General features: G+C 71.8%; 51 protein-coding genes and 1 pseudogene (2 of these 52 only partly in view). 13 read left to right on the top strand and 39 right to left on the bottom strand.

Features of this window, described 5'->3' with window-relative positions; translation table 11 throughout:
• Positions 1-213, bottom strand: partial view of an AAA family ATPase gene (locus tag C1I92_RS02080; RefSeq protein WP_158563912.1) — the start only. 2,274 nt of this gene lie to the left of the window's left edge; the window shows 213 of its 2,487 coding nt (coding positions 1-213); its start codon is at positions 211-213; its stop codon lies beyond the left edge, outside the window.
• 261 nt (positions 214-474) lie between these two features.
• Positions 475-972: a winged helix-turn-helix transcriptional regulator gene (locus C1I92_RS02075; protein ID WP_111252991.1), complete on the bottom strand. Its 498-nt coding sequence runs from the start codon at positions 970-972 to the stop codon at positions 475-477.
• 95 nt (positions 973-1,067) lie between these two features.
• On the opposite strand from C1I92_RS02075, the gene C1I92_RS02070 reads away from it, so the two are divergent.
• Positions 1,068-1,529 carry a nuclear transport factor 2 family protein gene (locus C1I92_RS02070; RefSeq protein WP_111252990.1) on the top strand — a complete coding sequence of 154 codons (462 nt, stop codon included), beginning with the start codon at positions 1,068-1,070 and terminating at the stop codon, positions 1,527-1,529.
• Here the strand turns inward: C1I92_RS02070 and C1I92_RS02065 are convergent.
• Positions 1,486-2,388, bottom strand: coding sequence for an alpha/beta hydrolase (locus tag C1I92_RS02065; RefSeq protein ID WP_111253034.1), 903 nt, complete (start codon positions 2,386-2,388; stop codon positions 1,486-1,488). The two genes, C1I92_RS02070 and C1I92_RS02065, sit on opposite strands and share 44 nt — an antisense overlap.
• 123 nt (positions 2,389-2,511) lie before the next feature.
• Here C1I92_RS02065 and C1I92_RS02060 point away from each other — a divergent pair, with 123 nt between their 5' ends.
• Positions 2,512-3,069 (top strand): TetR/AcrR family transcriptional regulator, encoded by a 558-nt coding sequence (locus C1I92_RS02060; protein WP_199520867.1) that lies wholly within the window; start codon positions 2,512-2,514, stop codon positions 3,067-3,069.
• On the opposite strand, the gene C1I92_RS02055 is transcribed toward C1I92_RS02060, so the two are convergent.
• From C1I92_RS02055 to C1I92_RS01990, 14 genes are all read right to left on the bottom strand, one after another.
• Positions 3,058-4,425, bottom strand: a complete 1,368-nt coding sequence (locus C1I92_RS02055; RefSeq protein WP_111252988.1) for a glycoside hydrolase family 32 protein — start codon at positions 4,423-4,425, stop codon at positions 3,058-3,060. The two genes, C1I92_RS02060 and C1I92_RS02055, sit on opposite strands and share 12 nt — an antisense overlap.
• Complete coding sequence (locus tag C1I92_RS02050) at positions 4,422-5,798, bottom strand: glycoside hydrolase family 172 protein (protein WP_199520866.1); 1,377 nt, start codon at positions 5,796-5,798, stop codon at positions 4,422-4,424. Before C1I92_RS02050 ends, C1I92_RS02055 begins: the two co-directional genes overlap by 4 nt.
• Before the next feature lie 12 nt (positions 5,799-5,810).
• Entirely contained in the window at positions 5,811-6,674 is an 864-nt protein-coding gene (locus C1I92_RS02045; protein ID WP_438940515.1) for a carbohydrate ABC transporter permease, read from the bottom strand.
• A complete protein-coding gene (locus C1I92_RS02040) occupies positions 6,664-7,614 on the bottom strand; it encodes a carbohydrate ABC transporter permease (protein WP_111253031.1) in 951 nt (316 codons plus the stop codon). The genes C1I92_RS02045 and C1I92_RS02040 overlap by 11 nt, the downstream gene beginning before the upstream one ends.
• A gap of 8 nt (positions 7,615-7,622) precedes the next feature.
• Positions 7,623-9,032, bottom strand: a complete 1,410-nt coding sequence (locus C1I92_RS02035; protein ID WP_111253030.1) for an ABC transporter substrate-binding protein — start codon at positions 9,030-9,032, stop codon at positions 7,623-7,625.
• Positions 9,033-9,049: 17 nt separating this feature from the next.
• Positions 9,050-10,078: a LacI family DNA-binding transcriptional regulator gene (locus C1I92_RS02030; RefSeq protein WP_111252987.1), complete on the bottom strand. Its 1,029-nt coding sequence runs from the start codon at positions 10,076-10,078 to the stop codon at positions 9,050-9,052.
• Positions 10,079-10,166: 88 nt separating this feature from the next.
• On the bottom strand, positions 10,167-11,648 hold the full coding sequence (locus tag C1I92_RS02025) for a glycoside hydrolase family 32 protein (protein ID WP_111252986.1): 1,482 nt from the start codon (positions 11,646-11,648) through the stop codon (positions 10,167-10,169).
• A gap of 10 nt (positions 11,649-11,658) precedes the next feature.
• Positions 11,659-12,588 carry a PfkB family carbohydrate kinase gene (locus tag C1I92_RS02020; protein ID WP_111252985.1) on the bottom strand — a complete coding sequence of 310 codons (930 nt, stop codon included), beginning with the start codon at positions 12,586-12,588 and terminating at the stop codon, positions 11,659-11,661.
• Complete coding sequence (locus tag C1I92_RS02015) at positions 12,585-13,613, bottom strand: LacI family DNA-binding transcriptional regulator (RefSeq protein WP_111252984.1); 1,029 nt, start codon at positions 13,611-13,613, stop codon at positions 12,585-12,587. Before C1I92_RS02015 ends, C1I92_RS02020 begins: the two co-directional genes overlap by 4 nt.
• A gap of 39 nt (positions 13,614-13,652) precedes the next feature.
• Positions 13,653-14,540 (bottom strand): carbohydrate ABC transporter permease, encoded by an 888-nt coding sequence (locus C1I92_RS02010; protein WP_369124065.1) that lies wholly within the window; start codon positions 14,538-14,540, stop codon positions 13,653-13,655.
• A 2-nt stretch (positions 14,541-14,542) separates the two neighbouring features.
• Positions 14,543-15,430, bottom strand: a complete 888-nt coding sequence (locus C1I92_RS02005; RefSeq protein ID WP_111252982.1) for a carbohydrate ABC transporter permease — start codon at positions 15,428-15,430, stop codon at positions 14,543-14,545.
• A 14-nt stretch (positions 15,431-15,444) separates the two neighbouring features.
• Positions 15,445-16,791, bottom strand: a complete 1,347-nt coding sequence (locus C1I92_RS02000; RefSeq protein ID WP_111252981.1) for an ABC transporter substrate-binding protein — start codon at positions 16,789-16,791, stop codon at positions 15,445-15,447.
• A 19-nt stretch (positions 16,792-16,810) separates the two neighbouring features.
• Complete coding sequence (locus C1I92_RS01995) at positions 16,811-18,268, bottom strand: family 43 glycosylhydrolase (protein ID WP_111252980.1); 1,458 nt, start codon at positions 18,266-18,268, stop codon at positions 16,811-16,813.
• A gap of 592 nt (positions 18,269-18,860) precedes the next feature.
• A complete protein-coding gene (locus C1I92_RS01990; protein WP_199520864.1) occupies positions 18,861-19,865 on the bottom strand; it encodes a LacI family DNA-binding transcriptional regulator in 1,005 nt (334 codons plus the stop codon).
• 204 nt (positions 19,866-20,069) lie between these two features.
• Between C1I92_RS01990 and C1I92_RS01985 the strand changes: the two genes are divergently transcribed.
• The 4 genes from C1I92_RS01985 to C1I92_RS01970 are packed head-to-tail and all read left to right on the top strand — an operon-like array spanning position 20,070 to position 24,304.
• Entirely contained in the window at positions 20,070-21,314 is a 1,245-nt protein-coding gene (locus tag C1I92_RS01985) for an ABC transporter substrate-binding protein (protein ID WP_199520863.1), read from the top strand.
• Positions 21,315-21,369: 55 nt separating this feature from the next.
• Positions 21,370-22,311: a carbohydrate ABC transporter permease gene (locus C1I92_RS01980; protein WP_111252977.1), complete on the top strand. Its 942-nt coding sequence runs from the start codon at positions 21,370-21,372 to the stop codon at positions 22,309-22,311.
• A complete protein-coding gene (locus C1I92_RS01975; protein ID WP_111252976.1) occupies positions 22,308-23,168 on the top strand; it encodes a carbohydrate ABC transporter permease in 861 nt (286 codons plus the stop codon). Before C1I92_RS01980 ends, C1I92_RS01975 begins: the two co-directional genes overlap by 4 nt.
• Before the next feature lie 38 nt (positions 23,169-23,206).
• Positions 23,207-24,304, top strand: a complete 1,098-nt coding sequence (locus C1I92_RS01970; protein WP_111252975.1) for a glycoside hydrolase family 172 protein — start codon at positions 23,207-23,209, stop codon at positions 24,302-24,304.
• A 60-nt stretch (positions 24,305-24,364) separates the two neighbouring features.
• Here the strand turns inward: C1I92_RS01970 and C1I92_RS01965 are convergent, their stop codons facing one another.
• Entirely contained in the window at positions 24,365-25,300 is a 936-nt protein-coding gene (locus C1I92_RS01965) for an SDR family oxidoreductase (RefSeq protein ID WP_111252974.1), read from the bottom strand.
• Positions 25,301-25,466: 166 nt separating this feature from the next.
• On the opposite strand from C1I92_RS01965, the gene C1I92_RS01960 reads away from it, so the two are divergent.
• Entirely contained in the window at positions 25,467-26,303 is an 837-nt protein-coding gene (locus C1I92_RS01960; RefSeq protein ID WP_111252973.1) for a helix-turn-helix transcriptional regulator, read from the top strand.
• Positions 26,304-26,770: 467 nt separating this feature from the next.
• Here the strand turns inward: C1I92_RS01960 and C1I92_RS01955 are convergent, their stop codons facing one another.
• Genes C1I92_RS01955 through C1I92_RS01925 form a run of 7 tightly spaced genes read right to left on the bottom strand, consistent with a single transcriptional unit; the run spans position 26,771 to position 33,968 of the window.
• The gene (locus C1I92_RS01955) at positions 26,771-28,144 is read right to left on the bottom strand and encodes a mannitol dehydrogenase family protein (protein WP_199520862.1); all 1,374 of its coding nucleotides are present in this window, start codon (positions 28,142-28,144) and stop codon (positions 26,771-26,773) included.
• Positions 28,141-29,187, bottom strand: coding sequence for a lactonase family protein (locus tag C1I92_RS01950; protein WP_111252972.1), 1,047 nt, complete (start codon positions 29,185-29,187; stop codon positions 28,141-28,143). Before C1I92_RS01950 ends, C1I92_RS01955 begins: the two co-directional genes overlap by 4 nt.
• Positions 29,188-30,228: a mannonate dehydratase gene (locus C1I92_RS01945; RefSeq protein WP_233506823.1), complete on the bottom strand. Its 1,041-nt coding sequence runs from the start codon at positions 30,226-30,228 to the stop codon at positions 29,188-29,190.
• A 17-nt stretch (positions 30,229-30,245) separates the two neighbouring features.
• Positions 30,246-30,980 carry an SDR family NAD(P)-dependent oxidoreductase gene (locus C1I92_RS01940; protein WP_111252970.1) on the bottom strand — a complete coding sequence of 245 codons (735 nt, stop codon included), beginning with the start codon at positions 30,978-30,980 and terminating at the stop codon, positions 30,246-30,248.
• The gene (gene eno, locus C1I92_RS01935) at positions 30,977-32,251 is read right to left on the bottom strand and encodes a phosphopyruvate hydratase (RefSeq protein WP_111252969.1); all 1,275 of its coding nucleotides are present in this window, start codon (positions 32,249-32,251) and stop codon (positions 30,977-30,979) included. The genes C1I92_RS01940 and eno overlap by 4 nt, the downstream gene beginning before the upstream one ends.
• Positions 32,248-33,252: a phosphotransferase gene (locus tag C1I92_RS01930; protein ID WP_111252968.1), complete on the bottom strand. Its 1,005-nt coding sequence runs from the start codon at positions 33,250-33,252 to the stop codon at positions 32,248-32,250. The genes eno and C1I92_RS01930 overlap by 4 nt, the downstream gene beginning before the upstream one ends.
• Positions 33,249-33,968, bottom strand: coding sequence for a GntR family transcriptional regulator (locus C1I92_RS01925; protein WP_111252967.1), 720 nt, complete (start codon positions 33,966-33,968; stop codon positions 33,249-33,251). The genes C1I92_RS01930 and C1I92_RS01925 overlap by 4 nt, the downstream gene beginning before the upstream one ends.
• A 72-nt stretch (positions 33,969-34,040) precedes the next feature.
• On the opposite strand from C1I92_RS01925, the gene C1I92_RS01920 reads away from it, so the two are divergent.
• Positions 34,041-34,835: an SDR family NAD(P)-dependent oxidoreductase gene (locus C1I92_RS01920; protein ID WP_111252966.1), complete on the top strand. Its 795-nt coding sequence runs from the start codon at positions 34,041-34,043 to the stop codon at positions 34,833-34,835.
• 4 nt (positions 34,836-34,839) lie between these two features.
• On the opposite strand, the gene C1I92_RS01915 is transcribed toward C1I92_RS01920, so the two are convergent.
• The 9 genes and pseudogenes from C1I92_RS01915 to C1I92_RS01875 form a co-directional block, all read right to left on the bottom strand.
• A complete protein-coding gene (locus tag C1I92_RS01915; protein WP_199520861.1) occupies positions 34,840-36,444 on the bottom strand; it encodes a long-chain fatty acid--CoA ligase in 1,605 nt (534 codons plus the stop codon).
• 48 nt (positions 36,445-36,492) lie between these two features.
• Complete coding sequence (locus C1I92_RS01910; RefSeq protein WP_111252964.1) at positions 36,493-37,548, bottom strand: ABC transporter ATP-binding protein; 1,056 nt, start codon at positions 37,546-37,548, stop codon at positions 36,493-36,495.
• Entirely contained in the window at positions 37,549-38,565 is a 1,017-nt protein-coding gene (locus C1I92_RS01905) for an ABC transporter permease (RefSeq protein WP_111252963.1), read from the bottom strand.
• Positions 38,562-39,548 carry an ABC transporter permease gene (locus tag C1I92_RS01900; RefSeq protein WP_111252962.1) on the bottom strand — a complete coding sequence of 329 codons (987 nt, stop codon included), beginning with the start codon at positions 39,546-39,548 and terminating at the stop codon, positions 38,562-38,564. The genes C1I92_RS01905 and C1I92_RS01900 overlap by 4 nt, the downstream gene beginning before the upstream one ends.
• A gap of 8 nt (positions 39,549-39,556) precedes the next feature.
• Positions 39,557-40,372: pseudogene (locus C1I92_RS01895) on the bottom strand (ABC transporter ATP-binding protein); the annotation flags it as partial.
• The gene (locus C1I92_RS01890; protein ID WP_158563909.1) at positions 40,369-42,060 is read right to left on the bottom strand and encodes an ABC transporter substrate-binding protein; all 1,692 of its coding nucleotides are present in this window, start codon (positions 42,058-42,060) and stop codon (positions 40,369-40,371) included. The gene C1I92_RS01890 and the pseudogene C1I92_RS01895, both read right to left, overlap by 4 nt.
• Positions 42,061-42,253: 193 nt before the next feature.
• Positions 42,254-43,264, bottom strand: coding sequence for a class I mannose-6-phosphate isomerase (locus tag C1I92_RS01885; RefSeq protein WP_111252959.1), 1,011 nt, complete (start codon positions 43,262-43,264; stop codon positions 42,254-42,256).
• Between the two features lie 48 nt (positions 43,265-43,312).
• Positions 43,313-45,247, bottom strand: coding sequence for a glycosyl hydrolase 2 galactose-binding domain-containing protein (locus C1I92_RS01880; RefSeq protein WP_111252958.1), 1,935 nt, complete (start codon positions 45,245-45,247; stop codon positions 43,313-43,315).
• Between the two features lie 78 nt (positions 45,248-45,325).
• A complete protein-coding gene (locus tag C1I92_RS01875; RefSeq protein WP_111252957.1) occupies positions 45,326-46,351 on the bottom strand; it encodes a LacI family DNA-binding transcriptional regulator in 1,026 nt (341 codons plus the stop codon).
• Between the two features lie 181 nt (positions 46,352-46,532).
• Between C1I92_RS01875 and C1I92_RS01870 the strand changes: the two genes are divergently transcribed.
• On the top strand, positions 46,533-47,645 hold the full coding sequence (locus C1I92_RS01870; protein ID WP_158563906.1) for a serine hydrolase domain-containing protein: 1,113 nt from the start codon (positions 46,533-46,535) through the stop codon (positions 47,643-47,645).
• A 25-nt stretch (positions 47,646-47,670) separates the two neighbouring features.
• Here C1I92_RS01870 and C1I92_RS01865 read toward each other — a convergent pair whose 3' ends face one another.
• The gene (locus tag C1I92_RS01865) at positions 47,671-49,584 is read right to left on the bottom strand and encodes a glycosyl hydrolase 2 galactose-binding domain-containing protein (RefSeq protein WP_111252955.1); all 1,914 of its coding nucleotides are present in this window, start codon (positions 49,582-49,584) and stop codon (positions 47,671-47,673) included.
• A 304-nt stretch (positions 49,585-49,888) separates the two neighbouring features.
• Here C1I92_RS01865 and C1I92_RS01860 point away from each other — a divergent pair, with 304 nt between their 5' ends.
• The 3 genes from C1I92_RS01860 (at position 49,889) to C1I92_RS01850 (ending at position 53,393) form a co-directional block, all read left to right on the top strand.
• Complete coding sequence (locus C1I92_RS01860; protein WP_111252954.1) at positions 49,889-51,379, top strand: fibronectin type III domain-containing protein; 1,491 nt, start codon at positions 49,889-49,891, stop codon at positions 51,377-51,379.
• Between the two features lie 88 nt (positions 51,380-51,467).
• Positions 51,468-52,208, top strand: coding sequence for an SDR family NAD(P)-dependent oxidoreductase (locus C1I92_RS01855; protein WP_158563903.1), 741 nt, complete (start codon positions 51,468-51,470; stop codon positions 52,206-52,208).
• 24 nt (positions 52,209-52,232) lie between these two features.
• Entirely contained in the window at positions 52,233-53,393 is a 1,161-nt protein-coding gene (locus C1I92_RS01850; RefSeq protein WP_111252952.1) for a mandelate racemase/muconate lactonizing enzyme family protein, read from the top strand.
• A gap of 94 nt (positions 53,394-53,487) precedes the next feature.
• Here the strand turns inward: C1I92_RS01850 and C1I92_RS01845 are convergent, their stop codons facing one another.
• From C1I92_RS01845 to C1I92_RS01830, 4 genes are all read right to left on the bottom strand, one after another.
• Positions 53,488-54,090, bottom strand: coding sequence for a TetR/AcrR family transcriptional regulator (locus C1I92_RS01845; protein ID WP_111252951.1), 603 nt, complete (start codon positions 54,088-54,090; stop codon positions 53,488-53,490).
• 83 nt (positions 54,091-54,173) lie between these two features.
• Entirely contained in the window at positions 54,174-54,965 is a 792-nt protein-coding gene (locus tag C1I92_RS01840; protein ID WP_111252950.1) for a strictosidine synthase, read from the bottom strand.
• Between the two features lie 32 nt (positions 54,966-54,997).
• A complete protein-coding gene (locus C1I92_RS01835; RefSeq protein ID WP_111252949.1) occupies positions 54,998-55,864 on the bottom strand; it encodes an alpha/beta fold hydrolase in 867 nt (288 codons plus the stop codon).
• Between the two features lie 39 nt (positions 55,865-55,903).
• The gene (locus C1I92_RS01830; protein WP_111253028.1) at positions 55,904-56,899 is read right to left on the bottom strand and encodes an NADP-dependent oxidoreductase; all 996 of its coding nucleotides are present in this window, start codon (positions 56,897-56,899) and stop codon (positions 55,904-55,906) included.
• A 391-nt stretch (positions 56,900-57,290) separates the two neighbouring features.
• Between C1I92_RS01830 and C1I92_RS01825 the strand changes: the two genes are divergently transcribed.
• On the top strand, positions 57,291-57,671 hold the 5' portion of the coding sequence (locus tag C1I92_RS01825; RefSeq protein WP_111252948.1) for a GAP family protein. The gene runs 294 nt beyond the window's last position; only the first 381 of its 675 coding nucleotides appear in the window; its start codon is at positions 57,291-57,293; the stop codon falls past the right edge of the window.

Below are 57,671 nucleotides of genomic sequence, written 5' to 3'. Positions count from 1 at the left end.
ACGTCCTTCGGTTGTCTGCAGGAGGCCCTCGCCGGCCGCTCGGAACAGCTCTTCGAGGCGTCGCCAGAAGCCCAACCTGGTCCCGCAGTCGGCGTCGACCGTCATCCACACGCCTGGCCGCCGGTGGCTCCGTACCCACTGCGAGACCAGCGTCGTCTTGCCGAAACCGGCGGGCGCGCGCAGCACGGTGAGCGACTGGGGCCCGTCGAGCAACTGGAGCAACCGCGGGCGCTCCACGAGAGGGGCCGGCAGGCGGGGGGCGCCGTACAGGCCCGAGACACGAATGCTCGACTGGTCGAGCAAGGACAACTCGGCAACTCCTCATTGACTCCGCACACCGCTGAGAGTCGAGCACGCCCTTCGCGCACGCGGGCTGCCGCACAACTCCGAGCGGCCGTTCCCATAGAAGAGGGCACCGCGGCGCTCGTCAGCACGCCATCCCGGTAAATGTGACCACGATCACAGTGACCCGCTCTACGCGCTTGCGGCCAGCCGTTCGGCGATGACGGCGGTGCCCGGGGCGTGCCGCCCGCCGGGCCCGGGACGGACCGTGACGGTGTCATCGGTCAGCGGTCCGCCGCACGTGTCACACACGACGGTGGGCACCGTGACCTCGCCGCAGCCGGCGTGGACCAGGAGCATCGGCGGCCCGTCCGGCGCCAGATGCCGGTCGCCCCACGCCATCAGCGCGACCACGACGCCGTAGAGATCGTGGCCGGCCTCGGTGAGGCGGTACTCGTGCCGCACCGGCGCGTCCCGGTAGGCCTCGCGCGTCACCAGGCCCGCCGTCACGAGCCGGTTCAGCCGGTCGGCCAGGACATTGGTGGCCACACCGAGGTCACGGCGCAGCTCGTCGTACTTGGTCAGGCCGAGGTAGAGATCGCGCAGGACGAGCAGCGCCCACGGGTCGCCGACGACTCCCGCCGCCCGCGCCACCGAACAGGAGATACCGGCGAAACGATCACGGTCCATGACCCCAGAATAGTCACTTGCAGTCAGCAAGTAACGCGGCATAGGCTCCCGACAAGGCAGCTTGCAGACAGCAAGTCACGCGTGGGCCGGGAGGGATGGCCGTGTACCACGCGATCGTCAGAGCGAAGGTGCGGCGGCTCTGGACCCGCATCGCCGAGACCGGCGACTTCCGGCCCGCGGTGGCTCAGGCGGCTCCCGACGTGCGGTTCCGGTTCGTCGGCGACTCCGCTCTCGGCGCGGACCTCACCGGGCGGGAGGAGTTCGCCCGCTGGTTCGCACGGGCGGCCGAGATCTTGCCCGGGCTGCACCTGGAACCGACCGAGATCCTGGTCAAGGGCTGGCCGTGGAACACGACCGTGGTGGTCAGGCTCGCGATCAGTGCCACCCTGGCCGACGGCAGCGCCTACACCAACGAGGGCGTGCAGTGGGTTCGCATCCGCTGGGGCCGCATGGTCGACGACTACGTCCTCGAGGACACCGCCCGGCTCCGGGACGCACTCGCCCGCACCGCCGCTACCCTCGCGGAGCCGGATGCAGCCGGTCGCGCAGGAAGCTGAGGATCTCGCGGCTGGCGGGCCGGGCGGCCGGCACCAGGCCGGGGGTGCTGAGGAAGGTGTGGGTGGCCCTCGGCCAACAGGTCATTCGCACATGGGTGCCGTCCCCACGGAGCCGTTCGGCGTAGAGACGTCCGTGGTCGGCCACCGGGTCCAGTGCGGCGGTGACGACCAGGGCCGGCGGCAGGTCGGCGAGGCTCTCGAAGCTCAGCGGGGACACGTCGCGCGGGTCGAGCGTCGGCTGCAGACTCAGCTTCCGCCCCGCGCGCAGGCGCGACAGCGGGAGGGTGGGATTGGCGGCGTTCTCGGTGATCGACGGGTAGTCGGTCATGGTCTCGGTCCAGTCCGTGGTCGGGTAGTTGAGCACCTGCGCACGCAGTGGCGGGCCGTCCTTGCGGGCCCGCAACGCGATCAGCGCGGCGATCATGCCGCCGACGCTCTCGCCCATGACGGCCACCGCGGCGGGGTCGATGCCCCAGCCGACGGGGTCGTCGACGATCCGGACGAGCGTGTCGTAGCCGTCGTCGACCGGCTCGGGCAGCGGGTGCTCCGGCGCGAGGCGGTACTCCACCGAGACGACCACCGCCGGGCAGTGCGCCGCGAGCCGGCTGTTGAGCCAGTCGTTCTGTGCGGCGGTGCCCGCGATGAAGGCGCCGCCGTGGAACGAGACGATCAGCGGCAGCCGCCGGTCCGGGCGCTTCGGGCGGTGCACCCGCAGCGTCAGGCGGCGACCCGGAAGATCGATCGTGGCCTGCTCGATGCGGGCGTGACGGTCCGGCCGGCCGGTGACGATGCGGGCGAGCCGGGACGATCCGGCGCGGTTGGCCTGCTCGCGTGCGGCGATCGCCTCGTCGTCGGTCATGGTCTCCCAGTCGCGGGTGTCCCGCAGGATCCGGGTGCCCAGTGGCGCCTTGCCGCTCATGCGTCCTCCCGAAGTCAATTACGCTACTCGCGGTAGCGTAATGCCTCAGGATAGCCTGCCGTGGTGCCGGCCTCCACACCGTCCGCGCCCGGGCGGCCTCGCTCGGACCTGAACGCGACCGTGTTCGCGGCGACGCTGCGCACCGTGCACGAGCTGGGCTATGCCGACGCGACGATGGATCGCATCGCGGCGGCGGCCGGCGTCGCCAAGACGACGATCTACCGCCGATGGCCGTCGAAGGGCGCCCTGATCACCGACTGCGTCGTCGACGCGTTCGGCCCGGAGGCGCCACCGGACGGCGCCACCCGCGAGGATATCGTGTCCTGGCTCGTCCGCGTGATCGTGGCGAAGGTCGGCGAGCCCGGCGTGGGCGCGGCGTTCGCCGGCGTTTTCGTCGACGCCATGAGTGATCCGGGTCTGCGCGACATCCTGGAGACGCGGCTGCAGGAGCCCGGCCGGCTCGTGCTCCAGGAGCTGCTGGGCCAGCCCACAGACCGGGTCCTGCTCCTCGTCGACGTCATCGTCGGAACCGTGCTGCACCGGATGGGCATGACCGGCGCGCCGATGGCCGAGGCCGACGTCGCCGCACTGACCGAGATGGTGCTCCACCTACTCCGCTGACCGCGGGCCGCCGGCGTCGAGCTGCCAGGCCTGAAGGTCGCCGCGCCGTGACGCGCTCAGCCGCACCCGCGGCCGCGCCCAGTACGTTCTCGTGGTCAGAGCGGCGCCCCCGCTGAACACCTCGACCAGCGATCCGTCGACGAACACGCGGACCGGCGCGCCGGCGGGCCGCCGTAACGTGAAGGATCGTTCGCCGCCGATCGGGTCGGCCACCTCGACCGCGAGCCCGTCCGGGCCGGCCCCGACCCGCAGCCGCGCCACGTCGTCGGTCACCGTCCAGCCGTCGCCGTCCGGCGACCCGGCCAGCTCGAGCACGGGCTCGGCCGGCGGGTCACCGGGCCGGAGCTCCGCACGCCGCAGCGCCGTGAGCTCGGCCACCGGCTCCTGGTCGAGCCGGCCGTCGACGACGGTCAGCTGCCGCGGCACCGTCAACGCGCCGACCTGGCCCATCGTCGCCTGGGTCGACGGCTGCACCGCCTCCTGCGCCCAGCCCCACAACAGCGTCCGCCCCGCCGCGTCCGTCGTGACCGCGGGGGCGTAGAACGCGTCGCCCTGATCGAGGATCCCGGCCGGCTCGCCCTGGAAGCGCCCGTCGTGGATCGAGCCGACGAAGCCGGCGGCGTGCGTCAGCGGGCGCGGCGCGCCGGGCACCTGGCAGCTGACCACGAGCGCCACCGACGATCCGGAGACCACGAGCTGCGGGCACTCCCACAGCTCACCGAGATCCAGCCCGCCGGCCCATCGCGGCGCGGCGAAGAAGACACCCCGGTACCGCCAGCGGGAACCGTCCGGCGAGTCGTAACGCAGCACCTGGCCGTGTCGCTCCCCCGCGGTGGTGCCGCTGCCGAGCAGCAGCTGCCAGCCAGAGCCGTCGTGCCAGAGGAACGGGTCGCGGTGGAAGCCGCTGCCGAGCTCGGGCGGCGGTCCGGCCAGCAACGGCTCCGGCTCCTTCGACCAGGTCAGCAGGTCCGGTGAGCCCCAGGCCCGGCAGACCGACTCCACCCGGTCGTCGTCCTCGCCCACGACGCCGGTGTAGTAGATGGCCGGCCGGCCGTCGACGACCCGCAGGCAGCCGGACCAGCAGCCGTCGGCGTCGGGCCCGCCGGGCGACGGCGCCAGCGCCGTGGGGTGGCGGGTCCAGTGCACCAGGTCGGCGGAGCTGACGTGCCCCCAGTGCGGCGGTCCCCACGCCGGCGCCTGCGGGTTGGCCTGGAAGAACAGGTGGTAGCGGCCGTCGAGGTGTACCGGCCCGTTGGGGTCGTTGATCCAGTTCCGGACGCCGGTGACGTGGTACCGAGGCCGCCAGTGATCGGGGGCGACGGCGGTCTCCGCGTGCGCCGGTGCTCGCTGCGTCATCGCAGGCCGTCGAGGTAGGCGGCGCGGATCCGGCGGGCCTGCTCGGCGTTGGCGACCTGACGGGCCCGGGTGTCGCGGGCCCGTCGCTCGAGCCACTCGGCGCGCTTGCGCTCGAACTCGCCCATCCGCTCGTCGCGCTGACGCAGCATCGCCTGGCGGACCTCGTCCAGCCCGGTGCGGCCCGGCGCCACGATGCCGTCCGACGGCGGCGTCCGCGGCCGGCGGGGCAGCCGCTGCTCCACCGGCGGGATGTCCAGCCGGGGGCCGGGCAGCGTCTGGTACCAGTACGCCGTCGACGCCCAGTCGTCGGCGAGGTGGTTGGCGTGCCCGTGCTCCATGGTCACGCGGATGCGCTTGTCGAACCGGACCGGGTCGGCCAGGTGGAACCGGTAGCTGACCTGGTAGCCGGGCACGTCGCCCTCGTGCACGATGGTCCCGCAGAACGGGTACGCGTTGCGCTGCATGCCCCAGGCCTGGTTGAAGTAGTCCTCGCCGCCGGTGCCGTGCATGCTCGGCGGCCAGACGTCGTCGTCGATGAAGATCATGTCGTCGCCCTCGCCCCACCAGGTGCCCGGGAAGTGCGCGACGGAGTGGTTGCAGCCGATGTAGTTGCCGGCGCCCTCGGTCTCGAGGATGACGTAGTTGCCCGCGCCGTCGAGGTTGGGCACCTGCGTCTCCAGGCTGTTCACCTGCAGGTCCGGGCCCCAGCCGTCGCACGGGTTCTCGCGCCGCCAGTGCGCGTGGAAGTACAGCAGGTCGTCGGGCAGCGGGTCGACGTAGAGCTCGTAGTCGACGTAGTAGTACTGCACGTAGGCGACATCGTTCTGGTTCTCGACCTCGATGCGGGCCCGGCTGTTGAACGGCATCGGCAGGTAGCAGTTCAGCGCGGCCGGTCCGCCGAACTTCAGGCGCTCGTCGTCCTTGACCGAGACGGTGAACGGCAGCGACGCGAAGTTGCCCGCGATGGAGTTGCCGACGCAGAAGAAGTCGCCCAGCGGCGCGACGACGCTCGGGTGCTCCTGGTCGTCCCAGTACATCCGGATGATCACCTTGCGGTAGTAGTCCGGGTCGGTGATCTCCCAGTTCACCCCGAGCGCGTTGTGGATCTCCAGCATCGCGACGCCGGCCTGCGTGGGGTCGATGAGCCCGGGCCCGATGATGCGCCGGCAGGTCTGGGTGAACCACAGGTGCGTGATGCAGCCCGGTCCCTCGATGTCGGCGAGCACCGCGGTCTCGCCCGGCATGACGACGAAGGCGTCCTCGTTGCCGCCGGTCTGGTCCCAGCTGGAGACGCGGGCGGAGCGGGCGCGACGACGCTTGGCGACGCGGCCGAGCAGGTCGTCACCGAGGGCGAAGGGGAGGGAATCGGGCACGAGACAGTCCTTTCAGCCTTTGAGTCCGGAGGCCTTGATCGATTCGATGATCTGGCGCTGGAGCACCAGGAAGACGAGCAGCGTGGGGACGGCGGCGAGCAGCGACGCGGCCATCACCAGGTTCCACTCGCCGCCGTACTGGCTCTGGAACGAGGCGATGCCGACCTGCACGACCCACAGGTCGCTGTCGCGGGCGACGGTGAGCGGCCACAGGAAGCTGTTCCACGTGGCCAGGAACGTGATGACGCTCAGCGACGCCAGCATCGGCGCGCTCAGCGGCAGCACGACCTGGGCGAACCGGCGCAGGTAGCCGGCCCCGTCGAGGTCGGCCGCCTCCTCCAGCTCGGTGGGGAACGAGAGGTAGAACTGCCGCATCAGGAAGACCGGGAACGCGGTGAACGCCACCGGCAGGATCAGCCCGGCGTAGCTGTTCGTCAGGCCCATCCGGCTCACCACGTAGAACAGCGGGACCAGGATCACCGGTAGGGCCACCAGCAGCGTCGCGAAGAACATGCCGAACACCACGCCCCGGCCGGGGAAGCGCAACCGGGCCAGCGCGTAGCCGGCCAGCGCCCCGAGGCCGACCAGCAGCACCGTCACGGCGACGGAGGTGAGGAAGCTGTTGAGCAGGTAGCGCGCGAACGGGATGCGGGTGAAGACGGTGACGAGGTTGTCCAGCGTCGGGTTCGCCGGGACGAGGCTCGCCCCGGCCGTCTCCCCCGACGGTTTCAGCGCGCCGGACACCATCCAGATCAGCGGGAACAGCTGCACGAACGCCAGCACGGAGGCCAGGACGACCGCCAGGGCGGTGGAGACCCGCCGCCCGCGCCGTCGCCGGCGCCGTTCGCCGGAGCCGACGGCCGCGTCAGCGGTCAGCGGAGTCAAAGCGGCCCCCCTTCGTCAGCCAGAAGGCGATGCCGGTCAGCGCGATGAGCGCCAGCGCGTACCAGACCGCCATCGCCGAGGCGTAGCCGAACTGGTTGCCGCGGAAGGCCTGCTGGTAGATGTAGTAGATGCCGAGGCTGGTCGAGTTGGCCGGGCCGCCTTCGGTCATCACGAAGATCAGGTCGAACGCCTGCAGCCCCGCCAGCCCGGCGATGGTGGCCAGGACCAGCGCGAAGAACGTCGTCGGCCGCAGCAGCGGCAGCACCACGCTGACCACCGTCCGCGCGTAGCCGGCGCCGTCGAGCTTCGCGGCCTCGAACAGCTCCGACGGGATGTCCTGCAGGCCGCCGAGCAGGATGATCATGTAGAAGCCGACGAAGAACCAGATGCTGATGAACACGACCGTCCACAGCGCGAGGTCCGGATCGCCGAGGAACGACGGCGGCTGCTCCACGCCGAACCGGCGCAGCACGGTGTCCACGACGCCGACCCGGTCGGCCAGCATGTAGCGCCAGATCAGCCCGACGACCACCAGGCTCACCGTGTACGGCGCGAAGAACGCCGCCCGGAAGAACGCCCGCCCGGGCAGGTCGCCGTGCACGAGCAGCGCCATGATCAGTGCCAGGACGTAGAGGCCCGGCACGAAGGCGCCCACGTACAGGAGCGTGACCTTCAGGCTGTTGGTGAACAGCGGGTCGGCGAACATCCGCCGGTAGTTCTCCAGGCCGGCGAACTCCATGCGGCCGAAGCCGTCGGCGGTGGTGAAGCTCAGCCCGAACGCCAGCAGCATCGGCACCAGCACGAAGACGCCCACGCCGATGGCCGACGGCGCCACGAAGGCGTAGCCGGCCAGCGCCTCCCGGCGACGCCGGGACCGGCGCCGCGGCTGCGGCGTGGCAGCGCCGGCCGCGGGCGGACGCTGCAGGGTCATGGCCATGACTACGAGCCCAGCGGCGCGCCGTCGTACCCGGCCAGCGCGGCGTCGATCTGCTCGTGGGCCTGTCCGGCCGCCTCGGCCGGGTCGACGCCGTCGAGCTGCGCGGCCTGGATGGCGTCGGTGACCGCCTTGACCACCTCGGGCGTGAACCGCGGCTCGCCGCGGCCGTACGGGGTGTCGTCGCTGTCGAGGGCGGCCGGGTCGAGCCCGACGACCTCGAACGCGGCGTAGGCCATCAGGGAGTCCTGCTCGAACAGCCCGTCGTCGGCGGCCTTCTGCATCACCGACTTGCGCACCGGCAGGCTCTTCTTGGCGTCGAACGCCCAGGACACCATCCGGTCGACGCTCTCGTCGCCGGACAGCGCCCAGGCGCAGAACTCCGCCGCCGCCTCGGCGTTCGCGCTGTTCTTGTTGACGCAGAACGCCCAGCCGCCCATGTCCGTGACGGGGTCGGCGACGGCCTCGGGGACCGGCAGCGGGAACATGCCGTACTCGAAGTCCGGCGCGCCGGCCTCGAGGAACGAGCCGCCCGCCGTCACCATCTGCGCCATCGCGGCGTAGCCGCTGGCGAGGTTGGCGACGAGGTCGCCGCCACCGCCGCCCTGCATGGTCCGCGGCGCGACGCCCGCGGCGATGGCGTCCTGCCAGAACTGCAGCGCCGCCGCCGCGGCCGGCGAGTCGAACGCCGACGCCAGCCCGCTGTCGTCGACGACGTCGCCGCCGCCCTGCCAGAGGAACGGGTACCAGGTGAAGTTCTGGTAGACGTTCGGGCTGGTCTCGAACAGCACGCCGAACCGGTTGCCGGTGGTGAGGCGCTCGGCGACGGTCAGCAGCTGGTCCCAGGTGGCGGGGATGTCGCCCTCGGACAACCCGGCCTCCTCGAACGCGGCGACGCTGTAGAACATCGTCAGCGGCTCGCTCTCCATCGGGATGCCGTAGACGCGGCCGTCGACCGTCCGGCTGCTCATGGCCGACGCGTAGAAGTCGCCGGCCCCGTCGCCGAGCGCGTCGGTCAGGTCGTAGAGCACGTCGCCGTTGTAGTAGCGCAGGAAGTCGCCGGGACTGATGACGAACATGTCCGGCCCCTCGCCCGCGGAGAACGCGGACTGCAGCTGCGTGCCCTCGATGTACTCCGCAATCGGGATGTAGGTGAGTCGCACCTGCGCGCCGCCGCGGGCGTTCCACTCGTCGGCCAGGTCGGCGAACCAGGTGCTCTGTGCCGCGACGGAGTAGCTGCCGCCCTCCTGCGGCGAGTACCACTGCCAGAAGTCGATGGTGGCGTTGTCGCCGCTGGTGCCGTCGTCGCCGCTGCCGCAGGCGGAGAGCAGGGTGCCCCCGGCCAGGGCGCCGGCTCCGAGGGCCAGCGAGCCGGACAGGAACCGGCGCCGGGTGGGCGTCCACAGAGCGTTCATGAGCTTGGTCCTTTCGGTCACGTGCCCGAGCAGCCGCACGAGCGGCGCAGTCGCAGCTCGGGCGGCAGGACGACCGAGCTGACGTCCCGGTCGGGGTGGGCGATCCGCTCGAAGAGGAGTTCGACGGCGGTCCGTCCCAGCTGGTCCAGTGGCTGGGCCGCGACGCTGAGCGGCGGGTCCAGCAGGTCGAAGAACGGCTGGTCGTCGAAGCCGACGACCGCGATGTCATCCGGCACGCGCAGCCCGAGCCGGCGCACCGCGCGCAGGACACCGAGCGAGAGCAGGCCGTTGGCACAGAACACCGCACTCGGGCGGTCGTCGCCGGTCAGCATCTCCATCGCCAGGCGCTCGCCCAGCTCGAAGGTGCCCTGAACGCCGACGGCGTCGCGCATCTCGCCCTCGACGACGCTGAGCTGGGCGCCGCCGACGGCGTCGATGGCCTCGCGGCAGCCGGCCAGGCGTTCCCGGCTGGGTGTGGCCGCCGTCGTGCCCATGACGGCGGCGATGCTGCGGTGCCCGTGCTCGAGCAGGTGCGCGACGAGCTCCCGCGCGCCGGCACGGTGGTCGACGAGGACGGCGTCGAAGGGATCGTCCTCGACGCGGCGGTCCAGCGTGATCGTGGGGATGCCCTGCTGGCGCAGCTGCGCGAGCGGCCCGATCTCCTCGGCCGAGGGCGCCACGATGACGCCCGCGACGTTCTCCTCGATCAGCAGGTCGAGGTAGAGCCGCTCCTGGTCGAGGTCCTCGTCGGTGTTGCACAGCAGCACCGCGTGCCGCCGCTCGGCGGCGACGCCTTCGACCGTCCGGGCCAGCGAGGCGAAGAACGGGTTCTCGACGTCGGAGATGACCAGGCCGATCGCCTCGGCGCGCTTCTTCCGCAGCGCCCGGGCCGCCCGGTTGGAGCGGTAGCCCAGCGCCTCGGCCGTCCGCCGCACCCGCTCGGCCAGCTCCTCACTCACGCCGATCTCGCCGGCGAGCGCGCGGGACACCGTCGCCGTCGAGACGCCCAGCTCCCTGGCGACGTCCCGATACGTGGGTCCGCTCATGAGGCACTCCCTCGGGCTCCGAACGTAATCGATTGCGTAATCGATTACGCAGACTTTAAGGCCGGGCGAACCCGCCGTCAATACCTCGTCAGGCCCAGATGTCGGTCATCCGCCAGGCGCCGGCCCGCTCCACCCGGCTGCCGCCGGCACGACCGCGCAGCTCGACGCCGCCGGCGTCCGGCCGGGTCGGATAGACGCGCGTCGTGAGGGCGCGCCCGTTGGCGAAGATCTCGACGGCGGAGTGGTCGACGATCACGCGCAGGTCGACCTCGCCGCCCGGGCCGAGGGGGACCGGGCCGCCGCGTGGCGTCGCGTCCACTGACGGGTCCAGGCTGCCGGCCGCGCGGTCGACGGCGATCCGGCCGCCGGGCCCGTCCGCGGCGCGGCTGACGGTGACGACGGTGCGCTCGGCGCCGTCCTCGGTCGCGCGCACGACCAGGTCGACCGCGGCTCCGGGATCGAGCACCAGCCGCGCCTCGACGTCGAACTGGTCGCCGAGCCACAGCCGGCGCGGATCGGCGTCGCCGAGCGGACCGGCCGCGACGGTGACCGGGTCGGTCCGCAGCATGGTCACCTCGGCCGCCGGAGCCAGCGCCGGCCGTCCGTCGGCACCGAGGGTGACGACGCGCGGCAGCGACATCACGCCCGACCAGCCCGCCGCAGCGACGGTCGACTCGTCCCGGCCCTCCTGCAGCCAGCCGAACATGATGCGCCGGTCGTGCTCGTCGCGGAAGGACTGCGGCGCGTAGAAGTAGCGTCCGCCGAGGTCGAGCGGCCCCTGGTGGACGGGCTGGAACCGATCGCCCCGGTAGTCACCGGTCCAGTAGAGCGGGTAGTGCGTGGCGCCCTCGTGCCAGGCCGACGCCACCAGCACGTCGGCGCCGGCCGCCCCGTCCGGGCCCAGCCGGAACAGGTCGACGCACTCCCACATGCTGCCGGACCAGCTCAGGTCGTCGGTGGAGCCGTGGGTGACGTCACCGGTGAGCAGCGGGCCGACGTACTCCCAGCGGCGCAGGTCGGCCGACTCGTACAGCAGGGCCGCGCCGCCCACGCCGCGGATCCCGGAGCCGATGAGCTGGCGCCAGCGCCCGCCCTCCCGCCAGACGCAGTGGTCGCGGAAGGCGGTCAGGTCCAGCCCGTCCGGCGGGCCGGCGATCACCGGGTTGTCCGGGAGCTTCCGCCAGGTCCGCAGGTCCGCCGAACCGGTGGCGACGCACGGAAGCTCGCGACCACCGCGATGGCCGGAGTAGACGATCGTGGGCGTGCCGCCGTCGTCGACGAGCACGCCGGACCAGCAGCCGTCCTCGTCCGGACCGGCGCTCGGCGTCAGTGCCGTCGGCTCGTGCGCCCAGGTCACCAGATCCGCGCTCGTCGCATGCCCCCAATGGATCCGCTCGTGCACCGGGGCGTGCGGATTGTGCTGGTAGAAGAGGTGGTAGGTGCCGTTCCACTGGGTGAGGCCGTTCGGGTCGTTGAGCCAGCCGGCCGGCGGCAGGAAGTGGAACCGCGGCCGCTGCGGGTCGTGCGCGGCCAGCGCGCTCGACGGACCGAGGGTGGACTCATGGGTCACGAGGGCGCTCCTACGGTACGGACGGCGACGGCGGCAGCTCGGCCAGGCGCGGCGGGTCGGCGCCGGGCCGGGCGACGGTCACGGCGGCCACGTCGACGCCGAGCTGCAGCAGGGACGTCAGCGTCGCGCCGTCGATGCCGCGCAGCCGGTCGCGGCGGCCGGCGCCCAGGAGCCCGGCCCGCCCGAGCCCGTGGATCAGCGCCCCCATGAACGAGTCGCCGGCGCCGACGGTGTCGACGACCGCGACCGGCGGCGCCGTCACCCGGACCGGCCCGCTCGCGGCGACGCCGGCGGCGCCGTCGCCACCGAACGTGACCACCACCACCGACGGCCCGGCCGCGAGCCACCGGCGCGCCACGGCCATCGGGTCGGCGCCGGGGAACAGCCAGCCCAGGTCCTCGTCGCTGACCTTGACCACGTCGGCGAGCGCTACGCAGGCCTCGACCCGGTCGCGCACGGCCGCCGGCTCCCCCATCAGCGCCGGGCGCAGGTTCGGGTCGTACGTGACGGTGGCGTGCGGGCGGGCCCGGCGCACCAGCTCGACCACCGCCGGTCCGCCCGGCTCCAGCACCGCGGCGATCGATCCGGTGTGCACGGCGACGACGCCGTCCACCGGCACGTCCGCGGGCAGCCGCCACTCCAGGTCGAACTCGTAGGCCGCCGCGCCGGCCGCGTCGAGCGTCGCGGTCGCCACCGGCGTGCGCGCCGCGCCGTCGCTGCCCGGCACGAGCCGGACACCCGACTCCGCCAGCCAGGACCGGATCGCCGCACCCCGCGCGTCCGCGCCGATCCACGTCGCCAGCCGCGCGTCCCAGCCCAGCCGGCCCAGCGTCAGCGCCACGTTCGCGGGGCTGCCGCCGGGGTGCTCCGCCGCGCCTGCGTCCCGCCGGCGCACCAGGTCGATGAGCGCCTCACCGACCACGAGCACGGGGCCGGTCACACCGAGCTGCGCATGACGGGCGGGCAGGTGATCAGGCGGCGCATCGGCGGCTCCAGCTCGCCGGCCCGCAGGGCCAGCAGCATGCGCACGCCCTCGACGCCGAGCTCGTAGTGCGGCAGCGCGACGGTCGACAGCGGCGGCCGGAGGTGTCCGGCGATGACCTCCTGGTTGTCGAAGCCGACGACGGCGACGTCGCCGGGCACCGACAGGCCGCGCTCACGCAGGGCGTCGTAGAGGCCCATCGCGACGCGGTCGTTGTAGCAGAACACCGCGGTGGGCGGATCGGGCCGATCGAGCAGCGTGGCCGCGGCCGTGTAGCCGCCCTCCTGCTCGGGGTGGACCGCGACCACCAGGTCCGGGTCGAGCGTCAGGCCCCGGTCGGTCAGGGCGCCCTCGTAGCCCGCGAGGCGCCCGAACGTCGCCGGCGCCGGTTCGGTGGAGGTGATGAACGCGATGCGCCGGTGCCCGCGGTCGAGCAGGACCGTGGTGGCCAGGCGCCCGCCCTGGACCTCGTCGGGCACGACGGCGGGCACGTCGGGGTCGTCGGCGTAGCAGTCGACCAGGACGTGCGACAGCTCGCCGAGGCCGGCCGGCGGCTCGACCTTGCGGTGGTACCACGTCGAGTAGAGGACGCCGGTGACCCGGTGCTCGTGCATCATCGCCAGCGCGTTGGCCTCGACGTCGCCCACGCCCTCGGTGTTCGCGACCAGCAGGACGTATCCGTGCCGCCACGCCTCGTCCTGGGCGCCGCGGATGATCTGGCCGGCGAACGGCGTCGTCGCGATGGCGTCGGCGACCAGTCCGATGAAGCTGGACCGGCCGCGGCTGAGCGTCTGGGCCATCGCGTTCGGCCGGTAGCCCAGCTCCTCGACGGCCCGCCAGACGCGTTCCTTGGTGCCGTCGGTCAGCCGCACCCCGGGCTTGTCGTTGACGACGAAGGACACCGTGGCCGACGACACGCCGGCGGCGCGGGCGACGTCCTCGATGGTGACCCTGCGCTCGCCGCGGCGCCGTCTGCTCGTCATCCGTCCCCGCTCCTCTCGTCCCGGTCGATCATCGTCCTCCTATCCCTTGGTGGCGCCGCTCTCCAGGCCGTAGATGATCGCGCGGTTCAGCACGAGGAAGACGAGCAGCAACGGCGTCACGGTGACGCAGACGGCGGCGAACGTCGCCGACCAGTCCGTCGCGCCCATGGCCCCGATGTAGTTCTGCAGGCCGAGCGGGATCGTCTTGAGCTCCTCGGACAGCACGAACGTGTTGGCGAAGACGAAGTCGTTCCAGATGAAGATGCTGTTCACGAACACCACGGTGACGACGGTGTTCACCGACAGCGGCGCAGTGATGCGGAAGAAGACCCGGTACGGCCCCGCTCCGTCCAGCGACGCCGCCTCGTACGTCTCCCGCGGGATGTACTGGAAGAACGACGTGAACAGGTACACCGAGATCGGCAGCGCGAACCCGACCAGCGGCAGGATCATCGACTGGTAGGTGTCCAGCAGGCCGACGCGCGAGTAGTTGATGAACAGCGGCACCAGGGCCACCTGCACCGGCACGATGATCCCGACGAGGAACAGGGCGAGGACGCCGCGGCTGAACCGGAAGCCCAGCACCTGGATCGCGTACGCCGCCATCATGCCCAGCGCCACGATCAGCACGTTGGAGGCCAGCGTGACGATCAGGCTGTTGACGATGTACCGCGGCAGGTCGGCCAGCTCGAACGCCCGGGTGAAGTTCTCCAGGGTGATCGACGACGGCAGCGCGAACGGGTTGCCGGCCGCGAACTCCTGGGCCGGGCGGACGCTGGCGAGGAAGATCCACAGCAGCGGGTAGACCTGGACCGCGACGATGACGGCGACCAGCACCGTCGTCAGGCGCCTGGCGACGGCGAGCCGTCGCGGCGGCCGGCCGCCGGACGCGGGGCGGACGGGCGAGGGGCGGTGGGTGTCGAGCAGGGTCACAGCAGCACACCTCCCCGCCGGCGCAGCAGCCCGACGATCAGCGCGACCGCGGCCACACACTCGACCACGATGAACACCGAGATGGTGCTCGCATAACCGAAGTCGGTGCTGGTGAAGGCCGTCTTGTACATGTACGTGGTGAGCAGCTCCGACGCCTGGCCGGGCCCGCCGTTGGTGAGCAGGTACGGGATGTCGAACCCGCGCAGGCTGTAGGTGGCCGCCATGATCGTCGTGGTGATCCAGACCGGCCGGATGTACGGGAAGCGGACGTGCCGGAAGACCTTCCACGCCGACGCGCCGTCGAGCTTGGCCGCCTCCTCCAGCTCCGCCGGCACTGCCAGGATGGCCGCGTACAGGATCAGCATGTACAGGCCGGTGAACCGCCACCCCTCGGGCACCGACACCGCGGCCAGCACGGTGTTCACGTCCGACAGCCAGGGCCGGGCGAGGCCGTCCAGCCCGACGGCCTGCAGCACCTGGTTGACGAACCCGGTTGGCTCGAAGGAGTAGACGCGCTGGAACAGGAAGCCGATCGCGACCGTCGACACGATGGCCGGCAGCAGGTACAGCGTCTTCACCACCTCCTTGCCGCGGCGCACGTACGTCAGCAGGTTCGCCAGCAGCAGCGCGACGCCGAGCTGGAAGAACAGGCTGATGGCGAGGTAGCCCAGGGCGTTGCCGAACGCCCGCCAGAACACGTCGTCGCCGGTCAGCATCCGGGTGTAGTTGTCAAGGCCGACGAACTGCATGTCGGTGATGCCGTCCCACCGGAAGAAGCTGAGGAACAGCGACTGCCCGACGGGCGCCACCACCGCCACCAGGTACAGCAGCAGCGGCGGGAGGAGGAAGACCAGGACCGACGTCCTGGAGCGGCTGGGCAGCATGCTCGAGCCTCCGGTCAGTCGCCGAAGTAGCGCGGCGCGTTGTCGGCGATGGTCGCGTCGACGGTCTCGATGAACTGGTCGGCGGTGATGTCGCCCTGGGCCAGCAGCGTGAGTTCCTGCTGCAGCCGCGTGTTCGACGTCGGGTCCAGCTGGGTGTCCCACGGCATCGCCACCCGGTCGCCGAGGTTCTCGATCTCCGCCGCCACCTCGGTGAACAGCGGCGACGCGCCTTCAGGCACCGGTGTCTCCTGGCCGATCGTCGGCGAGAACCGGCCCGTGGCGGCGTACCGCGCCGGGTACTCCTGGAGCAGGTAGGTCACGAAGTCCTTCACCAGCGGGTCGAACGTCTGCGCGTTGATCGCCATCCCGATACCGGAGACCACGACGTACTCGTTGTCCTCGGTCACCGCGCCGTCCGCCGTCGGCAGCGTGAAGTAGCCGATGTTGTCCCTGACGTCGGCCGGGAGGTCCGGGCTGGTCAGCGCCGACAGCTCCCACGTGCCCATGTTGTAGACGGCGGCGCGGCCGGTGGTGAACAGGTCGCGGGCGTCGGTGTAGCCCTGCGAGGAGAACCCGTCGGGGAAGCAGCCCGCCGCGCCCAGCGCCTCGATCCACTCCGCCGCGGCCCGGCCCGGCGGGTCGCTCAGGGCCGCCTCGCCCCGCTTGAGCTCGGTGACGTAGTCGGGCCCGGCAAGCCGGAACGGGTAGTACGCCAGATAGCGCTCCAGCGGCCACTGGTCCTGGCCGTCGACGGCGATCGGCACGACGCCCGCATCACGCAGCGGGCCGCACAGGCCGACCATGTCGTCCAGCGTGGCGGGGACCTCGACGCCGGCCTGCTCGAACAGCGCGCGGTTGTACCAGAACACCTCGATCTCGAACTCGAACGGCAGCAGGTACAGCCCGCCGTCGTCGAAGCGCTGGTAGTCCAGCGCGAGCGGCCGGTAGTCGTCGCGCAGGTCCAGCTCCTCGAGCAGGGCCTCGACGTCGACCATCAGGTCCTGGTCGCGCAGCTTGGCCGCGAACGGCGTGGCGTCGGAGTCGAACAGCTCCGGCAGCTCCCGCGCGGCGGCGAGCGTCTCCAGCTTCTGCAGGTACGAGGGCCGGTCGGGCGTCGTCACCAGGTTCAGCGAGAAGCCCGGATGCTGCTCGGCGTAGTCCGCGGCGATCTGCTCGACCGTCGCGATGACGGCGCCGTCGGCGGGCCGGGACAGCAGCCACGAGATCTCCCGCGGCTCGATCTCGCCCTCGACGTCGCCGGGGTCGGTGTTGGAGGACGACGAAGCGCCCCCGCAGGCGGCCAGTGTCAGCGCCGTGGCGATGGCCGCCGCGGTCGCGGCGGCGAAGCGAATGGACCTCATGAGGGACCTCCTGGGGTTCTCATGTGCGGGTAGTGACCGTGATGCCGGTGAAGGACGCAGAGCCCTCGCCGACGAATAGACCGAGCCCGCCCCCGCGCCGGTCGTAGCTGCGGGCGCTCATCGCGACGCGCCCGTCCAGGTAAGCGATGCAGGCCGTGCCGTCCACCACGATGTCGAGCACGTGGCGGCCGGGCGGCAGGTCGCACGGACGCTCCAGCTCGACGGCGTGCGGGACGTCGCCGGAGATCTGCCACTGCATGGGCCCGGTGCGGCGGCGGGGCCAGCGGTCGAACACCATCCGCTGCCGTCGCGGCTCCAGGCGCACGACGTAACCCTCGTCGCCGTCCGCCGAGGTGCGCAGCAGGACGCCGCACTCCGTCGTGCCGGGTGCGATGTCGACGACGACGCTGACCAGGCACTGGTCCGGGAGGTCGTCGTCGGTGACGAGCACCGCGTACGCGTCCGGCGCCTCGGCTCGCCAGCTCGGCCCGTCGCCGGCCCACGTGCCGAGCACGGGCCGGAACACCGTCGGCGTCTCCTGGGCGAACGCGGCCCTGACCTCGCCGGGCAGCGCGACGGCGAGCGTGCCGTCCCGCTGCTGGACGAGCTCGTGGACGGCGAGGTCGCCGGCCCACTGCCAGGCGCCGTCGTCGCGCTCGTCCTCCCGGCTGGGGATCCAGCCGAACGCGAAGCGCCGGCCCGCGTCACCCGCGGTCTTGGCCGCGTAGAAGGCGCGGCCGTCGAGCGCGTCGTGTGCGGGCGCCTGCCACGGACCGTCCGGCGTCCGCGCCATCCGGTACCGCGTGCAGAAGCGGTCGGAGAACTCCGAGTACACGAGGTACCACCAGTCGCCGATCCGGAACACGTCCGGGCACTCGTGCGCGACGTAGAGCGACGGGTCCCAGAACGGCTCCACCGTCGTCCACGACCGCAGGTCGTCCGAGCGGCACTCGGCGATCAGCCCGCGCCGCCGCTCGGGCCCGCTGTCGCGGCGGGCCGCCAGCAGCATCCGCCACGGCTCGCCGGGCGACGTGCGGAAGACGAACGGGTCGCGCCAGTCCCCCGGCTCGTAGCCCGCGCCGGGTGCGCCGAAGGTGTCCTCCGGCAGCTTCGTCCAGCTGCGCATCCCGTCGTCGCTCACCGCGTGCATGACCACCTGGAGCGGCGTCCCGGTCGCCTCGTCGGTGAAGGCGGGGTTGTAGCCGGTGTAGAAGAGGTGATGACGGCCGCCGTCGGCCACGACGCTGCCCGTGTACGCGTTCAGGTCCTGGCTCGACGCGTCACCGTGCGGCAGCGCGACGCCGGCGTCCTCGTACTCCACGAAGTCCCGCGTGCGCACCAGGTTCCACGCCGTCCCCGGCTGCGCCGGATCGCGACGATCGTGCAGGTAGAACAGCCAGTACTCACCCTCGTGATGCAGCGGGATGACATCGCCCACCCATCCCCGGGCCGGCCTGAAGAAGATCGAGTCCGTCATCGTTCCCGTCCGTTTAAGCGCTTAAGTGGTTAAGCGATTAAACGGGACCATAGTGGGTGCCCCGGGCGCAACGCAAGGGAAAACGTGACGGCAATCAGCCGGCGCCGTCGCGCCGGCCGATACGACCCCACCCAGGTGATCTTCCGACGCCCGGGAAACCGGCGGATGCCCCGGAAACCGACGTTCGCGAGCCAGATCGGGACGTTGTCCGCCGGATTCCGGGGCATCCGCCGGATCCAGGGCGTCTGCCGGTTTCCCGGGCGTCCGCCGGTTTCCCGGGCCACGTTCGCTCCCTCTCCGGCCAGCGTGTGGCACCCAAACCCCAAACGGACCACGCGGGAGCTCCGACGGCCCGTCGCCACACTCCCCCCGTCCCCCTGATAGCTGCCCGTTCTTGGCCGGGACGGCGCGGGTCAAGTCCGCGCCCCCAACCACAAACACCCAATGACCAGCAGAGGCCGCGGACTTGAGGCGCGCCGGCCCGGCTAAGAAAATGGGCAGCAGGGGGACGGCCACCGCAGCACAACGGCCCATTGCACCACCGCGGGCCGACGCGGCAACTGCCGTCGCCGCCCCGGCCCAAGAGCGGCGATCAGCCCGGCGCCGGGAGCTCGCCGGAGCCGCGCGGGATGAGCGTCGTCGGGACCCGGACACCCTCGACCGGCGTGGCCGGATCGGCGAGCTGCCGCAGCAGCAGTTGCGCGGCGTTGCGGCCGACCGCCGCGGGATCCTGGGCGACGACCGTCAGGCCGGGCTCGAGGAGGTCGGCGAGCTCGACGTCGTCGAAGCCGACCATCGCCACCCGGTGCTGGGCGCCGGCGGCGTGCAGCCCCCGGACCGCGCCGACGGTGGTGCCGTCGCGGCCGGTGATCAGCGCGCTGGGCGGTTCCGGGAGCGCAAGCAGCTCGCGGACGGTCGCGGCGGCGAGCTCGGGCGCCTCGACGTCGGTGCGCACCAGCGCGTCGTCGGGAGCCAGCCCGTGCTCGCGCAGCCCGTCGAGGAAGCCGGCGTGCCGCTCGCGCATCGTCGCCGAGCGCAGGTCGGTGATGTAGGCGATGCGGCGGTGTCCGTGCGCGACGAGATGGCCGACGGCGTCGCGGGTGCCGCGCCTGCCGTCGGACAGCACGGCCGGCGCGGCGATGCCGACGGCCGGCCGGTCGACGAGGACGAGCGGGATGCCCTGACGCTGCCCCGCCGCCAGGTACGACTGGTCGCCCGGCGGCGGCGCGACAACGAGGCCGTCGACCTGGCGTGACCGGAGCTCCAGGATGAGGTCGCTCATGCGCCGCGGGTCCTCGTCGGTGCTGGCCGCGAGCACGAGCGAGCCGCGCTCACGCACGGCGTCCTCGATCTGGCGGTGCAGCTGCGCCTGATAGGGGTTGGCGACGTCCTCGAGGACGAGGCCGACGGTCCAGGTGGGCGTGCCGCGACGGCGCAGCGCGGACGCGGCATAGTTGCGGGTGTAGCCGAGCGCCTCGACCGCCCGCAGCACCTTCTCGCGCGACTCCGGGCGGACGTTGCCGGTCCCGTTGACGACGCGCGATGCCGTCATGGGGCTGACGCCGGCCAGCCGGGCCACGTCGTTGATCGTCGCCACAAGACCCTCCTCCAATTCTGAGGTCACGTTACCAAGGCGTGACCGTAGTGCTACGAACATCCTGCTGGACGCGCCACAATCCGAAAGGTAGCGTTACCACCGCTGGCGGCCGGGTCACGGCGGGCGCCAACGTTCGAACGGTCAGAGACGACGTGGGAGGACGCTGTGACGAAGACGAGGCAACGGATGGCGGCAGGAGCGGCTGTGCTCGCTCTCGCCGCGGGCCTCACCGCCTGTTCGGGTTCTGGATCCGACGACGAGACGTTCACGATCCTGCAGTACGAGACCACCTCGACGGCGCAGTACCGGGGGTGGCAGCGCGCGCTGGAGATCTTCCGGGAGGAGCATCCCGACGTCGAGGTCGAGTTCGCCAGCACCAGCTTCGACTCGATCCGGTCGAACGCGAAGATCCTGCTCACCGGCGACGACGTGCCGGACGTCATGCTGGTGAACACCGGCAACGCCGACGGCGGCCAGCTGGCCGCCCAGGGCCTGATCGACCCGCTGACCGACGTCGTCGAGGAGCGCGGGTGGGACGAGCGCATCACCGGCTCGGTCCGGTCGCTGGCCGTCTACGACGAGACCGGCCACGCCGGCTCGGGCGACTGGTACGGCGTGCCGAACGTCGCGTCGTTCTTCACCTTCTACTACAACGCCGACCTGCTCGCCGAGCACGGCTTCGACGGCCCGCCGGAGACGATGGCGGAGCTGGAGGCGATGTTCGACGCCTTCCTCGCCGACGGCGTCACGCCGGTGTCCAGCAACGCCGGCGAGCACGCCGTCCTGCAGACCTGGTGGCAGCTGATCTCGGCCGTCGCGGACCGGCCGGCCATCGACGACTTCATCTTCGTCGACGGCGAGCCCGACGTGACCTCCGGCGCGTTCCTCGAGGGCACCCAGCACCTGCAGGACTGGATCGAGGCCGGCTACCTCGGCACGCAGCTCGCGGGGATCAAGGCCGACGAGATGGAGCGGGCGTTCATCGCCGGCGAGTTCCCGTTCATGGCCAACGGCACCTGGTCGTTCGCCCGGGTCAGCGAGGAGGCGAGCTTCGAGTGGGGCACCTTCGCCTTCCCCGAGTCCGCGCTCAACGCCGGGGCGTCGGGCCACCTGTGGTCGGTGCCGGCCAACGCGAAGAACAAGGACCTGGCCTACGACTGGATCGAGACCACGCTCTCGCCCGAGGTGCAGAACGAGATCGCCGCGCTCGGCGGCATCCCCGTGGCCGGCGACACCGCGTCGATCGAGGACCCGCGCATGCGGGAGCTGAACGAGCAGTTCGACGCCATCCGCGAGCGCGACGCGCTCTCGTTCTACCCCGACTATCCGGTGCCCGGCCTGCTCGACTTCCAGATGAGCGGGCTGCAGGCGCTGGCCAACGGCTCGACGGACGCCGCCTCGTTCCTGGCGGACATGCAGGAGTTCTACGACTCCGGCAGCCAGTCCTGACCATCTCCGCCCGGACCCGCGCCGCCGCGGGTCCGGGCGCCGAACCGGAGCAGCCATGACCTTGATCTCCACCGCGCCCGCCACCGCGCCTGTCACCGAGGCGGGTCGCCGGCGCCGCCCGGTGACCTACTGGGCGTATCTGGTACCCATCGGGATCGGCTTCGGCGCGATCGTCCTCGTGCCCTTCGCGATGAACCTGTACTACAGCTTCTTCGACTGGAAGGGCGGCGCGGCGCCCAGGACCTGGGTCGGCCTGGACAACTACCGCGAGCTGCTGCGCGACGACGTCTTCTGGAGCTCGTTCGGCAACACGCTCTACCTGATCGTCGCGATCGCCGTCGTGCCGACGCTGATCGGGCTGCTCCTGGCCGCGCTGCTGTTCGACTACCTCGGCCGGTTGTTCGGGCCGCGGGTCGCCTCGGTGCTGCGGGCCAGCTACTACCTCCCGCAGATCCTGCCCATCGCCGTGGCCGGCGTCGTGTGGGCGTGGATCCTGGAGACCCGCGACGGCGCGCTGAACTCGACGCTGCGGGCGCTCGGGATCGCCGGCGGCCCGGACTGGCTCGGCGACCCGGACATCGCGCTGCGCTCGGTCATGATCATGCTGATCTGGCTGCAGATCGGCTACCCGGTCGTGATCTTCATGTCCGCGCTGCAGCGGGTCGAACCGGAGCTCCACGAGGCGGCCGAGCTCGACGGCGCCGGCTGGTGGCGCCGGTTCCGGGCGATCACCGTCCCGCACATCCGCACCGACATCTACGTCGTCGTGCTCACCGCCACGATCGGGGCGATGAAGCTGTTCGCGCCGATCCTGATCCTCACCAAAGGCGGCCCCGAGAGCTCGACGTACGTCCCGTCGTACTTCTCGTACCGGAACTTCTTCGAGCTGTCCCGGGTCGGCTACGGCGCGGCCTCGGCGACCACGCTGGCGATCGTCATCGGGCTGGTCGCGGCGGGGCTGATCTTCTGGCAGGCGCGTTCGATGGAGGAGCGATGAGCACCCGGCGACGTCGCGACCGGCGCGTCGTGGCGCTGCTGACCACCCGGCGGTGGGCGCTGCTGATCGTCGCGGCGCTGGTCGCCGTGGTGATGCTGGTGCCGTTCTACCTGCTGGTCAGCAACGCGTTCAAGACCGGCGCGGACTACTCGCAGCGCGGCCCGCTCGCGTTGCCCGAGCCGTGGACGTTCTCGGCGTTCGACCGCTACCTCGGCAGCGTCGATTACCCGCGGCTGCTGACGAACTCCGTGCTGATCGCCGGCGTCGTGGCCGTCGTGGGCGTGGCGGTGTCGATGCTCAGCGCCTACGCCATCGGGATCGGCCGCGTGCGCGGGCGGACCTGGGTGGTGTTCGTCCTGCTGATGGCGACGATCCTGCCGCAGGAGGCGCTGATCTACCCGCTGTTCACCGGTGCGCAGGCCGTCGGGCTGCAGAACTCGGTCTGGTCGGTCGTGATCATCTTCATCGTGCTGCAGGCGGCCTTCGGCACCTACCTGCTCAGCTCGGTGCTCGGCACGTTCCCGGCGGAGCTGCTCGAGGCCGCCCGCGTCGACGGCGCGAACCGCTGGGTGATCCTCACCCGCATCGTCGCGCCGGTGCTGCGGCCGACCATGTCGGTGCTGCTGGTGTTCTTCTTCGTCTGGACGTGGAACGAGTTCTTCATCCCGATGATCATGCTCATCACGCCGGACGCGCAGACGATCCCGATCGCGCTGGCCGCCCTCAAGGGACAGAACACCCTCGACGTCACCCAGCTGGCCGCGGCGTCACTGCTGTCGCTGCTGCCGACGCTGGTCTTCTTCTTCCTCTTCCAGCGCACCCTCACGCGCGGAGTCACCGCCGGGGCCGTCAAGTGAGCGCTCCGGCCGCCGTACCGACCTTCTGGAGCTCGCCTGTGTCTCTCGATCTGCCCGCCTACGCCCGCCTGGACCGCACCCGGAGCCGATCCATCAGCGCGGAGAACCCCACCGGTGCGCCCGGCGCCGGTGGCGCCGCCGCCTCGCGGCTGGGTCCCGGACGCAAGGGCCGGCCGTGCATCACGATCGGCGCCGGCGAGACGGCGACGATCGCGGCGATCGACGGGCCGGGCGTCATCCGGCATCTCTGGTTCACGCTGCCGCGGGCCACCGCCGCCGGCCCGTACGTGCTGCGCGACCTCGTCCTGCGGATCACCTGGGACGACGCCGACGCGCCCGCCGTCGAGGTCCCGTTCGGCGACTTCTTCCTCAGCGGGTTCGCCACCGCGTCGCCGGTGTACTCCGCGCCGATGGTGGTCGCGCCCAACGGCGGCTTCAACTGCTATCTGCCGATGCCGTTCCGGCGGGCCGCGCGGATCGAGCTGCGCAACGAGCACGCCGGCCCGATCGAGGGGGTGTTCTACCAGGTCTCCTACTCCCTCGGCGACGCGCTGGAGGACGACCTCGGCTACCTGCACGCGCAGTGGCGGCGGACCGGGCCGGACGTGCCGCGCGGCACCGACCACGTCGTGCTCGACGACGTCAGCGGGCGCGGCGCCTACGTCGGCACCTACATCGGCGTCACCGCGCTCGAGCGGTTCTGGTGGGGCGAGGGCGAGCTGAAGTTCTTCATCGACGACGACGAGAGCCTGCCGACGATCTGCGGCACCGGCCTGGAGGACTACGTCGGCGGGGCATGGGCGTTCCAGGACCACCTCGGCGCCGTCCCGGTGCCGCGGAGCCAGACCTTCAGCACCGCCTATCTGGGCTACCACCAGCGCCTGGTCGAGGACGAGACCGCCATCTCGCCGTACGACACGACGATGCCGCCCAGCCACGGCATGTACCGCTGGCACCTGCCCGACCCGATCCGGTTCGGCACCGGCCTGCGGGTCACCCTCCAGCAGATCGGCGACCGCGGGGGCCTGCTGTTCGAACGCGCCGACGACGTCTGCACGACGGCCTACTGGTACCAGGACGCCCCCGGCGGCCAGGGGCCCTCCCTGCCACCAGCCGCTCGGCGCGAACCACGCTGAGGCCGCGGCTGGTCCAGGAGCGCGTGCCCGGGCTCCCCCGTGACGGAGCCTGGGCACGCCTCAGACCGGGAACCGCACGCCGACCAGGCCCTCGGAGACCTCCCAGAGCCGGCGGGCGTCGTCCATGCTGCGCAGCGGCTCCCACAGGTCCCGACGGGCGGGCGGGCCGCTCATGTCGCCGCGTCGCCTGGGACCGTAGAACTCGCTCCCCCGCGCGGCCGGGCCGGTCGCGGCCAGCAGTGCCGGCAGCGCGGCGGTGTCCGGCGTACCCGCCAGGCCCAGGCGCGAGAGCACCCGGATCATGCGGACCGAGCCGGTGTCCTTCTGCCGCCCCATGCCGGGCTGAGCGGAGAGCAGGTTCGTCGGAGAGACCCCGGGGTGGGACAGGTTGCTGGTGACGCCCCACCCCGCCACGGCGCTGCGCTGGTCGAGCTCGCGGGCGAACAGGCCCACGGCGATCTTCGACTGCCGGTAGGCCTTCATCGCGTCGTAGCCGCGTTCCCAGTTCAGGTCGCCCCAGTTGATCGCGCCGCTGCGGGCGGCGACGCTCGTCTGGTGCGTGACCCTCGCCCGGCCCTGCCGCAGCAACGGCAGGAGTCCCAGGGTCAGCGCGAAGTGGCCGAGGTGGTTGGTGCCGAACTGCAGCTCGAACCCGTCCTTGGTGAGCTGCCGGCTGGGCGGGGTCATCACGCCGGCGTTGTTGACGAGGAGGTGGATCGGACGGCCGTCGCCCACCAGGTGATCGGCGAGGCCCGCCACCGACTCGAGCGAGGACAGGTCGAGGGCCCGGGTGACGATCGTCGCGCCCGGAACGAGACCGCGGATCCGGTCGGCGGCGTCCGCGCCCTTGGCGGGGTTGCGCACCGGCATGATCACCTCCGCGCCCGCCGCGGCGAGCCGGGTGGCGATGACGAACCCGATGCCGTCGCTGGCTCCGGTGACGACGGCGAGCCTGCCGGTCTGATCGGGGATGTCGATGTCGATGGTCCGAGCCATGGGTGGTCTCCTTCGTTTCGCGGCGGGTCCGCCGCGGATCGGCCTGCGTTCAGGCTGCGACCTCGCCGCGCGCGGATGAAGGGCCTCCTGATCCACTGATCGACGATCCGTGGTTCCGGCGCCGCGCAGCCGGTAGAAAGGTCCACATCACGAGAGAAGGACACGCATGCTCATCGACCGGCCGGGACTGGCGGCGTTCCTCCGGCACCGCCGCGAGTCGCTGCAGCCCGAGGACGTCGGCCTTCCGCGCGGCCGGCGGCGCCGGACCAGCGGGCTACGACGCGAGGAAGTGGCCGCCCTCTGCCACATGTCGACCGACTACTACGCGCGGCTGGAACGCGAGCAGGGGCCGCAACCGTCGGAGCAGATGATCGCCTCGATCGCGCAGGGCCTGCACCTCTCCCTCGACGAACGCGACCATCTGTTCCGGCTGGCCGGTCACCACCCGCCGGTCCGGGGCCCGTCCGGCGAGCACATCGGCCCCGGCCTGCTGCGCATCCTCGACCGCCTGCACGACACTCCCGCGGAGATCGTCACGGAGCTCGGCGAGACGCTGCGCCAGACCCCGCTCGGCGTCGCACTCACCGGCGACCGGACCCAGTACACCGGCCCGGCGCGCAGCATCGGCTACCGCTGGTTCACCGACCCCTCGACCCGCGACCTGTACGCGCCGGAGGACCACTCACTGCTGTCGCGCTCTTACGCCTCCGGCCTGCGCCAGGTGGTCACGCTCCGCGGCCCCGGCTCCAGGGCGGCGCAGTACGCGGACCTCCTCCTCGCGCGGAGCGAAGAGTTCCGCGGTCTCTGGAACGAGCACGAGATCGGTGTCCGCCCCAGCGACGCCAAGCGCTTCGTCCACCCCGAGGTCGGCCGGCTGGACCTGCACTGCCAGACGCTGTACGACCAGGACCAGTCGCACTTCCTGCTCGTCTACACCGCCGTTCCCGGCAGCGAGAGCTACGAGAAGCTGCAACTGCTCTCCGTCCTCGGCACGCTCCGCTGACAGCGAGTCGATGGCGATATTCGCCAAGTGGATCTTGACTCATCGGTGAACACGTGGTGAAGATCATTGCCGACACATCCCTGAATCACGCAATGGCGACAATTGATCGCATATCGCCGACCATCCAGGGGTGCTACCACGAGTATGTAACGCCAGCCTCTGACCGTCACCGTCGTGTTCGAGACGCCGTACGCGCCGTGGCAGACGCTGTTCTCGATCCTGCTGCCGGCACATGTGGCGGCCACGTACGGCGACCTCGCGACCCCGGAGGGACTGGCGACCAGCTTCAACGAGGGGCTGACGAACAACGTCCCCGAGTGGTCGGGCGGGCCCTACTTCATCGACGAGGTCCAGCCCGACGTCGCGATCATCGAGAAGCCGAACCCGAACTGGTACGGCGAGACGTCGCCCAGCCTGGACTCGGTCCCGTCACGACGCCTCCTCCGCTTCAGAGGTCGGCCACGCGGTCACACGAGCGGCCGGTCGAGGAGCGTGCGTACGGCCGACTCGACCCGGGCGGCGAACCGCCCGTCGCGGGCCAGGTCGGCGTCCACCCGGCCGAGCAGGTCCCCGATCGTCGCGCCCGGTTCGACGGTCCCGGCCAGGGTCGACGCGACCCAGGCGCCGAGCGCCTGAGCGCAGCCGAGGGCGTTACCGCCGGTGGCCAGCTCGCGGCGCGCCACCGGGACCACCCGCAGCCGCACCTTGGTGAGCCCGTCGATCGCGATCTGGTCGAGCCGGTGCGCGATGCGCGGGTTCTCGAATCGCGCCATCAGCTGCACCCGGTAGCGGTCGAGGTCGAGCCCGGACGGGAGCTGGCGGACGCCGTCCGCCCACAACCGCTCCACCGCCCGCCGGCACCACGGGTCGGCGATCGCGTCGGCCACCGTCCGGCAGCCGCGCAGCGGCCCGGCGAACGACAGCAGGGAATGGGCGCCGTTGAGCAGCCAGAGCTTGCGCAGTTCCCAGGGTTCGATCCGGGCCACGAACCGGGCCGCGGCCTCCTCCCAGGCGGGCCGCCCGGCCGGGAACTCGCCGGCGAGTACCCAGTCCGAGAACGGCTCGGTGACGACCGGCGCGACGTCCAGCCAGCCGGTCGCGTCACGGACCGCCTCCGAGAGGCTCGGCTCGCTGCGCGGCGTGATCCGGTCGACCGACGTCGCCACGTAGGCCACCTCACGCGACACCCAGCGGGCCAGCTCCGCCGACGCCGCGTCGGCGAACGTTCCGATCGCGCCGGCCAGCAGCCCGGCGTTGTCGGGCAGGTTGTCGCAGGACACCAGCGCGATCGGCCCGGCCCCGGTCCGGCGGCGCGCCTCCAGGCCGGCAACCAGGCGGCCCAGCACGGTCACCGGCCGCAGCGCGGCCGGATCGGCGCCCGCGGGGATCGCCTCGCCGAGCAGGCGCAGGTCAGCGGCGACGGCGGGATCGGTCCGGTCCGGCGTGCCGTCGCCGCCCAGCCGGTATCCGGCTTCGGTGATGGTGAGGGTGACGACGGCCGTCCGCGCACGCCCCAGCGCCGCGGCGAGCTCGTCGACCCGCTCGCCCGGCTCGGCCCGCGCGATGCTGCCGATGACCTCGAACCGGTCGCCGTCCGGCCCGCGCTCGACCAGGGTGTACAGCCCGTCCTGGGACGTGAGCCGGTCGGCCGTCTCCCGCGAACGGCCGGTGAACCCCAGGATGCCCCACTCCCCCGGCTCGGCCGCGTGCGCCGTGTACCAGGCCTGATGGGCCCGGTGGAACGCGCCGACGCCCAGGTGGACCATGCGGATCTCGGGCTCGGGCAGGTCGACGCCGCGCGCGGCGAGCGCCGCCCGCGAGAGCGGTGCCGCGGCGGTCACGGCCCGGCCACCCGCGTGCCCTGCACAGCGACGACGCAGGCCGGGCTCGCCACGTCCGCCGCGCGGCCGGTGAACGACGGCACGCCGGTGCGGGCGTCGACCGCGAAGATCGCGACCGTGTGCGACCGTTCGTTGGCGACGTACAGGTGATCGCCGATCAGCGCCAGGTGGCGCGGCCATTCACCCTCGACGGGTGTCTCCGACAGCGGCTCGACGGCGACGCCGGCGGCGCCGAAGGTGGTGACGGTGTCGGCGCCGCGGTTGGCGACGTACAGGAACCGGCCATCGGGTGAGACGGCCAGCTCGCTCGGGTAGGTGCGATTCCGGCCCGGCGAGACGGTCGATGCCACCGTGGCCTCCTCCCGCAGCTCTCCCGAGCCGGCCACCCGGTACATGCTCACCGTCGCGTCGAGCTCGTTCGCGACGAACAGCCGGCCGTCGGGATGGGTGGCGAGATGGCGCGGTCCGCTGCCCGGCCGGGTCGCCGTCACGGGCCCCGGGCGGAGCCGCCCATGGTCGAGGGTGAAGGCGCGAATCGCGTCGGCGCCGAGGTCGGTGACCCGGACCGTGCCGTCCGGACCCGTCGACACGTGGTGGGCATGGGGAGCGTCCTGACGGCCCCGGACCGACCCCGACCCCTCGAACGAGACCAGGTCGGTGCGCTCGGCGAGGCGGCCGCCGGCGTTCACCCGGTGGACGCTGACGGAGCCGGAGCCGTAGTGCGCCACGAGGACGAACCCGCCGTCCGGCGACACCGTGAGGTGACACGGGACGGCGCCGCCCGCCGGCCGCACGCCGAGATCCTGCAAGGCACCCGACGGCGTGATCGCGAGCGTCCGGACGCCGCCGGCATCCCACCCGTCGACCGCGTAGAGGAATCGGCCGTCCGCACTGCCGGCGAGGAAGCTCGGCTCGTCGGCCGGCACGGGCGGGGCGAGCTCGCGCAGGTCACCGGTCCGCGCGTCGCGCGCAAACCCGTGGATTCCGGCGCCCCGGCCGCCGGCGGCGGCGGTGAACGTCCCGACGACGACGAGCTCGGTCATTCACACCTCCGCCGGCGCGGTCCCAAGCGCGTTCAGGACGCCCTGCAGGTAGCCGATCGCGTGGGCGCGGCCCCGGCTGCAGTACGCGGCCGGCGAGGTGTCGCCCCACGTGTCGGCGTCGCCCACCATGGCCGGAACATGGTCGTCGATGATGAACCCGTCGAAGCCGACGGCGGCGAGCCGCCTGAGGACCGCCGCCGGGTCGAGGTTGCCCTCGCCGAGGAAGCACTCCTCGAACCGCGGCACGGTGCCGCGCACGTCGCGGAAGTGCACGTAGAAGATCTTCCCGCGCGGTCCGAAGTAGTCGATGACCCGGTCGACGCTCTCGTGACCGGCCAGCTCCGACACGCTGCCCAGGCAGAGGTTCAGTCCCCAGGCCGGGCTGCCGCCGGACAGCTCGTGTGCGCGCTCGAGTCCCTCCGGGCTGGACAGGATCCGGGCGATGCCGCCGAGCGGCCGGTCGACGGGTGGGTCGTCCGGGTGCAACGCCAGCCGCACGCCGGCCTCCTCGGCGACCGGGAGCACGGTCTCCAGGAAGACCCGATAGTGGTCCCACAATTGCTCGGCGGCGATCGGCTCGGCACCGGTCGCCGACGGGGTCAGCTTGTAGGCGGCGAGCGCATTGCCCTCGTCGACGCGGTCCGCGTCGAACGCCGTGACCAGCGCCCCGCCGCGGCCGGCGGCGCGCAGGTCCGTGCGCCACACGTAGCCAGGCAGGAAGTGGTGCCCGAGCACAGTGATGCCGGCCGCGGCCAGATTGCGGATCGTCCGGCAGTAGTTGGCCAGCTGGGCCTCGCGGCCCGGCCGGCCGAACAGCACCTTGTCCCAGTGCCAGAGCGGCACGTTCTCGATGCCCTCGACCCGCAGGCCCGCGTCCTCGCACCGCCGGCGCAGTGCAACGAGCTCGTCCACCTCCCAGTAGCCGTGCTCGCCGCTCAGGTTGCTCGGCGTGTGGAACTGGACGCTGCTCAGCCCCAGCTGCCGGGCGAACGCCAGCACTGTGTCGTCGAGCTCGTCGATGTGGCCCATGGCCAGCCGCATGCCCACCCCGTCCCTCCCTAGCCGGCCAGCAGGCCGCCGTCGACGACCAGGTCGGTGCCTGTGACGAAGTCGGCGTCGTCGGACGCGAGATACAGCGCGGCCTTCGCGATCTCCGTAGGATCGCCCAGGCGGCCCATCGGCTGACGGGCGACCAGCCGAGCCCGCGCCGCGTCGGCGTCGTCGGCGGCCGCCAGCAGCCGGCCCACCCAGGGCGAGTCGACGGTGCCGGGCGACAGGCTGTTGCAGCGCACCCCGGTGCCGGCGTACTGCACCGCGACCGCGCGGGTGAACGACACGACGGCGCCCTTGCTCGCGCAGTACGCGGCCCGGTCCTTCAGGCCGGCCGAGGCCGCCGCCGACGCGGTGTTGACGATCGACCCGCGCCCGGCGGCCAGCATCGACGGCAGTGCGTACTTGGTGCACAGGAACACGCCGAGCGCGTTGACGTCGAACACCCGCCGCCACTCCTCAGCCGTGCACGAGACCGGGTCAGCGGTGGACCCGATGCCGGCGTTGTTGCACAGCACGTCCAACCGGCCGGTCTCGGCCACCACGCGCTCCATGAGCTCCCGCACGGCGGGCTCCTCGACGACGTCCAGCCGCACCGCACGCGTCCCCGCCGGGCGAACGCCGTCCGCGCGGTCCGCGGCGTACACGACGGCGCCCTCCTCGGCGAACAGGCGGGCCATCTCGAACCCGATCCCGGACGCCGCACCGGTGACGACCACCGTGCGCCCGTCGAACCTGTTCATACCGCCGCCTCCCGCCAGGGGTTGGTGAACGTGGTGTCCTCGGTCGCCTCGAGCTCGAGCAGCCGGTTCCACTTCGCGCAGCGCTCGGACCGGTGCACGGAGCCGACCTTGATCTGGCCCGCCCGCCAGCCCACCGCGAGGTCGGCCAGCCAGTCGTCCTCGGTGTCGCCCGATCTGGCCGAGACCACCGTCGCCCACCCGGCGCGCTGCGCGTCGTCGAGCACGCCGCGGGCGCCGCGCAGGGTGCCGTTCTGGTTGACCTTCACCAGGACGGCGTTGGCCGCGCCCCGTCGCACGCCCTCGGCCAGCCGGGACGGATCGGTCGCGAACAGATCGTCGCCGATCACCTGGACGCCCGCCAGACGCCGCGTGCCCGCGGCCCAGCCGTCCCAGTCGTCCTCGTGCAGCGGGTCCTCGACGGACACGACGGGGTGCCGCGCGACCCAGCCGGCGATCTCGTCGACGAGCTCCGCGGTCGCCAGCGTGCGCCCCTCCGAGCCCAGCTCGTAGCCGTCGCCCGTCCACAGTTGGTTGGCCGCCACGTCGATCGCCACCGCGACGTCGGTCCCCGGCGTGAACCCGGCGGACTCGATCGCGCGCACGAGCAGGTCGAGGGCCTCGGCATTGCCGCCGAGCGGCACGCCCAGCCCGCCCTCGTCGGCGACCAGCACGGCGGCGCCGTGCCCGGCGGCCAGCGCCAGCCGCCGCGCCTCTTCCCGGACCCGGGCGCACCACTCCAGCGCCTCGGTGAAGCCGGCCGCGCCGAGGGGGATGACGAGCAGGTCCTGGACGTCGATCGCCCGTCCCGCGTGCGCGCCGCCGGAGATGACATTGATCATCGGCATCGGCAGCGGCAGCGCGCCCGGCCCGTGCAGCCAGCGTGCCAACGACATGCCCGCGGCCGTCGCGCCCGCCCGGGCGGCCGCGACCGACACCGCGAGCACCGCGTTGCCGCCCAGGCGCGCGTAGCGGCTGCTGCCGTCGAGCTCCTCGAGGAGCAGGTCGACGGCGTCCGGCTCGGCCGTGTCGAGCCCGCGCACCGCGTCGGCCAGCACCGTGTTCACCTGCTCGACCGCGCGGCGCACGCCCTTGCCGCCGTACCGGTGGCCGCCGTCGCGCAGCTCGACCGCCTCGTACGACCCCGTCGACGCGCCGGAGGGGACGACCGCCCGTCCGGACGAGCCGCCGGACACCGTCACCCGGCAGGCGACGGTCGGCCGGCCGCGCGAGTCCAGGGCCTCCCAGGCCACGACCTGATCGATCCGCGTCATCGCTCCTCCAGTGCGTCCCACACGTCCGCCGTCGATGGGTCGGTGCCGCGCAGCACGCGCAGCGCCGCCCGGCGGACCTGGTCGAGCCGGGCCGCGGTCAGATAGTCGACGGGTGATCTGCCGTCCACCCGCGCCAGCAGCAAGGCGGCGACGTGCCAGCCCAGCAGCGGCAGCGCCGCCTCGGCACCCGCCTCCGCCTGATACGCGGCGGCGAACCGGCCGGCCGCGGCACGGAACACCCGCGGCCGGGACGCGAGGACGGACTTCAGCATCAGGTGAGCAGTCATGAACGCGACGTCGAACGCCGGAGCGCCGGCCTTGGCGACCTCGGCGTCGACGATCCAGCACAGGTCCCCGCCGACCAGGACGTTCTTGGGCGAGAAGTCGCCATGGACGAGACAGTCGCGCCTCACGGTCAGGTCGTCGAGGCAGGCCTCGAGGGCGTCCGCCACCGCGGGATGGTGACGCTGGACCTCACGGTGGAACGGCGTCAGCCGCAGCTGGTCGAACGCCTCGTCGTCCTGGAACCGGTCCAGCAGCTCCGGCCGTCCACGGGTGCCCCGGTGCCAGCGGCCCAGCGTCTCGCCGAGAAGCTCGGGGACGTCGCCCGTCACGGCGTGCGGGTCGGTCAGCAGGACCGACTTCCAGCTGGCCGCATCGGGCGGCGCGGCCTGCAGAACCAACGCCATCAGCGACTCGTCGACGGCGACGACCTCGGGCACACGGCCGGGTGTGAGGTCGTGGTAGACGGCAAGGGCGGCGGCCTCGCTCAGCGTCCGTTCCCGCTTGGCCCACCACTCGGCCCGCACCCGCAGGCGAGGAAGCGCCTGCTTGACGACGACCGAGCGGGCGGACGTGTCGACGCGTAGGACGACGCTGGACACGCCGCCGGCCAGCTCGCCGGCCGTCGCAGGTGAGCCGTCGAGCACACCCCGGTCACGCAGGAAGCCCACGACCGTGTCCGCGGTCAGCAGCGGGCCGGCCGGAGCGCGCCCCGTCATGCGAAGTGGTCCGGGAACCGCCGGGTCAGCTCCGGGGTCAGCGCGGACACCCGGCGGGCGTGGGCACGCACCAGGTCCTCGCCGCCGATGGCGTCGCCGGACTCGAGTGCGTCCACGATGCTCGCGTGCTCGGCGATGACCTCGGAGATGAGCGCGCGGTCGGGGAGCACCAGCCGGCGCATCCGATCGAGGTGGACCTTCGTGCGCCGCACCGTCGCCCAGACGCCCGGATGGCCGCTGAGCGCGAAGATCCGCCCGTGCAACGCCTCGTCCAGCTCGAAAAGGCCGTCCAGGTCGCCGGCGTCGAGAGCATGCCGTTGATCCTCGATCAGCCGCCGCAGCCCGGCCACGTCGGCGGCGGCCAGCGGCATCGCCACTTTGATCGCCGCGATCTCCAGGCTCTCCCGGACGAACCGGGCCTCTTCCACCTCCGCCAGCCGGATCTTCGCCACAGTCGTGCCCACCTGCGGCACGACGTCGACCAGCCCGGCATCGGTCAGGCGCGCGATCGCCTCGCGGACGGGGGTGCGGCTCACCCCCAGGTCGCGGGCGAGCTCGGTCTCGCTGAGCGGCTGTCCCGGCAGCAACCGCAGTCCGCGGATCGCCTCGAGCAGCTGCTCGAACACCTGGTCCGAGGCCCGGCCGCCGCGCCGGGTGCGTTCGACCAGCGACAGCACGGCCGCCCGCCGCCCGTCGTCGAGCGCACCCTCTCCCATGCCGCGGGATACTTGCATACAAGTATCCCGCGCTGCAAGACTGCGATCTCCGATCCGTCGGAAGGAGTGCGCGTGTCCGAGTTCGAGGACGTGGTCGCCGTCGTCACGGGCGGCAGCAGTGGCATCGGGCTGGCCGCCGTCGAGCTGCTGGCCGAGCGTGGCGCTCGGGTCGTGTTCTGCGGCATCGAACCGAGCGAGGTGAACGCCGCGGAGGAACGGCTCGCCGCACTCGGCCACCGGGTCGCCGGCGTGGCCGCGGACGTCACCTCGGAGCAGGACATGCACGACCTGATGGCCCGTGCGGCCGAGTGGTTCGGCACCGTCGACGTGCTGGTCGCGTCGGCCGGCGTGCAGACCTACGGCGCGGTCGCCGACACGGCCGTCGGCCTCTGGGACCGGACGCTGGACACCAACCTCAAGGGCGCCTTCCTCGCTGCCAAGGCGGCCATCCCCCGGCTGCGCACCCGCGGCGGCGCGATCGTGCTCGTGTCGTCCGTGCAGGCGACCATCGCCCAGACGACGGTCGCGGCGTACACGTCCAGCAAGGCCGGGCTGAACGCCCTGGCCCGCTCGATCGCCGTCGACGAGGCGCCGTACGGCATCCGGGCCAACGCGGTCTGCCCCGGGTCGGTCGACACTCCGATGCTCAGGGCGTCGGCAGCCGGGCACTCCGACGGCACTCCCGAGGCGATCGACGCGGTGCTCGGCCGATGGGGACGCATGCACCCGCTGGGTCGCGTGGCCCGGCCCCGGGAGGTCGCCGAGGCGATCGCGTTCCTCGCCAGCGACCGCGCCAGCTTCATCACAGGGACCGAGCTGCGTGTCGACGGCGGCCTGCTGGCCACCACCAGCGTGGCGCTGGACTGACCGGCTACCGGCCGGCGAGGAGCTGGTCACGGAGCGCACGCTTGGAGAACTTGCCGACGCTGGTCTTCGGGATGGCGTCGAGGAACACCACCTCGTCGGGCACCTTCCACGCGGTCACCCGGCCGCGCAGGAAGCCGCGGATCTCCTCCGCGGTGGCCGCCTCGCCGGCTCTCAGCACCACGCACGCCAGCGGCCGCTCGCCCCACTTCTCGTGCGGCGCCGCGATGACGGCCGCCTCGGCGACGCTCGGGTGGCCCATGATCTCGTTCTCCAGCTCCACCGAGCTGATCCACTCCCCGCCCGACTTCACCAGGTCCTTGGTGCGGTCGACCAGCCGGACGTAGCCGAGCGGGGAGATGGTGGCGACGTCGCCGGTGCGCAGCCAGCCGTCCGGCGTGAACTGTTCGCCCGGCTCGTCCGTCCGGTAGTACTGACGGGCCAGCCAGGGCCCGCGGCACTCCAGCTCGCCGACCGACTCGCCGTCCCACGGCACCTCCTGGCGCGTCTCGGGGTCGACGATGCGCGTGGCGACGCCGGGCGGGGCGATGCCGACGGTGGTGCGCAGGTCGGCCTCGTCGTCCTGGGAGAGGTCCGCGACCTCGGCGCGCAGCGCGAAGAACGTGCCGAGCGGCGACATCTCGGTCATCCCCCACGCCTGGGTGATCGGCAGCCCGATCTTGTCGCGCCATGCTTCGGACAGCGATCTCGGCACCGCCGACCCGCCGCAGATCACCGTGCGCAGGCTGGTCAGGTCGTGCTGGTCGAGCAGCGGCACCATGCCCATCCAGATCGTGGGCACCCCGGCGGCGACGGTGACCCGCTCGGACGCCATCAGTTCCAGCAGCCCGCCCGGCGACAGATCCGGCCCGGGCAGCACGAGCGACGCGCCCGCCATCAGCGCCGCATAGGGCAGGCCCCAGGCGTTGGCGTGGAACATCGGCACGACCGGCAGCACCCGGTCGGCGTCGGTGAGCGCGAAGGCCCCGGTGGTCAGGCCGCCGACGGAGTGCAGCCAGGCCGACCGATGCGAGTAGACCACGCCCTTCGGGTGGCCGGTCGTGCCGCTGGTGTAACAGATCGCGGCCGCGGTGTTCTCGTCGGCGATCCGGTCGTGCAGGTCGTACTCGTCCGCGCCGGCGACCAGGTCGGCGTAGTGGACGATCCGCGGGTCGTCGGGGAGCTCGGTGGGTGCCCCGTCGTCCATCACGACGACGTGCTTCAGCGTGTTCAGCTTCGGCAGGTGCTGGCCGAACAGCCCCATCAGCGACCGGTCGACGAACGCGACCTCGTCCTCGGCGTGCTCGAACGTGTAGATCAGCTGGTCGGGGAAGTACCGGATGTTGCCGGTGTGCAGCACGCGGCCGGTTCCGGGGATCGCGAAGTAGAGCGCGACGTGCCGCGCGGTGTTCCATGCGAACGTCGCCACGCGCCCGTCCGGTGAGACACCGAGCTGGTCGAGCGCGCCGGCGATCCGCCGGGCCTCGGCGGCGAGGGCGGCGTAGGTCGTGCGCTCGAGGCCGGAGGCCGTGCGGGTCGTGGCGGTCCGCGTGCCGAAGAAGCGTTCGCCACGCTCGAGGATCAGGGTGGTGGTCAGGGGAACGTCCTGCATCAGTCCGAGCATCGTGCTGACCTCCTCGTCGTCGTTGGATGACGGCGGCTATGCCGACCGGGACCGGGTTCGGGGCGCCAGCGCGGCCGGAACCGCCGTCGTGTCGTCCGTGCCGTGCAGCAGGCAGGCGACCGTGCGTCCGTCGTCGCCGGGATAGGGGCTCGCGACGAGCCCCGGGTGCCGCTCGGCGCAGGCCGGCATCCGGTAGGGGCACCGCGGGTGGAACCGGCAGCCCGGCGGCAGCGCGGCCAGGTCCGGCGGCGCGCCGCCGATGCCGGTGACCACGCGGCGCGGACCCTGCAGCGGCGGGAACGAGTTCAGCAGGGCGTGCGTGTACGGATGCCGTGGCTCGCGGTAGATGCTCTCGGCGTCCGCGACCTCGACGACCTCGCCGGCGTACATCACCGCGATCCGGTCCGCGTAGGAGATGAGCAGCGAGACGTCGTGGGTGATGAAGACGACAGAGAAGCCCAGCCGCTCGCGCAGCTCCAGCAGCTGTTCGACGATCTGCTTCTGCACGACCACGTCGAGCGCGGTCGTCGGCTCGTCGAGGATCAGCACCTGCGGCTCGAGGGCCAGCGCCATGGCGATCATCACCCGCTGCCGCATGCCGCCGGACAGCTGGTGCGGATACGCCGAGAGCCGGTCCTCCGGGAGCTTCACCATGGCCAGCAGCTCGCGCGCGCGATCGAGCCGTGACCTGCGGGTGGACGACGGGTCGTGCGCGGCGATCGCGTCCGTCAGCTGGGTCCTGATCCGGTGGACCGGGTTCAGCGAGCTCAGAGCGCCCTGGAAGACGACGGCGACGTCCCTCCAACGGCGGCTCCGCAGCGCGGCGTCGGGCAGGCTCAGGAGGTCGACCGGCGGTGTGCCCGGTGCGCCGTGCAGGAGTACCGCCCCGCCGGTGACGAGTCCCGGCGGCGGCAGCAGCCGGGTCGCCGCGTAGGCCAGCGTCGACTTCCCGCAGCCGGACTCGCCGGCGATGCCGAGGATCTCGCCCCGGTGCAGCGTCAGCGACACGCCGGACAGCGCCGTGACCGCGTCGGCGCCGTAGCCGTAGTCCACGCGCAGGTCCCGGATCTCCAGGATCGGATCGGTGACCACCTACCCCGCCCTCCTCTCGTCCAGCGGGTCGCGCGCCGGCGCCGTCCGGCGCACCGGAGTGAAGCCCACCCGCGGGCGGATGCCCTGACGGCGCAGCCGCGCCGCGCCCACGGAGCCGATGCGCAACCGCGGGTTGGCGTACTCGTCGATGCCGAAGTTGATCAGTGCCAGCGCCATGCCCAGGATCGCGATGCACAGGCCGGGGGGAATGAACCACCACCACAGCCCGCGCTGCAATGCCTGCTGCGTCTGCGCCCAGTAGAGGACGGTGCCCCAGTTCCAGTCGCTCAGCGAGGTCACGCCGATGAACGACAGCGTCACCACCGCGAGCAGCGCGAACAGCGTCGTCATCACCAAGCTCGTCGCGATGACGGTCGCGAGGTTGGGGATGATCTCGAAGAAGACGATCCGGCGGGTCGACTCCCCGTTCGCCCGGGCGGCCTGCACGAAGTCACGCGCGCGCAGCGACAGCGTCTGAGCCCGCAGGATCCGCGCGCCCCAGGCCCACCCCGTCAGGGCGATGACCAACGCGACGGCCCACGACCCCACTTGCGGCAGCTGGCTGGCCACGATGATCATCAGCGGCACGGCCGGCAGCACCAGGAAGATGTTGGTCAGCATGGAGAGCACCTCTTCGGCCCAGCCGGAGAGGAAGCCGCCGGCGACGCCCACGACCATCGCGATCACGGTGGCGATGGCCCCGGACCCGAACGCGACCAGCATCACCGGCCGTGTGCCGGCGAGCAGTTGAGAGGCGATGTCCTGCCCGGTCGTGGTCGTGCCCAGCCAGTGGCCGGCGGACGGACCCTGCAGCGTGTCCGGCGAGAGCTCGTTGGGGTCATGCGGGGCCAGCCACGCGCCGACGATCGCCAGCAGCCAGAACACCGCCACGATGGTCAGGCCGATCCGGACCTTGGCGTTGGCCAGCAGCCTCCTGCCGATGCGCCGGGGGCTGCGGACGGCGGCCGGCGCCGGCGAGGCGTCGGCCACCGCCGTGTCGGTGCCGAGGATCGTCACGTCGCCCTCCTGATGCGCGGGTCGAGCAGGACGAACGCGACGTCGGCGACGAGGTTCGCGGCCAGCACCGCGAGCGTCAGGATGAGGAAGATCGCCTGCATCAGCGGGTAGTCCTGCGCGTTGATGGACTGGAACAGCGCGAGCCCGATGCCCGGGTAGTTGAAGACCATCTCGGTCACCAGCGATCCGCCGACGACGAAGCCCAGCGACAGTGCCAGGGTGGACACGCTCGGCAGAATCGCGTTGCGGGCGGCGTAGCTCATCATCACGCGTCGCGCCGGCAGCCCCTTGGCATGCGCGACCGTGACGTAGTCCTCGCTCGCGACCGTCACCATCATGTTGCGCATGCCGAGGATCCACGGCGCGAGCGAGCTGACGACGATCGTCAGCGCCGGCAGCATCCCGTGGTACACCGCCGAGCCGACGAAGTCCGCTGACCAGCCCGGCGTGAGCCCGACGTCGTAGCCGCCCGAGGTCGGGAACACCGGGAACGTGACCGCGAACAGCGCGATGGCGATGAGGCCGAGCCAGAAGTACGGGACCGCCGCGAAGAACGTGGCCAGCGGCAACAGCCCGTCGATCAGCGAGCCGCGCCGCCAGCCGGCCACCATGCCCGCCGACGTCCCGATGACGAAGCTGATCAGCGTCGCCAGCCCGACGAGGATCAGCGTCCACGGCAGGGTCTGCCGGATCACCTCGCTGACCGGCGTCGGGAAGTAGGTGAACGACAGACCCAGGTCGCCGCCCAGGACCTGCGCCCAGTACTGCCAGTACTGCGTCCACAGCGAGACGTCCTGGTCCAGGCCGAACAGGATCCGCAGCGACTCGGTCTGCTCGGGCGACACCTGGCCGGTGGCCTGAAACCGGGCGATGAGCGCCTGCACCGGATCGCCGGGCATGAGCCGCGGGATGACGAAGTTGATGGTGAGCGCCGCCCACGCGGTCACCGCGTAGAACGCGAGGCGGCGGAGGAGGAACGGCATCAGCGCACCACCCGCTCGGGGTCGGGCGCGGAGTCGATCAGCAGCCGTGTGTAGGGATGCTCCGGCCGCTGGGTCACTGACTCGCTGTCGCCGCTCTCGACCACCTGCCCCTGGTACATGACCAGGATCCGGTCGGCGAAGTACCGCGCCGACGCGATGTCGTGGGTGATGTAGAGGATCGCGATGCCCATCGTGTCCCGCAGGTCGCGGAGCAGATCGAGGACACCGAGCCGGAGCGACACGTCCAGCATCGACACCGGCTCGTCGGCGAGCAGCACGGCCGGTTCCGCGCCGAGCGCCCGGGCGATCGCGACGCGCTGGCGCTGGCCGCCGGACAGCTCGTGCGGGAACGCGCGCAGGAACCGGTCCACCGGTGTGAGACGGACGCGCTCGAGCAGGCCGCGCACCGCGTCGTCGCGGGCCGCGCCTCGAAGCTGCGGACGGTGGATCGCCAACGACCGGCGCAGGACGTACCGCACCGTGTGGACGGGGTTCAGCGACGCGAACGGGTCCTGGAAGATCAGCTGCACCTGCCGGGTGTACCGGCGGAACGCCCGGCCCCGCAGTGTGCCCACCTCGGCGCCGTGCAGCAGCACCCGGCCCGACGTCGGACGTTCGAGGCCGGCCAGCAGGCGAGCGACCGTCGACTTGCCCGACCCCGACTCCCCCACCAGCGCCACGATCTCGCCGGCGCCGAGTGTCAGGTCGACGCCGGCGACCGCGTGGACCGCGTGCCGCGAGCCGAGCGCGCCCGAGCCGTAGACCCGGGTGAGCGCCTCGGCCCGCAGCGGCGCGGCCGGACCGGCGGCAGGGGACTCCGTCATGAACCGGCGAGCTCGAGGTTCATGAGGATCATGGCGGCGTTGGTGCCGTGCGGCTGTGGATTGGCGTACGGATCGTTCTCGTCCGGCCAGCCCACGTAGTGCTTGACGCTGAACTCCGAGCCGAACGGCGCCGCCGCCATCGGGATCGCCGGGACCTCGCTCACCTGGATGTCCTGCAGCGTGGCGAGGGCGTCGGCACGGACCGCCTCGTCCTCGGTGGTGGCGTAGGTCCGCAGCGCCTCGGCTGCTTCGGCGTTGTCGAACCGCCCGAAGTTGGCCGTGGCCGGGGTGCCGATGGGCTGTAGCGCGTCGCCGTCCATGAACGTCCGGTACAGGCTGTACGGCGTGCTGCCGACCTCGGTCCAGCTGAACGTCGCGTCGAAGTCGCCCTGGGCCACCGACGTCTGCCAGGCGGTGGCGTCCTGCGGCTCCACCGTCGCGGTCACGCCGATCTCGGCCAGCTGCTGGCTGATGATCTGCAGCGCGGTCAGCATCTGGTTGAACGCCGTCGGGTCGGTGAGGGTCACCGTCACCGGCTCGCCGTCGGGGTCGTGCAGTTGATCGTCGACGTAGGTGTAGCCGGCGTCGGTGAGCACCTCGCGCGCACCTTCGACGTCGACCTCGTGCTTCTCGCCCTGGTACTTCGCCGCGATGAACTCCGCACCGGCCGGCTCGGCGATGCCGGTCGGGCTGGCGATGGCGGCGCCCTCGTTGTTGTACGCCTCGGCGATGATGCGCTCGCGGTCGATCACCATGTCTGTCGCCTGGCGCAGCGCCGCGTTACTGAACGGCCCTTCGGCGGTGTTGAAGAACAGCGTGCGGGCGGGCAGGCCGGACGGGAACCACATGCGGTTGTCGGGGTCCTTGCCCAGGTACTGGGCCTCCGGATCGGGAATGGCCACCCCGGTCCATTGCACCTCGCCCTCGCCCAGGGCCGTGATCAGCGCGTTGCCGTCGTTGTAGGGGACGTAGCGGATCTGCGGCACCGCCGGCGTGCCGCCCCAGTAGTCCTCGTTGCGGTCGACGGTGACGGCCTGCTGCGTCCACGACGTGAGCGTGTACGGGCCGGTGCCGACCGGGTTCTCGATGGTGTCCTTCGCCGGGTCGGGCAATGTGCTCCACAGGTGCTCGGGGACGATCAGCGCCTGCAGCACCTTGTCCTGGTTGACGAACTGCGAGGTGGCGAACGTAATGGTCGCGGTCGCGCCGTCGGCTGTGGCCGAGGCCACGGGCAGGGCCAGGGTGTTCAGCGCCGGGTGGTCCTTGAACATGCCGAACGTGAACGCGATGTCGGCCGCGGTGGCGGGCTCGCCGTCCGTCCACTGCACGCCGTCGCGCATCGTCACGGTGAGGCTGGTGAAGTTGCCGGCCCACTCCCACTCGGTCGCCAGCCACGGCGTGGGCTCGGCCGTCGGGTCCACCGCGTTGGTCTGGGCCAGCGGCTCGAAGATGACCTTCGAGTAACCCAGAACTGTCGCGGCCGACGTGTTGACGTACGGGTTGTTGTTGTTCGTGATCGGCCCGGACGGCGCTCCGGCGACCAGCGGCGGCGCCTCGGCCGAGGCCGCTTCGCCGTTCCCGTCGTCGCCTGACTCGCCGCCACCCGTGCAGCCGGCGGCCAGCAGCGTCGTCACGGCGACGACCACTGCGGCAGCGGGTTTGAGGGACTTCCACGTGCGACGTTGCATGTGTCCTCCACGAACCGCTCTGTCCTGAGGAAAGCCTTGCGCCCACGGCCGGGATAACGTTGTCTCGCTCACCCTAACAGCGCGGTTTCGGCGAGACAAGACCCCGGATATCCGTAACCGGACCGTGACGGCCGGCCTTCGCGAGTCCTCCCGGTCCCGGCCGTGACGAGGCGCCTCGTGGTGGGCCATGGGCTCAGGGCCGCGGCGGCCGGCACCGCAGCAGCGTCACGTCGCCGTCGACGGTGAGCGCCCCGGCTCGATGGGCGACCACGGCGGTGTCGCCGGCCCGCACCTGCGCCGACTCGCCCGACGCGCTGCTCAACTCGGCCGTTCCGGACAGGACGACGAGCACGCTGTAGCCGGCCTCCAGCCGGCACGGGCGTCCGGCCTCGGCGACGACGCGCTGCAGGCGGAAGAACGGGTCGGCCGCCGGGGAGAGCACGTTCCGCACTCCCGTATCGTCACCGCCGGGTTGGGTGATCAGACCGTCCAGCCGTGGCGCGTCCCAGGCGTCGCGGTCGACCGCCCGCAGTGCCGCGTCGAACCCGAGCCCGAGGTGCCCGACGCCGGGATCGCCGGCCGCGAACTCCTGCCACTCCATGAAGATCGACACGTCGCTGGCCTGCTGGAGCTCCACGAGGAAGGCGCCCTCGCCGATGACGTGCGGCAGGCCGGCCGGCACGACGACGGTCGCACCGGCCGGCACCTTCACCTGGTTCAGCGCGCCGAGCATCGCCTCGACGTCCTGGGCCTCGACCCAGGCGGCCAGCTCCGCCGCCTCGACCGGCCGGCTGAAGCCGACGTGGACCGTCCCTGGTTCCAGCATGAACCACGCCTCGGTCTTGCCGCACGGCCGGCCGATGACGTCCCTGGCGAACGCGTCGTCCGGGTGGACGTGCACGGGCAGTCGCTGGCCGGCGTCCAGCAGCTTCACCAGCAGCTTCGGGTCGGCGCCCGCGCGCTCGACGTGCTCGGCGCCGAGCCAGCCGGCGGGGTCCGCGGCGATCTCGTCGGCCAGCGACCGGCCCGGCGCCAGCATGGTGAGACCGGCCGACGTCCCGCCGGACGCCGCGACCGTCGAGGCGATCCAGTCCTGCGGCCGGTCGTCGGCGTGATGGTCGAGCCCGCGGAACGCCGCGATCTTCGCACCGCCGCGATAGAGGAGGCCGGGTGGCAGGTTGGCGTCGAGCGGGACGAGATCCATCGAGGCTCCAACCTGGCCGGGATAACGTTGTCTGGCCACCGTACCCGATCAGGGCAGCCCGCGGAACACCTTGCCGAGCGCGGTGGCCGCGGGCTTGGGCCGGCCGTGGAAGTCGAGCAGCGAGAGGCTCAGCGCGCAGGGAAACGTGTCGTGCCCGAGCCAGACGATGAAGCCGCCGACGCCCGGGAAGCGGTCGGCCGTCAGCTGAGCCGCCACGGCGAGGTAGTCGGCCTGACGGTGCTGACTCCGGTCCACCCACTCCGCGAGCGTGCCGCTGCCGTCCCAGTGCTCGACGTGCCGCAGCCACCACGCGGACGAGTGCGCCCACAGGTCGTCGATGCCCGCCCGGCCGGCCTCCGCCGCCTGGTCCGGGACCAGGCCGAACTCGGCGAGCAGGTCCAGCGGGCTGGCGCCGCACACCCCGACCTCGCTGCGCATCAGCGCGTCGTCTGACTCCCAGTACTGCCGCCATTGCTGCTCGTTCTCGGCAAACTGCTCCCACGGTCCGTGGACATCGTGGTGCACGCCCTTGCCGGCGTTCTCGGGCACGCCCCAGATCGACGGGCCGGACGGAGAGGTCACGACGAACCGGCGCGCGGGGTCGAGCTCGCCGAAGGTTGCCGCCGCGGCAGCGGCCGCCGGATGGTCCGCGCTCAACGGCACGACGTCGAGGACCTGACCGGCCTCGTCGGTGAGCTCGTTGCCGGTGTCCCACATGATCAGCGACGGATGGTGGGCGCGGCGCCGGACGTAGCTCGCGGCGATCTCGGCGACCTCGGCGGCGAACCGCTCGTCGCTCGGCGGCGTGTTGTCCAGCGCGCTCGACGACAGCGGCAGCTCCTGCCAGACGAGCAGCCCGAGCTCGTCGCACAGGTCGTAGAAGTGCTCGCTCTCCAGCGCCGCGCCGCCCCAGACACGGAGCAGGCGGACGCCCAGATCGCGATACGCCTCGAGCCGCAGGCGGTAGTCGTCCTCGGTGACGTCGACGTAGTCGGGCCGGATCGGCACCCAGTTCACGCCGGCCAGGAACGTGGGCGAGCCGTTGACGACGCAGATCCAGGGCTCGGCGTCCGCCGGAGCGCCGTCGGCGGCCATCCAGCGCACCGACCGGAACCCCACCCGGCGCGTGACGCTGTCGCCGTCGGGCTCGTCCACGGTCACCGTCACGTCGTAGAAGGGTTGCCCACCGGCGGGGCGCAGCAGCCAGGGCTCCACTCGTCCGACCGGCACCCGGTGCGGACCCGGACCGGTCACCGTCGTGGTCACCCCGGCGCCGGGCCCCATGACGGCGACCCGCAGCCGGACCGCGGCGCCGACGTCGGCCCGCACCGTCACCGAACCGGCCTGGTCCCGCTCGTCGAACTCGGTGGTGACGACGGGATCGGTGAGAGGAGTGCCGTCGCGCAGTTCCAGCGTGACCGGGCCGCCGATGCCGGTCTGCACCATCCGGGGCGTCCAGTCCCAGCCGTAGCCGAACCGGGCCTTCCACGCGCGCATCCGGCTGGTGCGGCCGATCTGGCCGAGGCCCTGCGGCGGCTCGGTGAACGCGATCGAGAGGGTCGTCGCCCCGGCTCGGACAGCGTCTGTCAGGTCGACCTCGACCGGCGTCATCGCGCCGGCGAACTCGCGCACGACGCGGTCGCCGGCCAGCACCGAGCCGGCATGGTCGAGCACCTCGGCCCTCATGACGACCCTGGCGGCGGGGTGGCGCTCCAGCTCGGCGCCGACGTCGCCGGACAGCGGGCGGCTGAACGTCCAGTGCCGGTGTTCGAGCCACTCCGACTCGCGCGACCGCCGGGCGTGGTAGGGGTCGGGCACGACTCCCGCGGCGACGAGCGCCCGCCGGACGCTCCCCGGCACCATCGCCTCGACCGGATCCACGTCAGGCGTCACGTCGGAGCCGAACGCGATCGCCCGCTCCCAGTCGTACTGCCGCCAGCCGGTCAGCTGCCACACGCCCGAGAGGTCCCAGCGGATCCGCACGACAGCCTCCCAGCACGAGATAACGTTGTCTGCGACAGTAGCAGCCCACGGGGACCTGGCATGGCGGCGCGCCGCGGGTCAGCGGTAGCTGCCGCGCTGCACGATCGTGAACGGCAGCCGTTCGGTCGTCGGCTCTCCGGCGCTGCCGGCGATGCGGTCGAACAGCCGCGTCGCTCCGCGCCGGCCGAGCTCGACGACATCGAAGCTGGCCAGTGTCACCGGGCGAGGCAGGAAACGGCTCATCTCGAAATCGTCGAACCCGACGACGCGCGCCCGTGCGCCCCTGGTGACCAGCGCGTCGACGATGCCGATGATCGCCCGGTTGTTCTTGCCGATGAAGGCCGTCGGCGGGTCGTCGAGGTCGAGCATCGCGACGGTCGCCTTGGTGGCGGCCTCCGGATCGTGCGCGGTGGTCGAGATCAGCCGGTCGTCCAGCGTCATGCCGGCCTCCTCGAAGGCCGCCCGGACGCCGTCGAGCCGTTCGCGGATGGTCAGGACCTCCAGGGTGTCCAGCAGGAGGCCGACACGGCGATGTCCCTCCTCCAACACCATCGACGCCAGGGTGTGCGCCGCGGCAACGTTGTCGAGCCGCACGCTGTCGGCGGACACGCCGGTGCCCGGCCGGTCGAGGAAGACGACCGACGTGCCGAGGTCCATCTCCGGCTGCAGGTAGCTCTGGTCGCCGACCGCGGGGAAGATGAGCAGGCCGTCGACGCGCCGCTGGCACAGCGCCAGGGCCAGCTCCTGCTCGAGCTCGACCTGTTCCTCGGCGCTGGCCGTGATCAGGTGCGTTCCGTGCTCGCGGGCGATCTCGTAGGTGCCGGCGGCGACCGACGAGTAGAACGAGTTCCGCATGTCGCCGATGATCAGGCCGATGGTCGCGGTCGACGCGGTCGAGCGCAGCGTCGCGGCGAGCTCGTTGCGGCGGTACCCGAGCGTGCGGATGGCCGCGAAGACGCGCTCGGCGAGCGCGGGGTCGAGCGTGGGCACGCCGTTGACGGCGCGGGAGACGGTCTTCAGGCTGACGCCCGCCTCGCGCGCGACGTCGTTCATGGTCGGCCGGCCTCGACTCGACGCCGACCGCCCGGCGCTCGCGCCGGTCATCGCCGCACCACCGAGACGACCAGCTCCATGGCTCCAGAGGCTACCGGACCACGGCTCAGGCCAGGGCTCGTGACGAGCATCGCGGGAGCGGGGGTGGGCGCCATGGACGTGATTGCTCCTCCGGCAGAGCTGAGATAACGTTGTCCGACCTGTTCCGAGTATACGAAGGTGGGTGGGTTTGGTGGACGACTGGGTGGTGGAACGCGGCTTCGAGGCCGTCGCGGACACGCTGCGCCGGCAGGCCGAGGCGGACCCCTCGTTCTCGGCCCAGGTGTGCGTCGAGGTCGGCGGCGCTCCGGTGGTCGACGCATGGATCGGGCCCGAGCTGGACCGCGACTCGCTGGTCTGCCTGTTCTCCAGTTCCAAGGGCCTGTCCGCGCTGAGCCTGGCCCTGCTCGTCCAGCGCGGCCGGCTCGAGCTCGACCGGCCGGTCGCCGACTACTGGCCCGAGTTCGCGGCGGCCGGAAAGGCGGGCATCACCGTGCGCACCGTCCTCACCCACCAGGCCGGGCTGCCCGAGGTGGACGGCGGGCTGAGCTGGAAGGACCTCGTCGACGGCCACGCGGAGGAGCGGCTGGCCGCGCAGCGCCCGCTCTGGCGGCCCGGCTCCGCCTTCGGCTATCACGCCGCGACGCTCGGAGTGCTCATGGGCGAGCTGTGCCGCCGCGTGACCGGGGAGTCGCTGCAGGCCTTCTACGAGCGGGAGCTGCGCCGGCCGGTGGACGCCGATGCCTACCTCGGCCTGCCCGAGGAGCACGAACCGCGGGTCGTCGAGGTCCCGGTTCCGGATCTGTCCGCCCTGGCCGGGGCGATGCCGGTCGACCAGGGGCAGCTGGCCGACCTGATCGCGGGGCTGATCACCGATCCCGAGGCGTACACCGAGTTGACGCATTCGCGGCGCGCCCGCGCGCTCGGGCTGCCCGCCCTCGGCGGCGTCGGGTCGGCCCGCGGACTCGCCCGCGTCTACAGCTCCGCCGTCATCGGAGCGGACCGGCCGCCCGTGCTGGACGCCGCCACCGTCGCCGAGTTCGGTCAGGTCCACTGCGACGGGACCGATCTGTGCAGCGGACTGGTCCAGCGCTTCGGCGTGGTGTTCCAGAAGCCGCTGCCTCGCCGGCCGTTCGCCAGCTACCAGGCGATCGGGCACGACGGCGCCGGCGGCTCGCTGGCCTTCGCCGACCCGCAGGTCGGCATGGCCTTCGGCTTCATCACCAACCGGCTCGCGCCTCCCGGCGGCGAACCACGGGCGGACGAGCTCGCGCGGGCGGCACGGGAGTGCTGCCTGCGCGGCTGACACGTCCGGCGGCCGCTCGGCCGTGTCACGGCGCCTTGCGGAAGACCTCCCCCAGTGCGATCGCCGCCGGCTTGGGCCGTCCGTAAAAGTCCAGGACGGCCTGGCTGGCGGCCACCGGGAAGCAGTCGTGCCCCATCCAGACGATGAACCCGCCGGCGCGCGGGAACCGGTCTGCCGTGTGCTGGGCCGCGAACGCCAGCAACCTGGCCTGGCGCTGCTGGTTCGCCGCAACCACCTCGGCCAGCGAGCCGGTGGCCTCGCGCAGCTTCAGCCGGACCAGCCACCTGGGCGCCGACCGCGCCCAGAGCCGTTCGAGCGCGACGCGGTCCTCCTCGGTCTCGAACGGCCCGGTGAGGCCGTACTCGGCGAGGACGTCCATCGGGCTCGCTCCGCTGACGCCGACCTCGCTGCGCATCAGCGAGTCGTCAGCGGTCCAGTACTCCTGCCACTCCTCGAACGTCTCGGAGAACTGATCCCACGGTCCGTGCACGTCGTGGTGGATCCCGGCGCCCCACTTGTCCGGCAGCGCCCACATCGACGGACCCAGCGGCGAGGTCACCACGAACCGGCGGTCCGGATCGAGCCGGCCGAACACGTCGGCCGCAGCAGCCGCGACCGGGTGGTCGGCGCTGAGCGGCAGCACGTCGAACACGTAGTCCGCCTCGTCGGTCAGCTCGTTGCCGGTGTCCCACATGATCAGCGACGGGTGGTGCGCGCGGCGGTAGACGTAACTCGTCGCGAGCTCCCGGACCTGCCGGACGTACTCGTCGTCGCGCGGCGGCGTGTTGTCCAGGCCGCTGGACGACAGCGGCAGCTCCTGCCACACCAGGATGCCCAGCTCATCGCAGAGGTCGTAGAACGTCTCCGACTCCAGCGGGCCGCCGCCCCACACCCGCAGGATCCGCACGCCCATGTCGCGGTAGGCCTCCAGGCGGATGCGGTAGTCGTGCTCGCTGAGGTCGGCGTAGTCGGGCCGGATCGGCACCCAGTTCGCACCGCCCAGGAACCGCGGCGTCCCGTTGACCACGCAGATCCACGGTTCGGCGCCGTCGGGCGCGTCATCAGCGGCCTGCCACCGGACCGAACGGAACCCGACGCGGCGGGCCTCGCTGTCGCCCCCGGACTCGGTGACCGTGACAGTCACCTCGTAGAACGGCTGCGGCTCGTCGGGCAACAGCTGCCAGAGGCCGACGGCGCCGACCGCGACGCGGTGCGGGCCAGGCCCGTCGAGCTCGTGCCGGACGTCGACACCCGGGCCGCGCACAGTCACGGTCAGAGCGGTGCCGTCGGGCACACCGGCACGGACGACGACCGTGCCGCTCGCTGCTGCCTCGTCATACTCCGTCGTGACGAGGACGTTCTCGAGCGCGGTGCCGGCGCGCAGTTCCAACGCGATCGGGCCCGCGATGCCGATCTGCACCAGCCGCGGCGTCCAGTCCCAGTAGTAGCCGCACCGCGCCTTCCAGTCGCGGACCCGGCTGGTCCAGCCGATCAGGCCCATCTCCGCCGGAACGTCGGTGAACTGCACACTGAGCGTCATCGCACCGGCCCGGACCGCCTCGGTGATGTCGACCTCCACCGGCACCAGTGAGCCGCGCCACTCCCCCACCTCGCGGCCGTCCACCATGATCTTTCCGGCGTGGTCCAGCGCCTCCGCCCGCAGCAGTACCCGGGCGTCGGGCCGTTCGGCCAGCTCGGCGGCGAGATCGCCGGGAAGGTCGCGGGTGAACGCCCAGTGCCGGTGCTCGACCCACTCGGACTCACGTGCCGCGAGGACGTGGTGTGGATCGGGGACGACGCCCGCGGCGACCAGGGCGCCGCGGACGCTGCCGGGGACGGACGCCGGCAGCTCGGGCTCGTCCGGGGCCGCGAACCCGCTGTACTGCGCCACCGCCCATGCATTGGGCCAGTAGCCGACCAGCCGCCACGTGCCGCTCAAGTCCCAGATCCTGCGCATGCACCCTCCAGGTAGGCACTGGAGATAACGTTGTCCGGATGCTAGCACGCCGGACTGACGACGTTGGCGGGCACGGCCGCGGGCGCCGCGTGGACGCCAGTCCCGTTGCTCGTGGACGCCGTCCTGATGCTGTGGGCGTCCATCCCGAGTAGACCCCTTGTCAGAATGGGACAACGTTGTTACGGTCCCCGAGACAACGTTATCCGAGCCGCCGACCGACGTCCCTGGGCACCCCGAGGTGCCCGTCAGCACGTGCATTCGACGCCGCCACTGTCGAGGAGGACACATGAAGCGTCGCACTGCTTGGCCGATCGTTCTGCTCCTACTCCTGGTCGGGTCGCTGCTCGTCGCGCAGCCGGCCGCCGCAGCCGACACCACACCACCGTCCGCGCCGTCCTGGGTGAGCGTCAAGGATGTGACCAACACCAGCATCCGCGTCTACTGGGGAGGCGCGACCGACGCGTCGGGCATCCAGACCTACAAGGTCTACCGCGACGGGGTCCACGTCCAGGACGTGGCCGGCAACGTCACGCACGCCTGGACCGACACCGGGCTGACGCCGGGGACCGTCTACTACTACGAGGTGCGTGCCGTCGACCCGTCCGGCAACGTCGGCCCGGCGAACGACGAACTGGCCGCCACTCTCGGCACACCAGCCGAGACGCCGCCGCCTGATCCGAACGGCCCGATCCGCGGCTACATGACGCACATCCCGCACCTCACCGGCGCGGCCATCGACGACGTCGCCGACCTCGCCGCCGACAGCGGGGCCAACACCATCCGCGACGAGGCCTGGTGGGGCCGGATCGAGGCGACCGAGGGCGTCTTCGACTGGACGCTCCCGGACAGCGTCGTGCGGGCCGCCGCCGAACGCGGGCTGCGCGTCCTGCTCATGGCGGACACCGCGCCCACTTGGGCGTCCGGCGCCACCGAGGGCGATCCCGGCTGGTTCTCCACACCGCCCATCGACCCGGCCGACTACGGCAACTTCGCCGGCGAGCTCGCCGAGCGCTACGGGACCGGCGGCGCGTTCTGGGCCGCGAACCCCGATCTCACGTTCACGCCGCTCGCCGGCATCGAGATCTGGAACGAGCAGAACGGCGAGGCCTTCTGGGGTGGGAACACGGTCGACCCGGCGCACTACACCGCCATGCTGCAGTCGGCGTATACCGCGATCAAGGCCGCCGACCCGTCGATCACCGTGGTCGTCGGTGGGCTGGCGTCGGGCGCCGGCAGTGCATACAACGACGCCGACTGCGACGGCACTGCCGACGGCGGCTATCTCACCGGCCACGGGCTCAACCCGGTGGACTATCTCGAGGAGATGTACGCGGCGGGAGCGCAGGGCTACTTCGACGCCGTCGGCTGGCATCCGTACGTGTTCGACTTCGACGGCGAGAAGACGATGCCGCAGCTGCTCGACTACGACCCGTGCTCGACCTGGTCGCAGCTGGCCGAGACACCGGTCTCCGCCCGCTCGCTGATGGTGGCGAACGGCGACAGCGCCAAGAAGGTCTGGATCACCGAGGCCGGCATCCCGACGTGCGTGCTCTTCGCCGTGTACCCGTGCGTGTACCAGTCCGACCAGGCGCTGTTGCTGCACTCCGAGTTCGCGAAGTGGAAGACCTACACCTGGGGCGGAGGCTTCATCGTCTACGACATGCACGACGACTGCACCTCGCCGCTGAACGTCCAGTGCAACTTCGGCGTCGCGACGACGAGCAATACCCCGAAGCTGGCCTACGACTTCCTCAGAGTCGACTGGCTCGGCGAGTGACCGCCACGCTCGTCTGACCGAGCCCGTCATGAGGCCCGCTCCGGACTCGACACGAGCCCGGAGCGGGCCTTCACCGCTGGACGAGGAGTTGATCGACATCGGCGAGTTGGACGACGCTCGTGCCCTCGTCACCGGCGCGGCCGGACGCATCGGGCGGGCCATCGCCGTCGCGCTCGCCGAGGCGGGCGCCCACGTCCTGGCCAGCGACGTCGACGCGGCCGGCCTGGCGGCAACGGCGGGCCGGCTCGGGGATCCGCACCGGACCCGGGTCGCCGACCTCACCAGCGAGGATGAGATCACCGCCCTCGTGACGGCGGCCGCCGGTCACCTGGGCGGGCTGACCCACGTGGTGAACTGCGCGGCCACCACCGAGCCCGGCGGGACCATCCTCGAGTCGAGCACCGCCACCCTGGACCGCGCGCTCGCCGTCAACACCCGCGCGCCCTACCTGGTCACCCGTGCGGCCCTCCCTCACCTGCTCGAGGGAGGCCACGGCGTATTCGTGAACATCGCCTCGATCCACGGCTTGGTGGCCGGCGCCGGCTTCGCCCCTTACGCCGTCAGCAAGATCGGGCTGATCCAGCTCACGCGGCAGGTCGCGGTGGAGTACGGGCGGTACGGCATCCGCTGCAACGCCGTCTGCCCGGGTGCGACGAGATCGCAAGGCGAGCCGGCCGACGAGGCGGACCTGCAGCCGTTCCGTGCCGTCGTCGGGCGCATCGCCGACTCCGGCGAGATCGCCGATGCGGTGGTGTACCTCGCCGGACCCCGGGCGTCCTTCGTCAACGGCGCGATCCTGCCCGTCGACGGCGGCTACACGGCTCACTAGACGGGCTACGAAACGGAGTCAGGCATGAAGATCGTCGATGTCGGCATCCACGTCGTCGCACCCATGGACACGGTGGAGCCGGTGTCCGGCGCCCGCCTCGGCTGGGTGTTCGTCGAGGTCCACACCGACGAGGGCGTCACCGGCGTCGGCGAGTGCTCGAACTGGCCGATGCACGGCGACCTCCTGATCGCGAGGACGCTGGAGATCGTCCGGCGGGACCTGATCGGGCGCGACCCGGCCCACATCGAGCGGATCTGGCAGGAGCTGTTCCATCGCCAGACCTATCTGGGCAACCGCGGCCTGATCACGACGGTCATCAGCGGCATCGACCAGGCGCTGTGGGACATCCGCGGCAAGGTGCTCGACCGCCCGCTCTACGACCTTCTCGGCGGCCCGGTCTGGGACGACCTCCTGCTCTACACGCATCCGTGGGGCACGACCCCCGAGGAGATCGTGGCCACGACCAGGCAGGTCGTCGCCGACGGCTACACCGCGATCAAGCACGACCCGTTCGCGGAGATGTGGCGCCGGTTCCTGGACTACCGGGGCGGGCAGATCTCCCGTCGCGGGATCCGCGACGGCGCTGCGCTCACCGCGGCCATGCGCGAGGCCGTGGGCCCGGACGTCGAACTGCTCATCGACCTGCACGGCAACTTCAACGTCGCGACGGCGATTCAGTGCATCCGGGCGCTCGAGCCCTACGACATCGGCTGGTTCGAGGAACCCGTCCCACCCGAGGGCCTCGACGCGCTCCGGCAGATCCGCCGCCAGGTCGACGTGCCGCTGTGCGTCGGCGAGCGCCTGTTCACCCGGTGGGACGTGCTGCCCGTCCTCCAGGACGGTCTGGTCAACTACGTGATGCCTGACGTCTGCTGGACCGGCGGCGTCTCCGAGCTCAAGAAGATCGCCACACTCGCCGAGACATTCCTGGTCCCCATCAGCCCGCACGGAGCACAGGGACCGGTCCAGATCGTGGCCGGTGCGCACGTCATGGCGACCGTGCCGAACTTCTATCGCCTGGAGATCAACAGCGGCTGGCTCGAGTCGTTCAATGCCGCCATCACGCCCGCGCTGGAGATCCGGGACGGCCGCCTGCACCTGCCCGCCCGGCCGGGCCTCGGCATCGAGCTGAACCACGACTTCATCGCCGACCACCCCGACCCCGACTGGGTGAGGACCCCCTGACCGCTCTGCGCCGAGCTGAACGTCGCGCGGTCGACGTTCTACGACTGGAGGGCTCCCGGCAAGAGCCGGCGCGGGGAGCCCCACCGGGGTGGCGTCATTCCGGGAGGAGTGCGCGGACCTGGTCTCGGATCTCTTGAACGATGGTGTCGACCGGGTGGGCGATGTTGATCGTCGCCGCCATGCTGATGAACATGATCGCGGAGACGATGTGCGCGAGCGTCGCGGCATTCCCGGAGCTGGTGCGCCCGTCGCGCTGTAGCACGGCGGCGATCGCCTCCTCGGTCTGCACGGTCAGGCCGAGGGCGTCGCGGTGGTGGGGCTCGGCGGGGTCGCCGAAGACGATCTCGCGCAGATAGGTCCGCCCGTTGTCGATCTGCTTGCGGTTGCACTCCACGATGGGCCGGACGATCGCCATGACCGCGTCGAGCGGGCCGGTGATGCTCTCGGCCGCCCGTTTTCCTTGCTCGAGCGCGTCGGCGTAGGTGGAGTTCTGAACGAGCAGCAGGAGCTCGCCCTTGGTCTTGGCATAGAGGAACAGCGTGCCCGCCCCGATGTCGGCCTTGTCGGCGATCTCCTGGGTGGTGACGTCGTCGACGCCGCGCTGGGCGAAGAGCTCGTCAGCGGCCGCCACGATCCGTTCGAGCTTGGCCTGCTTGTTCCGCTCGCGCCGTCCGACCGGCTGGGACGAGAGTGCCATGGATGCAGTCCTTCGTCGCTGAGTGGGCTCGATTCCGCCGACGCTCATTCTTCCAGGGCGGCCGGGGCGTGGTGGCGACGTCGTCATCGCTGGTGGTGCTGGAGCGCCTTGCCCTCCTTCACGAAGGTCAGCGCGTCGCTCACCTCGTAGGCGTGGACGGCGGAGGCCGACGGAGCCAGTGCGGCGGACAGCCTCTCGAGCTCAGGGCTCGTGAGGAAGGCCGCTCGCGCCGCCGGATCCGCGAAGCCCAGGAGCAGCGCCGCGTGGAACCGCTGGTCTGGCGGGTTGTCGTGTGCGACGTTCGGGGTGTCCCAGAGTTTCTCGTTCCAGGGCATGAAGACCTGCGTGCGCAGTTCCCTCAGGTCGCCCGTGTCGGCGAGCGTTCTGGCGAGCTCGTCGACGTGCCTGCGAAAGTCGCGGGTGCGTACGCCGTTCCGTCGTCGGAGGTAGACCAGGACGCGGGCGCCGACGCGCTCGCCAGGTCGGGCGACGTCGTACCAGCGCGCCGAGTTCGGCGGCCCGGCGTAGAGCAGGGTGCGCCGGAACACGTTCACCTCGTCCTTGTAGGCGAGCCTGGTCTGCTTGCGGCCCCGCAACGGCGCGAGCACCGGGGCGAACGTGACCTCGGCGACCCCGTCGATCCTGCGGTCCGCGGGAATGGCCGTCTCGACGCCGTCGGTGGCCGGCCACAGTCCGGGACCGGTTGCCTCGAGGTGGAGCTGCCGGTACTCGTCGAAGCCCGGGGTCGCCGAGATGATCTTCGAGTGCGGGCCCTTCCAGTAGTCCATTCCCTGCTGGCGAGGCCGATCGGTGCGCATCCACAGCAGAATCGACGACGCGAAGGGCTTCTTCGTGTAGGGACGGGTGACAGCCATGACGTGCCCTCCTGATGTCCGTGCGCTGCTGGTCAGCGGGCGAGGAATTCGACGGCTCCAGGTACGAACTCTTCGTGGAACTGGAAGATGCCACCGTGGCCGGAGTCGGGGTGGATGATCAGCTCGGAGCCCTTGATACGGCGGTGCAAGTCGTCGGAGAGCACCGAGGGCACCATGCGGTCGTTGTCGCCGTTGGCGATCAGGGTGGGCTGGGTGATCGTCGACAGGTCGGCGGGTGCCGAGCGTCCGAACTTCTTGATCGCCTTCAGCTGCGTCTGGAACGCCCTGACGCTGATGTCCGCGTCGCGGCCGGCGGTGCGCTCCTCGAGCCGGTTGACGAACGCGCGGGCGGCGGGCTTGCCGGTGGCGTTGCGGTTGAAGAACAGGAACTCCTTCGGGTCCGACCGGGTCAGGGTCGCCCGCAGGATGTCCCAGTAGGTGACTCGGGCGACCTTGTCGATGTCCTTGCCGCCCCTCGGCCCGGTGCCGGTCAGGACGAGCTTGCGGACGAGCTCGGGGTGCTTGACCACGAGGTCCTGGGCGATGAAGCCACCGAGGGAGAAGGAGAAGACGTCGATCTTGTCGAAGCCGAGCGCCGTGATGAAGGTGTAGGCGTCGTCGGCCATCGCCTCGACGCTGCCGGGAACACGTCCGGTGGACGCCCCGACGCCGCGGTTGTCGAAGGTGATGACGTGGCGATTCCTCGCGATGGGATCGACGATGCGCGGGTCCCAGTTGTCCAGCGTCGCGGCGAGGTGCACGAAGAAGACCACGGGGATGCCGCCCTTCGGCCCCAGCTCGCGGTAGGCGTAGGTGACGCCGCCGGCCGTGATGGTGCGAGTCGGGGCCTTCGCGTAGGACGTGGTGAGGGGTTGGCTCGAGGTGTCGTTGGTGCTCATGAGGCTCTCCTGTTGATCGATTCGTCACTGACGGCGTTGTCAGGCCCGGGTGATGACGGCCTTGCCGCGGATGCCGCCCTTGCCCAGCGACTGCACCGCCTGTGCGGTCTGGTCGAAGTCGAAGACCCGCCCGACGACGGGACGCAGGACGCCGCGGTCGACGAGGGCACTGATCTGACGGAGCTGGTCGCCGCTGGCGCGCATGAAGAGGAACTCGTACGTCACACCGAGCTTCTTCGCCTGCCGGCGGATCTTGCGGCTGAGCACCGCGATCGCGAGGCGCAGGACCGGGTTCAGCCCGGCCTCTCTGGCGAACGCGGGGTCGGGCGGTTCGGCGATGCCGATCGCCTTGCCGCCGGGGCGCAGCACCCGCAGGGACTTCTCCAGGTTCTTCCCGCCGAGGCTGTCCAGCACCAGGTCGTAGCCGTCCAGGAGCTGTTCGAAGTCCTGGCCGCGGTAGTCGATGACGACGTCCGCTCCGAGCTCACGGGCGAAGTCCGCGTCGCGGGCGCTGACCGTGGTGGCGACGGTGGCGCCCAGGTGCTTGGCGAGCTGGATCGCGATCGTCCCCACGCCGCCCGCCCCGGCGTGGATCAGGACCCGCTGGCCCGGCCGCACGTGGCCCTTCTCCACGAGCGCCTGCCAGGCGGTCAGGGCCACCAGCGGCAACGAGCCCGCCTCCTCGACGCTGATCGTCGCCGGCTTGAGAGCCAGGTCGGCCTCGGCCACCGCGATGCGCTCGGCGAAGGTTCCGATGCGGTCCTTGTCGGGCCGGGCATACACCTGGTCACCGAGCGTGAACCCCCGCACTCCCGAGCCGACGCCGATCACCGTTCCGGCGACGTCGTTGCCCATGACCTGCGGCAGCCGGTACCGGAGGAACGACTTGAACGCTCCGGACCGGATCTTCTCGTCGAGCACGTTGAGCCCGGCGGCCTGCACCTGCACGAGCACGTCGTGCTCTCCGACCACTGGCTCGGGGACCTCGGCCTCCCGCAGCGGCTCCTTGTACCGATCGACGACGAACGCTCTCATGGCGTACCGCTCCCTGCTCGCGATGTTGGATGAGATGGGCACCCACCGGTCACGCGCGAGACCGTCGACGATGCGGGGATCCCAGCTGTCCAGGTTCGCCCCCAGCTGCGTCACCAGGACCAGTGGAACACCGCTCTGTGGGCCGAGCTCCCGGTAGGCGAACTCCGCCCCGGCCGCCGCGGTCATCCGCGTCGACGCATCCCGATCACCCCGTGCCGCGCTCCCCTGTGCCATGCCTTCCCCTGAAGCCTCGTGAAGAAATCTGAGCTTCCTCAATTATGAGGGCAATCAGAATCAGCTGTCAAGTGCGGGTAGGGTGTGCCCACGCCGCTCAGGCGTTGATGGGTCCCGGACCGTTCCTCCGAACCGGCATCGCGAGAAGGAGCGAGACATGTGGACGGCGATCGGTGAGACCCTTCCTCTGGCCGCCGGCCTCGCACTCAGCCCGGTAGCGGTCATCACCGGGATCGTCCTGCTGCTGGGTCGCAGCGGCCGGGCCAAGACGGCGGTCTTCGGCCTCGGCTGGCTCCTCGCCGTCCTCGCCATCGCCGCGGCCGCCCTGTGGCTGGTCGAGGCGGCTGCTGACGATGCGGCCGAGCAGACCGCCGACGGGGTCGACCTCGTCCAGTTGCTGTTCGCCGCACTGTTCCTGATCCTGGCGGTGCTGGCCTGGCGCAAACGCGCCCAGCAGGACGAGCCGGCGCGGAAGAACGGGCTCGTGCGACGGCTCGACACCATCGGCGTCGGTGGAGCCTTCGGCCTCGGCCTCGCA

Source organism: Jiangella anatolica (assembly GCF_003236295.1).
In the GTDB taxonomy this organism is placed as follows: Bacteria; Actinomycetota; Actinomycetes; order Jiangellales; family Jiangellaceae; genus Jiangella; species Jiangella anatolica.
This window is presented reverse-complemented; position numbering and strand designations above follow the sequence as displayed.

Excerpts from the sequence above, each read along its gene's own strand:
- C1I92_RS01845 (WP_111252951.1), bottom strand. The coding sequence starts at position 54,090 with ATGGCACTCTCGTCCCAGCCGGTCGGACGGCGCGAGCGGAACAAGCAG.
- C1I92_RS02065 (WP_111253034.1), bottom strand. The coding sequence starts at position 2,388 with ATGACCGACGACGAGGCGATCGCCGCACGCGAGCAGGCCAACCGCGCC.
- eno (WP_111252969.1), bottom strand. The coding sequence starts at position 32,251 with ATGACGCGGATCGATCAGGTCGTGGCCTGGGAGGCCCTGGACTCGCGC.
- C1I92_RS01940 (WP_111252970.1), bottom strand. The coding sequence starts at position 30,980 with ATGAACAGGTTCGACGGGCGCACGGTGGTCGTCACCGGTGCGGCGTCC.
- C1I92_RS01835 (WP_111252949.1), bottom strand. The coding sequence starts at position 55,864 with ATGAGCACCAACGACACCTCGAGCCAACCCCTCACCACGTCCTACGCG.
- C1I92_RS01900 (WP_111252962.1), bottom strand. The coding sequence starts at position 39,548 with ATGCCGTTCCTCCTCCGCCGCCTCGCGTTCTACGCGGTGACCGCGTGG.
- C1I92_RS01915 (WP_199520861.1), bottom strand. The coding sequence starts at position 36,444 with ATGCAGGACGTTCCCCTGACCACCACCCTGATCCTCGAGCGTGGCGAA.
- C1I92_RS02030 (WP_111252987.1), bottom strand. The coding sequence starts at position 10,078 with ATGAGCGGACCCACGTATCGGGACGTCGCCAGGGAGCTGGGCGTCTCG.
- C1I92_RS01960 (WP_111252973.1), top strand. The coding sequence starts at position 25,467 with ATGCTCATCGACCGGCCGGGACTGGCGGCGTTCCTCCGGCACCGCCGC.
- C1I92_RS01850 (WP_111252952.1), top strand. The coding sequence starts at position 52,233 with ATGAAGATCGTCGATGTCGGCATCCACGTCGTCGCACCCATGGACACG.
- C1I92_RS01975 (WP_111252976.1), top strand. The coding sequence starts at position 22,308 with ATGAGCACCCGGCGACGTCGCGACCGGCGCGTCGTGGCGCTGCTGACC.
- C1I92_RS01875 (WP_111252957.1), bottom strand. The coding sequence starts at position 46,351 with ATGACCGGCGCGAGCGCCGGGCGGTCGGCGTCGAGTCGAGGCCGGCCG.
- C1I92_RS01860 (WP_111252954.1), top strand. The coding sequence starts at position 49,889 with ATGAAGCGTCGCACTGCTTGGCCGATCGTTCTGCTCCTACTCCTGGTC.
- C1I92_RS01890 (WP_158563909.1), bottom strand. The coding sequence starts at position 42,060 with ATGCAACGTCGCACGTGGAAGTCCCTCAAACCCGCTGCCGCAGTGGTC.
- C1I92_RS02035 (WP_111253030.1), bottom strand. The coding sequence starts at position 9,032 with ATGAACGCTCTGTGGACGCCCACCCGGCGCCGGTTCCTGTCCGGCTCG.
- C1I92_RS02015 (WP_111252984.1), bottom strand. The coding sequence starts at position 13,613 with ATGACGAGCAGACGGCGCCGCGGCGAGCGCAGGGTCACCATCGAGGAC.
- C1I92_RS01945 (WP_233506823.1), bottom strand. The coding sequence starts at position 30,228 with ATGCGGCTGGCCATGGGCCACATCGACGAGCTCGACGACACAGTGCTG.
- C1I92_RS01930 (WP_111252968.1), bottom strand. The coding sequence starts at position 33,252 with ATGACGGGGCGCGCTCCGGCCGGCCCGCTGCTGACCGCGGACACGGTC.
- C1I92_RS01950 (WP_111252972.1), bottom strand. The coding sequence starts at position 29,187 with ATGACCGAGCTCGTCGTCGTCGGGACGTTCACCGCCGCCGCCGGCGGC.
- C1I92_RS02005 (WP_111252982.1), bottom strand. The coding sequence starts at position 15,430 with ATGCTGCCCAGCCGCTCCAGGACGTCGGTCCTGGTCTTCCTCCTCCCG.
- C1I92_RS01885 (WP_111252959.1), bottom strand. The coding sequence starts at position 43,264 with ATGGATCTCGTCCCGCTCGACGCCAACCTGCCACCCGGCCTCCTCTAT.
- C1I92_RS02000 (WP_111252981.1), bottom strand. The coding sequence starts at position 16,791 with ATGAGGTCCATTCGCTTCGCCGCCGCGACCGCGGCGGCCATCGCCACG.
- C1I92_RS01925 (WP_111252967.1), bottom strand. The coding sequence starts at position 33,968 with ATGGGAGAGGGTGCGCTCGACGACGGGCGGCGGGCGGCCGTGCTGTCG.
- C1I92_RS02040 (WP_111253031.1), bottom strand. The coding sequence starts at position 7,614 with ATGACCCTGCAGCGTCCGCCCGCGGCCGGCGCTGCCACGCCGCAGCCG.
- C1I92_RS01830 (WP_111253028.1), bottom strand. The coding sequence starts at position 56,899 with ATGAGAGCGTTCGTCGTCGATCGGTACAAGGAGCCGCTGCGGGAGGCC.
- C1I92_RS01995 (WP_111252980.1), bottom strand. The coding sequence starts at position 18,268 with ATGACGGACTCGATCTTCTTCAGGCCGGCCCGGGGATGGGTGGGCGAT.
- C1I92_RS02075 (WP_111252991.1), bottom strand. The coding sequence starts at position 972 with ATGGACCGTGATCGTTTCGCCGGTATCTCCTGTTCGGTGGCGCGGGCG.
- C1I92_RS01965 (WP_111252974.1), bottom strand. The coding sequence starts at position 25,300 with ATGGCTCGGACCATCGACATCGACATCCCCGATCAGACCGGCAGGCTC.
- C1I92_RS02070 (WP_111252990.1), top strand. The coding sequence starts at position 1,068 with ATGGCCGTGTACCACGCGATCGTCAGAGCGAAGGTGCGGCGGCTCTGG.
- C1I92_RS02055 (WP_111252988.1), bottom strand. The coding sequence starts at position 4,425 with ATGACGCAGCGAGCACCGGCGCACGCGGAGACCGCCGTCGCCCCCGAT.
- C1I92_RS01980 (WP_111252977.1), top strand. The coding sequence starts at position 21,370 with ATGACCTTGATCTCCACCGCGCCCGCCACCGCGCCTGTCACCGAGGCG.
- C1I92_RS01840 (WP_111252950.1), bottom strand. The coding sequence starts at position 54,965 with ATGGCTGTCACCCGTCCCTACACGAAGAAGCCCTTCGCGTCGTCGATT.